We start from the raw sequence: 57,671 nt of genomic DNA on the forward strand, positions 1-57,671 counted from the left end.
TTTATTTGAACTTTATCCCCTTCCAAGCTTCTCCGTTTATACTTCCTCGCCGTTTGGGAGTGCAAAGGTAAGACACTATTTCCCCCTTTTCCAAATATTATTTTATTATTCTTTTTAACCATTTCTCCTAATTCACTGCTTTTCAAAGACTTTTGACTTCTACCTCATAGAAAGTTCTTGCTTTTGTTATATTTGTTTGGCGTTTCGTTATATGTGCTTTTTTTGCCGCAATCTCCCCTTTTCTGGATTGAATGTGTTTTCTTGGGCATTTTCTGCCGTTTTTCGTTTTGACTATTTTAGATCGGTTATTGAAATATTTATATGTTTAGCGTTTTGTTTTTTTTAAAATGGTTGTTCTGCTCACCTGCGGTGGGTGAATTGTCGTACTAACCACCCCGGCCTGCGGCCGACCCTCCTTAAAAAGGAGGGTAAAGTTAGGACTGGCTTTGCCTGCGGCTGGTCTGGTTTGTTTGACGGTTAGTGGTTCGACTATCGCTCACCAACCATGAGCTCTTTGTAACCTGGCCGCTAGGCTGGGCACAAAAACGGGAGCATAATCAAGAATGGTAATGCGAAGATTACGAGCGTAGATCTGCCCGACCCAGTGCCCACCCCTATCGCTTGTTCTTGCTCTATTGTTTTTGGGGCGGAGGGGTACTCCCTTAGAATATAAGACGAAATAAGCGGCATGACTCTACAAAACTTGCTTTAGTAGGTGTGGCCTTTCTTTTTCTATTTTGAGAATGAGTTCGCCGAAAAGGGTATTGGCCCAAGCGAACCACTTTCTGGTAAACTTTGAGGCATCGTCTTTATCGAAGGATTCATGCATGAAGCCTGTATTGGCATGGGTGTTTTTTAGAAACTTTAATTGCTGTAGTATTTCGGCGTCAGACTGTGAAGTCATGGCTCGCATGATAAGGCTCATTGGCCAAATCTGGTTGACGAGCGTGTGCGGGCTTCCGATACCTTCGGCTACTTTTCCTTTAAAATAGTATGGGTTTTTGGAAGATAATACAAATCTTCTTGTGTTGATATATAAAGGATCCGTAGCTTTGAGAACGCCTAGGTAAGGTAAACCGAGAAGATTGGGAACGTTGGCGTCGTCTTGAAATAAGGCATTGCCAAACCCGTCAACCTCCATGGCATAAATAGAACCAAACTCGGGATGCTTTACGATTGCAAATTGTTGGATGGCTTTTTGCACTTGTTTGGCAAGCGTAGTACATTTTTGGGAAAAGCTAATGTCTTTATATATTTCTATGGCTATTTCTGCCAATTGCTCTAAGCTTTTTACGGCAAAAAGATTGGATGGAACAAGAAATGGATACTGGGTGGCATCGTCAGAAGGTCTGAAAGTACTGTGAATCATGCCGTTTGGCTTGGTATGATTGCCGTAACCATTTCCTGGAACAGTGTCGGTTGACCATGAAGTAGTACGGCCGAAACGATATGGGCCTTTAGAGGTTAACCGTTGCTGTTCAATAAAAGTGTCCACAATTAACTTAGCAGACTTCAACCATTGATCATTGAATTGTTCTTTTCGACCAATTTTTTTCCAAAAATTATAGGATAATCTTACATGATAACACAACGAGTCTATTTCCCATTTACGTTCATGAAGTTCGGGCTTCATGTCGGTATGATCTGAGTACCATTCGCTTTTTTCCGGCTTTTCGTTAAAAGCGTTGGCATACGGATCAATGATGATGCAAGCTGCCTGACGATTTATAACACCAAGAATTAAGTCTTGTAGGGGTTTGGAATCTTTCGAAATTTCAAGATATGGCCAAACTTGTGCTGTACTGTCACGCAGCCACATGGCGTGTATATCACCTGTAATAACGAAAGTATCAAAAACTCCGTCTTTTTGAGAATGAAAAACAGTGGTATCTAAGGTATTTGGAAAACAGTTCTCAAAAAGCCAAGCAATTTCCTTGTCTGCACATTTTGCTTTGATTCTTTCTATCGTTTTTTCTACCAAACCATCGCTAAATTTTCTTTGAGCTTTATTAACTCTTACTGTAGGAAAATCTTGATTTTTAGAAAATGCCAAAGATGGAGATAAAAGAAAGGCCGATGAGGCTATGGTAAATTGACGACGAGAAATTTTAGAATCAGACATAATGAGAAAATCAATTTTATGAGATACCAGTAAAGAACAGACTTAAATTTATATTTCTCCATTCAGAAATAATGGTAAAAATACAGGTCTGGTTGAATTTCTCCTAAAGAAACGAACTCAGAGTTTGAGGAAAGATAGGGATTTCTGTAAATACGATGGGTTGGTGCTACTAGAAACTTCAAGACTGAGCGATTTTGGAAAATTGCTCTACTTTAGATACTCAGAATTTCACAGGCTCTACGTGATGCATCTTGTTCGGCTTTCTTTTTGTTCCAGCCGCTTCCCGAACTAATCACTTGAGAGTCTACCAAAACTTGAGCTATGAATTCTTTGCTGTGGTTTTTTCCTTTTTCCTCTACTATCAAAAACTCAACTTTGCGGCCGTCTGCCTGAGCCCAACTTAGTATTGTAGATTTATAGTTGGTATTGTTTGATATGACTTCGTCAAGGTCAAAATGATTTGAAAGAAGTTTGGAAATAATGAATTTTTTGGTGAAAGCAAAGCCTTTGTCTAAATAGATGGCTCCGATAAGTGCTTCCATGGCATCACCAAACATAGAAGTTCGATGAAAATTACGTTGCCCGTCGAATTCTATGAGTTTGTCTAAACCTATGCGTCTTGCCAAAACATTTAGAGATTCGCGGTTCACTATTCTAGAACGTATCTCGGTAAGGAAACCTTCGTCTTTGAATGGATACTTTTTAAATAAAAATTCGGCAACAACCATACCCAGAACAGAGTCCCCCAAAAACTCCAACCTTTCGTTAGATTCCTTAAAACTGTTAAATCCGTTGTGTTTCGAAGCCGAAGTATGTCTAAAAGCCAGTTGGTAAAGAAGCTTATTTTTGGGACTCGCACCAATAATTTGCTCAATTGATTTTATGAACTCCTTCTGCTTTGGGTCTTTGTTTAAAAAACCTAGGATTGATTTTCCGAATTCCATTAGAAATGTTTTGACATAGTGGCTGAGAATTGACTAAATTTTTCGGAAAATAAGTGTCGCGTTGTGTCCACCAAATCCGAAACAGTTACTCAAAACCACGTTAAGTTTTTTAGCTTTAGCAACATTTGGAGTTAGGTCTATTCTTGGGTCTATAACTTCGTCTATGTTGTCCAAATTGATGGTTGGAGGAACCATTTGGTGTTCTAGAGCCAAAATTCCTGCTACCGACTCAACTGCTCCCGCACCACCCAAAAGGTGACCTGTCATTGATTTGGTAGAGCTGATAGAAACTTTATAAGCGTGATCTCCGAACAATTGCTCTATGGCTTTGATCTCTTGCGGATCTCCTAGCGGTGTAGATGTACCGTGGGTATTTATATAGTCAACCTCCTCTGGGGCTATTTGTGCATCCTCAAGTGCATCTTTCATTGAGAGATACGCTCCATAACCTTCAGGATGAGGTGCCGTGATGTGATAAGCATCTGAAGAAAAACCTCCGCCAATAAGCTCACAATAGATTTTTGCTCCACGGGCTTTGGCATGTTCATATTCTTCTAAGACAATTGCTCCACCACCTTCGCCTAATACAAAACCGTCTCTGTCTCTGTCGTAAGGTCGAGAGGCCGTTTTAGGGTCGTCGTTTCTTTCGGAAAGAGCTTTCAAGGCATTGAATCCACCGACACCGGCCTGAGCAACAGTTGCCTCAGAACCACCTGAAATACAAGCTACTATACGACCCAATCTTATGTAATTAAAGGCATCAATGATGGCGTTATTAGCCGAAGAACAAGCCGAAACAGTTACGTAGTTTGGCCCTCTAAATCCATGCTTTATGGAAATTTGACCAGAAACGCTGTCAGCTATCATTTTTGGAATAAAGAAAGGGTTAAACCTCGGGGTGCCGTTTCCTTGAGCGAAACCAATCATTTCGTCTTCAAAGGTTTTGAGACCTCCTATACCCGAACCCCAAATTACACCTACTTTCTCCTTGTTGATGTTTTCGTCAGAAAGGCCAGAATCGGCAATGGCTTGATCGGCAATTACAACACCGAATTGTGTGAATAAGTCCATTTTGCGAGCGTCTTGTCTTGGAATAAAGTCTGTTACTTCGAAGTTTTTCACTTCGCAGGCAAACCTAGTTTTGAAATTTGTGGCATCGAAACGTGTTATAAAATCACAACCACTTACGCCGTTAGAAAGGCCATTCCAAAATTCTTCGACGGTGTTACCGATAGGAGTAAGTGCTCCGAGTCCAGTAACGACAACTCTTTTTAATGTCATATTATTTGAAAATTAAAAGTTCAATACCCTATTGACAATGCAAATTAACATTTATCAATTGAATATTGAACTTAATTGAATGAGAAAATAATTATTTAGAGTTTTCTTCTAAATAAGTTATTGCCTGACCTACAGTTTGAATATTTTCTGCTTGGTCATCAGGAATAGAAACATTAAATTCCTTCTCAAATTCCATTATTAACTCAACTGTGTCAAGCGAATCCGCTCCCAAGTCGTTTGTAAATGAGGCCTCAGCAGTAACTTCTGTCTCGTCAACGCCAAGCTTCTCAACAATAATTTTCTTTACTTTAGATGCTATATCAGACATTTTAAAAATGTATTTTGGTGAAAAACACTGCAAAGAAATAGATTTTATATGAAACCAACAAAACGAATCTATCTTTTTTTGAATGAAAGATAGTTCGGATATTTACATAAAATTTTAAAACAAAATCAATAATGACGCTCAAACTCAACAAAATAGCCAAATACGAAAGCAATAATTTCTTCCTGTTAGCGGGTCCGTGTGCAATTGAAGACCGTGATTTGGCCTTGAGAATAGCCGAGAAGATAACAAGCATTTGTAGCAAACTGGAGATACCCTATGTTTTCAAAGGAAGCTACAGAAAAGCCAACAGAACCAAAGCCGATAGTTTCACTGGAATTGGTGACGAAAAAGCCTTAAAAATATTAGAAGAGGTCAGCAAAACTTTTGGAATTCCAACCGTAACAGACATACACGAAACCAAAGAAGCAGAGCTTGCCGCGGCCTATGTGGATGTTCTACAAATACCCGCGTTTTTATGTCGTCAAACAGAGCTTTTGGAAGCCGCCGCAAAAACAGGTAAAGCTGTAAACATCAAAAAAGGGCAGTTTCTTTCAGGTGCTTCGATGGGATTTGCGATAGAAAAAATAAAATCTGTCAATCCAGAGGTGCAAGGCATGTTGACCGATAGGGGTAATAGTTTTGGTTATTCTGATTTGGTGGTAGATTACAGAAACTTGGTAGACATGAAAGAGTTTGGAGCCCCAATAGTAATGGATTGCACACATTCTCTTCAAAAGCCAAATCAGAGCTCAGGAGTGACGGGCGGAAACCCAAAAATGATCAGCACGATAGCCAAGGCGGCCATAGCGGTGGGTGCCGATGGGCTTTTTATAGAAACACATCCTGACCCAGCAAATGCGAAATCTGACGGAGCCAATATGTTGCATTTAGATAATTTAGAGCAGCTTTTGGTGGACTTGGTAAGGATAAGAGAGGCTATTAGCTAATGTGATAGTTTTCGAAAGTGAAAATTGGTATTTATTTGATTTTTCAATCTTATTTGTCGACCATTTGATTTGCTGATTTGTAAAAAATACCTAAATTACATCATGAAAGAAGAGCTTTATCTTGGAAAAAAAGTATTGGAATTGAACCTTCATGAGCAACGTTTTAGAAAAATGATGCAACTCATGCGGGTAAATAAAATGCTAGAAAAAGCAGAAAAAATACATAAACCAATGCCTGAGGAATCCTAAACTTGAAACTATTCAATACCTAATTTTAAACTTAAACTAAAAACTAAATAATGAAAAAAACTATACTCTTAGCAGTATTTGCCTCCGTTTCGGCTTTTGCCCAAAAAACCTACATCCAATGTGGAAACCTAATAGACACCAGAAACCAAAAAGTGTTGAAAGATATGACCATAGTGGTAGAAGGAAACAAAATCACTGAGGTGAAAAATGGTTTACACAAAGGTGAAAAGACTGATAATGTAATAGATCTGAGTAAGAAGTTTGTAATGCCTGGTCTAATAGATATGCATGTGCATATTGAAAGTCAAACAGCTAAAGATCAGTTTCAGAAAAGAATTCAGTACAGCGAGGCCGATATAGCTTTTGAATCACAAAAATATGCCAATGTAACTTTGATGGCTGGTTTCACTACTGTGAGAGATCTTGGCGGTAGTAATGTGAATATTTCACTCAGAAATGCCATAAATAGGGGTTCTGTAGTGGGTCCGAGGATTTTTACTTCGGGCAAAACAATAGCCACAACTGGCGGACACGGAGATCCAAGCAATGGAATTGGCACTAAACTCTCTTTACAAGAGGAGGCATCTAATGGTGTGGTTAACTCGGCCGAAGAAGCCCGTAAAGCGGTTCGTCAAAGATATCAAGATGGTGCCGATTGGATAAAAATAACTGCAACTGGAGGTGTTTTAAGTATTGCCAAAAACGGCAAAGGCCCACAGTTTCAGGATGATGAACTAAATGGATTAATAGCTACTGCAAAAGATTATGGATTCGGAGTTGCTGCTCACGCTCACGGAGCTGAGGGAATGAAGCGTGCATTGCGTGCAGGCGTGACCACCATAGAACACGGTTCTTTTCTTGACGATGAATGTATAGCACTTTTCAAAGAGAAAGGTGCGTATTTGGTACCTACCATCATTGCTGGTAAAACAGCCTCAGATTCTGCAAAGATACCGGGCTACTACCATCCATTTGTAGTAAAAAAAGCCTTGGAAACGGGTGTTTTGATTCAAGATGCTTTTGCTAGGGCCTACAAAGCCGGTGTAAAAATATGCTTCGGAACTGACGCTGGAGTATTTCCACACGGATACAACGCCAAGGAATTTATGTATATGACCGAGGCAGGTATGCCTATTATGGAAGCTTTGAAAGCTGCTACCATTACCAATGCTTTTGTGCTAGGAATGGAAAACGAGCTTGGAGCCATAGAAGCTGGAAAATTGGCAGACATCGTAGCCATAGATGATGACCCCACAAAAGACGTTAAAGCTCTGATGAAAATGAGCTTTGTTATGAAAGATGGGAAGGTTTATAAAAAATGAAACTAGTTTGCTGTGATTTCGGCCAAAAGGCTAGTCGATACTTAAAATTCATAAAAAGTAATCTTCGGATTACTTTTTATGAATGCACAAAATTGTCATTCATTTCAATCGATTTAAAATTAGATTTCTGTTCTTCGCACAAGCCACAACGATAATCGCTCGGAAGATTCTCAAATGTAATCCCGGCAGGCACTCCAGCCAATTCATCGCCATACCGAGAATCATAAATGGAGAGGCAACTATTGCACTGAAATATCTTTATTTTTTTGACTTTTTGAGGTTCTGAAACTTTCATTTGATCACCCAGCACCTTTATAGAATTTTCTGACAATTGCTTATTATAAAGCAAGACTGATCTCCGTAATTGTTCTGATAAATTCATCTTTTGAATTCCCTTGGCTAGATACACTTTCGTTCTGCCATTTGGGTCAAAATCTTCGGTGTAAGAAATGTCATAAACATTAAAGAACGGAATGACATTGAACAATTTGGTACGTCGCCTTTGAACCATAATGGAAGCGAAGACTTCTGTTTTTGGGACTGTTTTGATACCAAAACAAATCCCAAAAGTACGAATATCTTGCCTGTTGAATGATTCCACCAATTCGTTTTTTAGTTTCAGAGCTTCCTCAGAATCGTCCTCTACCTGCCAATTGAGTTCGTTGGCCGCGTGCCTTACATTGATATTGTGCTTGGCCAATATAGAACTCCAAAATTTCCTATCCGCCTCCTCTATGCCTTTAATAATGAGCGATTTCCATGGCGTAAAGCAAATTTCGCCGAGTTTGGTAAAAAGGCACAAATCGCACATTTCTAATAGAAAAGAAACCGAGAAAAGTTCGTTTCTGCGATAAATTCCGAGCCAAGTCTTTTTGCCATAGCGGTTGAAGCCTTCATAATAAGGTAAGGTGAATTTTGGGAGTTTTAATTCCTCCTCCTTTGCTATGGAAATGATTTTAGGGATGTTTTCAAAAACATCTTTCGCTTCGTTTTCTGGAAATTGCTCCAAGGCTTCTTCAATACTTTTTGAAACTTTAGCTATTTCGTTTGAAAAAATGAGTTTGTCATAAGCATTTACGTGGTTGGTTTTTGGTTTTCTTAAAAATAGGTACCAGAAATTGGGCGTACTAGACGAAACAAAATTGAGATGTCCCGAAAAAAATGGAGTGAAACTCTGGGCGTTGTCTGAAATATTAATTTTCAGTTTAGAATCATAATCGAAAGTATCAAATATGTCTTTATATATACCTTCAGTTATCCAGTTGCCTTTTTGAAAAACATCTTCGGCAACATAAGAACTCACCAAATTTGGCATTTCATTGGAATCAACCTGAAATTTAATATTCAAATCTGCCAAACTCTTTTCGAATTTTCGAGCAAAAGGATGAGCGATATGAAGGATAAGCTGTTGACGCAAACTTAGTCTAACTTCCTTTACATGAGCACCTTGTGCTGCCACAAGTATTTGCTTTAGTTCACCCGGTGATACTACACCACCTTTGAAGTTTATTCTAATTTTATAAAAATCATTCATTTTAAAAGCGTAAGTAATTTATCACAATAGTCAATACACCATTATAGCTTCTTTAGAAAAACTAAGAATCTATGGCACGAAAAGTTTCTAATACGCATTAACCCAAAGATATCGCCTCCTCAGCCAAACTTTTCTCAAGAATTCCTCTGACCTCTGGTCTACAAGAGCCACAGCCAGTGCCTGCTCCAGTTTCTTGGCAAAGGTTATCGAAAACCACACAACCGCCATTGATAGCTTTTTTGAGATTGCCCTCGCCAACATTGTTACACGAACAAACAAGCTTACCCAATACCGGCTCTGGTTTTTTACCTGACCGAAGTAATTGTAATCGTTTATCAGACAATTCGATGCCCTCAGCAATGAGATTTTTGAATTCCAAAAACTCTGATTTATCCCCTATCAAAATTGCCCCAACCAAGCGGTCGTTTTTGATCACGCATTTCTTGTAATAATGCTTGGCTTTATCAATGAAAACTACTTCTTCATAGCCTTCTCCTCCAATCGGAATTTCAATTTCTCCTAATGAACAAAGATCCAAGCCTGACATTTTAAGAAGATTCATAGATAAGCTTCCTTTATAATAACTAGCTAGGTCACCTGCTAAAAACTTTGCCACAATTTCTGCTTGTTGTTCTGCGGCAGCTGTAATTCCCCAGAGCTGATTGTTCCATTCTGCTATTTCGCCACAGGCAAAAATATTTTCGTCAGAAGTTTGAAGATATTCGTTCACTTTTACTCCCCTATTGCACTCTAAACCTGCTTCTTTGGCTAATTCTATCACTGGAGTGGTTCCGGCAGCTACTATCATGGCGTCACATGGTAATTTTCTTCCCGATTTCAGACGGATTCCCTCTATTTTCTCTGTTCCATAAAATTGCTCTACTTCGTCATTGAAGTAAACCTCTATGCCCCTTGCTACAATTTCTTCATGCAGAATGGCACTACCCAACAAGTCTAACTGTCTGTCCATCAGTCTACTTATACGTTGCACCACCGTTACGTTCACTCCGATTTCCCTTAAAGATGCGGCCATCTCTAATCCCAACAGACCACCTCCTACTACCACGGCATTACCACCTTTTTTGAGAAACGGAGCCAGATGATCAGCGTCTAAACGGCTACGCATATTGAAAATTCCCGGGATTTTAGGGAAATTTTTGGGCATAAATGCCTTGCTTCCCATACCTAAAAATAATTTGTCGTAGGAATGTTCTCTGCCTTTGGAGTCAGTAAGGATTTTATTTTTACGGTCGATGTGTTCTATGCCTATGCCCTTGTGAACCAAAATGTTATTTTCCTCGAACTGATCTTCACGGAGTTTTACGAGCTGGTCCCAAGCCTGGGTCCCGCTGATATAGTCTGGCAACATCACACGGTTATAAAATGGATAGATTTCTTTGCTAAATACCTCAATATCATCAGTTTGATTGTATTTTCGGTAAGCCGAAATAAAACCTAAACCGGCAGAACCCGCCCCAATAACTATTATTTTTTCCTTTGGCTTTTCATATTTTGAAATTTCTACCACAGCATATTTAAAGTCGGGCTCTTTTGAGCGAGGATCGACCAGAGAATTGGTGAGATTGTTTGCCCGTCCAAAGTTTTGGTTGAGTATTTTGCCCCAATGCATTGGCATAAAGCAGTTTCCCTTCTTTAGGTCGTTAGTTAAAATTACCTTTACTTTTGCTTCTCCTCTTGTGCCAGTAACCATCACAACCTGACCATCCGAAATACCTCTTTCTTTGGCATCAAGTGGATTCATTTCAACATACGGCTGGTTGATGTGCTGGTTGAGTTTGTTAACCTTTCCCGTTTTGGTCATGGTATGCCATTGGTCTCTAATTCTCCCAGTAATAAGAATTAATGGGAAGTCGCCCGAAATTTGCTCGGATTGGTTCTGAAACGGTACTGAATGAATGCGTGCTTTTTTAGAGGCCGTATAAAATGAATGGTCTGTAAACAACCTCTCCGTTCCGATGGAAGATTCGTCAGTACTCATTTTTTTTGTAAACGGCCATTGAACTGTTCCAAAATTTTGAAGTTTTTCGAAGTCTAATCCAGAAACATCGATGTTGGTGTTTTCTGTAGTTTTGATGTACTCCTTATAGATGTCTTCGGTTTTGTTGTAAGAAAATTTATCTCCCCAGCCCATTTTTTCAGTAAATCGACAGATAATTTCTGTATCGGGCAATGCATTTCCTGGGGCATCAACTACTTTATTTAGGTATGAAATGCGACGCTCTGCATTGGTCATTGTTCCGTCTTTTTCTGTCCAAGCAGCCGCAGGAAGCACAATATCGGCAAATTTTGTGGTGTCAGATTTACTGGAAACGTCTTGCACTACCACCAATTTTGCATTTTTCAATGCTCTTTCTATCATATTGGCATCTGGCATACTTACCAGTGGGTTGGTACAAACAATCCAAATCGCTTTCATTTTGCCATCTGCCAAAGCCTGAAACATTTCTGTAGCAGTGAGGCCGGGTTTTTCCGAAATGGCACCTCCACCCCAAAAAGCTTGCATTTCGTTGCGATGAACAGGATTGGCGTAGTCTCGGTGAGAAGCTAACATGTTGGCTAAACCACCTACTTCACGACCTCCCATGGCATTGGGCTGACCTGTTAATGAAAAAGGCCCATTGCCGGGCTTTCCAATTTTGCCTGTAATAAGCGAAAGGTTTATAAGCGAAAGATTTTTGTTTACGCCAATTACCGACTGATTTAGTCCCATTGTCCACATCGACAAAAAACCTTTAGATTGGCCAATCCACTTTGCTGCAGTTTTGATTTTTTGCAATTCTACACCGCAAATTTTGGCGTATTCTGAAACCGTCTTTTCAAAAACTTTTTCTTTGAAGGCCTCTATGCCTTCAGTGTGATTCTCAATAAACTCGGCATCAATTTTACCAGTTTCTATCAAAACTCGGGCAATGGCATAATTTAAAGCGACGTCTGTCCCTGGGTTTATGTCTAAATGTAAATCTCCCGAAGCTACTGTTTGAGTTTTTCGAGGATCCACGACGATGATCTTAACATGTGGATTGGCAACTTTATGTGCCTCCACTCTTCGCCAAATAATGGGGTGACACCAAGCTGGATTAGCCCCTTCTACCAAAATAACATCTGAAAGTTCAATATCATCATAACAAACAGGTACGGCGTCTTCTCCCAAGCTCAACTTATAACCAACAACCGCAGACGACATACACAAACGCGAGTTAGTATCAATATTATTTGCTCCGATGAATCCCTTCATCAACTTGTTCCAAAGATAGTACTCCTCCGTTAAACACTGTCCTGAAACATAAAAACCAACAGATTCAGGGCCGTATTTGGCTATAAAAGTTTTGAAAATCGCTGCTGTGCGATCCAAGGCGGCATCCCACGAAACTTGTTCAAGTGGCATGTTTCTGTTGAATCGCATCTGAGGGTATAACAACCTGTCTGATTTGTCCATGACGGTATAGTGCAAATTCATGCCCTTTGAACATAACATTCCACGATTCACGGGGTGGTCTTTATCACCTTCTACCAAAATCTGACCATTACTTTTCTCTTTTATTAGAATTCCGCAGCCAACTCCACAATAGCAACACGTTGATTTATAGCTCTTTTCATTCATAGCAAATACTAATTATACCGCCAATTCTCCCTCTACTTTTATTTTTTCTTGAGGAGCCCCATTGAATTGATTTTTTAGGTCAAATTTTGTAAAAGCAACTACAAGTCCAGCTACAATGGCTAGCAAACCAATGTACTGAAACGCCTCGCCATAAGTGATGTTTTCGGATTTAAATAAAAAACCCATGGCCATTCCACCGATGTTTCCACCAGCACCTACCACGCCAGCTACCAAGCCCACATTTTTAGAATTCAAAAATGGAGTGAGAGCATAGGTAGCTCCATTGGCCATTTTAAGAAATAAAGCAAAAAACAGCATGGAAATAATTGCAAAACCAATAGAACCTGAGTTAGCAAATAACACTAACCCAATGCCTTCAATTACTATAAATGCAGCTAGTAACCAACCTTTACCAGTTAGGCCCTTTTTTCGACCAACCTTATCGGCAAAAATGCCGCCCAATGCTCTTGCGAAAATGTTTAGAAAACCAAAAAGGCCTGCTATTAAACCTGCATTTTTTTGGTCTATCCCGAAGTTATCTACAAAATGAAGTGCCGCGACATTATCGAAGGTTATTTCCATACCGAAACAAATAGAGTAAGCAATAGTCAGGGCCCAAACCCTCCAATCGGTCAGGACTTCTTTGGTATTTGGTTTATCCTTTTTCTGTGCTACCCGCTTGATGTCCTCAAAATTGCCCTCAGGAGTATCCTTGGTGAATTTGTAATATAGAAATGCACTAATTAGTAATAAGGAACCAGGTAATATCATAGCTAATCTCCATGCTTGGCTATTTGTATAACCAGCAGCCACAATTGCTGCAAAAACCACTGGCATAAGCATATTGGTGATGCCACCTCCTAAGTTGCCCCATCCTCCAGCAACGGCATTCGCCGTGCCTTTAATATTGGGTGCAAACATTACAGAAGTATGATATTGGGTTACAACAAAAGAGGCACCTATAATACCTATGGCAAAACGAAAAAGTAAAAATGTTTGATAAGAATGAGACAGCCCTACAAGAAAAACTGGAACAGAACAAATCAGGAGCAATAATGTGTAGGTTTTGCGAGGACCCCAAGTATCACAAAGTCTACCGATGAGTAAACGGGCAATTATGGTTGCAGAAACCGCCGCTATCATGGTATTTCCGACCTGAGACTTAGAAAGACCTAGATCTTCACGGATAGTAGGCATCAATGGTGCCAGACCAAACCAGCCAAAAAAACACATAAAAAAAGTAAGCCAAGTGACATGGAATGTTCTCATTTGAACAGAAGAAAGATCAAATATCCTGATGTTATCTAAGGGTTTGGTACTGCTTTTCATACATTATATAATTTTGGAATATTGAATACTAAATAATTATAAAACTGAGACTTAAAGCCAAAATTCAATTGGACTACTCAAAATTAAAAATAAGTATTTATACTCAAAAATATATGAGTATTTATTTCGTGTTTTTATGTATTTTATTGTGTTAATATTAATACATCTCAGAATGGTTATATTTTTAGGATGGTTTAAAAACGAAAAAGCACTGAGCCCTGCGAAAAGACCCAATGCGATTTCAAAAAAATATAAACACCTATTCAAAAATTACATCTTCAATAGAGAGGTTTTTGACCAATAGACTTAAAAGTTTGTCATGTACTTCCATATATTCGGGTAGGTGAACAATATCTTTTTTGTTTCTTGGTCTTGGAATATTAATATCCACTATTTCACGAATGGTAGCCTCAGGGCCGTCGTTCATAACGACTACTCTGTCAGATAGAAATATGGCCTCTTCTATGTCGTGAGTTACCATTACGATAGTCTGCTGGCGTTTATTTAGATTCCAGATTTTGAGCAATTCCACATGCATTGACCCTTTAGTAAGTGCATCCAAAGCTCCAAAAGGCTCATCCAGCAAAAGTACCGACGGATTAATGGCGAATGCACGAGCAATGGCCGTACGCTGTTTCATTCCGCCTGATAATTGTCCGGGGAGTTTATCTTTGTGCTGCAAAAGATTTACCATCTTGAGGTTATACTCTACTATCTCTTTCTTTTCAAGAGCTGACTTGTTCTTCAAGACCGAATCCACTGCTTCGTAAACGTTTCTGTAAACCGTCATCCATGGTAAAAGCGAGTAGTTTTGGAATACGATTCCTCTATCGGGTCCTGGGCCGGTTACCCTGCTTCCGTTTACGGTTACCTCTCCGAAGGTAGGTCTTACCATACCGCTGATAGAGTTCATCAAAGTAGATTTGCCACAACCTGAGTGACCAATGATGCTCACTATTTCTCCCTTTTTAATGTCTAAGTCAATGTCTTTTACTGCTGTAAAAGTACCTTTTCCATTGGTTTTGAAAGATATAGTTACGTTTTTTACAGAAATGCAATTCGACGTTTCGGACCTTTTCTCTATTAATATTTCATTTTCTAATTCTGTTATCATGATGTTTTTTGTTTAGAAATCATTTTCATCTTTACAATTTGTTTCATTTCCTGTTTTCGTAGGCGAAATAATTCTGAAGTCCATTGAAAAACTTATCGAGCAACAGGCCTACAAAACCAATAATAAGTATGGCCGAAAGAATTTTTTCAAGACTTAGCCCGTTCCACGAATCCCATACAAAGAAGCCGATTCCTACGCCTCCTGAAAGCATTTCTCCGGCTACAATCACCATCCAAGCTACTCCAATGGCCAACCTTAAACCTGTGATGATATGAGGAAGAGCGAATGGAATGAGTATTTTGGTGATGTATTTCCAACGCGAAAACCCAAATGCTTTACCCACATTTTTGTGGTCGTCGGGTATACTCGAAACACCAAATGCAGTGTTAATTAAGGTTGGCCAAAGTGAGGTGATGGCTATGATAAATACCGTGGCTCCTTCCGAAGCTTTGAACGCCAAGAGTCCCAAAGGAAACCAAGCCAATGGGGAAACTGGACGCAAAACCTGAATTAGTGGATTTAGTAGATTCATGGTGAATTTTGAACCGCCCATGAGCATTCCTAGTGGAATAGCCAACAAGCTACCCATTCCGAAACCCATCATTACACGCTTAATAGAACTCCATAGCTGAATACCAATGCCTTTATCGTTGGGTCCGTAGTCATAAAAAGGGTCCTTGAGCATCTCGAAAAACACCGACCATGTTGCAATTGGCCCCGGAATTTCGCTTTTTGTAATGGCCGATACTAAGCTCCAAATCAAGAGTAAAATAACCATGCTACCTACAAAATAGGCTATCGAATACATATTTTTTAAAGAGAAAATGCTTTTCATGATTTTAATGCTTTTTGTGAATTCGGGAAGAGACGATTCCCCTCCCGAATAATTTGTTATTTGCGGGTACTACCAAGATATGCCGCTGGGTTGTTGGGATCAAAGGCTACGTCAAGATTGGTTTTGAAACCTTTCATGTCTGCCTGAACTGGTACTCCAGTTTCCTTCGCTACCTCTGCCCATAGATCGTCCAATATTAGTTTTTCGGCTATTCCTTTATAATCAGGAGCTGATTTGAGCATTCCAAAGCGAACATATTGAGTTAAAAACCAAATAGCGTGCGACTTAAGAGGTGTATTAACTACTCCATTATTATAAAAACGCATGTTGTTGTCGCCGTATTTTTGTGCCCCGAGCTCACACCCAAGGTCATATGAACCAAGAATTCTACTTTCTATTGCGGCCACAGGAGCATTTACATAATATGGTTTTGTAAGCCAGCTTACTGCTTTCTTACGGTTTGCGGCATTTGCGTCTAACCATTTGCAAGCCTCAACAATTGCTTTCATCACGTTTTTCAAATCTGCTCTGTTTTCTGATGCAAACTCTGAGTTAACTATAAGGGCTTTTTCAGGATGATTTTTCCAAATATCTTGTGAGGTAATCTCTGTAAAACCAACATTTTGGGCAGCTGCAACGCCATTCCATGGTTCCCCTACGCTAAAGCCCTCCATGTTATCCACCTTCATATTGGCTACCATTTGAGGTGGCGGAATGGTAATAATTCCCACAGATTTTTGATTTATACCAGCGGCTGCCATCCAGTTTCTCAACCAGATATCATGCGTGCCACCAGGAAATGTCATAGCAAAAGTCACTTCTTTTTTCTTCTTCAAAGCTGTTACAGCAGCCGCAACTTTGCTGGTTTCTTTGAACCCAACCACACCGCAGAAATCCTTTGAAAGCGTGATGGCTTGGCCATTGTTATTCAAAACCATGGCTATTTTCATTTGTGAGCCTGCTTTGCCACCAATGCCCGTATAAACCGAAAGCGGCATTGAAAACAAGCAGTGGGCTCCAGAAAGCTCTCCGTTCAGAACTTTATCGCGGATGTTTGCCCATGAAGCTTCTTTGCTAAGTTCTACATTTACACCATATTTTTTGAACAAACCTAGTTCTTTGGCCACCACCAATGGGGCACAATCAGTTAAAGGTATAAATCCCAGTTTAATTACGCTCACTGGAGCGGTTTTGAAAGATGTTGTAACCGAAACTATGGCCAAAAGCATAGCTACCGATAATATTTTTATGGTTCGTTTCATTTTTTTAATAAATTGAAAATGTGATGTTTAAAGATTTAACCTACAAGGTTTGTGCTTAATGTTTGTGGGGACACAAACATTGGCTGACTAAAACATTAGTCGACACAGACAATTGCCATTACTGCTTGATAGCTACTGGTTTAGTGTAAAAGAAATCTGGACGGATGTTGATCATTAAGTATGCCCAGTTACCCGTTTTCTTGGTTTTGTCTAAAGTATTTGATTTTACGTATTCCAAAGAATTGCTTCCTTTCATGATAGAATAACCTAACTCCAAAGTGGTGAATTTATTCATAGCCACTTGTCCAACGAAATCAATCTCGGTTCCAAGCTTTTTATCCAACAGTTTATTGCCATCTAACTTGTTAAGCGTAGCAGCTTCCAAACTGAAATAATGTGCGTCAGCCATAAAGGTGAAAACCTTGTTTACGTATTTCAGTTTGAGGTATGCATCTTGCAATCCACCAGCTGGAGAGCCAGTACCCACATAAAAGTAATCCATGTAACCCCAGTGTTTGTGTGGAGTGCCATAAAGTGGATCAAACTTAGAGGTTTGACCAGCGATCGGTTTTGTGGCATTATTACCCGTGAGTACCTCATAACCCGGTCCAAAAGACCACTTGCCTTTTTGCATCATCGCAAATGCACCATAATGATACGCATTTTTGATTGTCAGACCGTCGCGGTCCTTTCCAGATTGAGCATAAAACCAAGCCTGAGCAGAAATTTTCCCAAACATAGCAGAAGCATTTCCAAATTGGCTGTTGGCCATTAAGCCATACGTTAGTCTTGAATTTACCCCCGTTTGGTTGTACCTACGGCCATACACGTAGCCTTGTGTAGCGTTACCAATACTGTCAGAAATGTATTTTGAAAAATCATCTTTGAAAAACAAACCCGAAAGTTTGGTCTGCTTAAATTTCCTTGTCAAATAGGCCATTTGGAAAGACTTAAACTGTTGATTCTGACCATTGGTACTCAGTGGAGTAGCCAAAACTAATGCTCCGCCTTTGCCAGCAGTAGGAATAAATCCAAGTGGGATGGCCAAACTCACGTTTTTGCTAGAAAGGGCAGACGCAGGAGCATTGCCAGCGGTATAATTTGTCCCTGTTACTCCAAAACCATCGGTATTTTGGTTAAATCCTCCGCCAAAATCTAGCGACCAACCCTGGTGTTGGGCTTTGAAAATAGCTGCATCGAATCGACGTGCCTGTTGCAACCAGTCCAAATTGCCCAATAAACGTACATCGTCGTACAACAATTCTTGCCTGCCAATTTTAAGCGAAAGGTTCTGAATTGCTTTGAATTTTACAGTGGTATCTGCTGAATTTGCCAAAATAAGTTCTGCATTGGCTTCATGAACCATAAGTTTACTTCCGTCTGCGTTACTGATAGTTGAAGCATCTTGTCCCCAAACCCTCACATCTTGAATAGCAGTAGTAAAAACCACTCTATCCCATTTATATCCGAATGTTAATCTAGTTCGTTGTGATGTAAATGCCGCTGCTTTTGCGTCTAAAGGAGCTAGGTTTCCCAATCCGTCTCTTACTTCTGTTCGAGTACGCACCTGGCCTACCAAACTGAATTGACCATATGTAGAAACTTTCAAGAAATAAATAAGTATAAATAACCAAAGTTTTTTTGAAAATAGAAGTTTCTTTTCCATCTTTCTAATTTTTTTAGAGATAAAATCCTTAATAGCAATTTTAGGAGTACAAAACACTTGTTTTGTTTTGATTACAAAAAGAAGAAACACAGATAAAAAAACTCAATTTCTGAAGACAGTTTGTTATTCGAAAATTTATTGATTTTCTTTACATCCGTCTATGTGTTCCAACACCGTAGGCAATTCCTTTGGCCGTTGGCGGTACTCCAATACCCCTTCGGCCTTTTTTTACTCTTGTATGCATCCAAGAGTTTATAGGTGCTCCAACACCTTCTTTTGAAATCTTTTTCTAAATCGGAATAAGATTCCCTTCTGATTCTCAATTATTTAAAAAAGGATGACAGTTCGAAATTATAACTAAGTATAAATACTCAAATACATTTAAGTATTTATTTTAAGGAAATAGGAAAAGTTCTTTGCATGTTTTAATTTAACATTTGAAAATTTATATTTTGAAAATTGAAACACCAAAAAACACCGATTTTTTCACCTTGTATAAATTCACTTGTTTTTACATGTTTTTGATTTTTTTGCCCACTTTTTTGATTTTTTTAAACCACATTTTTACTATTCTGTAACTTTTGCTATCATTTATTAACTTTTTTAAACCTATTTTTGAAAGAAATACAATTTTGTGTTCTTAGCCCGAGTGGCCTAGTAGCGGAAAGTTTCGGTGGAAACAAAACTTTGATTGAAGAAAGACTTTAGTAAATTATAGTTTGATTGCTTTTCAAAAGAATGAATAATTGCATCCTATATCGTTTGGAGATTTATTAATATGCAGGAACATTATAACGAACTGGCGTTTTTTACCTTAAACCTCCATGATGATCGTTTTGTGCATCAATATGTGGTTGATGCCTTTACTTGTCAATATGCCGATGACAACACAAAACCCATAAGCCTAACTTTTGCTTTAGCTGGCTTATATTTGTTTATAGAGAAAGGATACTCGGGCAGGGAGGTACAGAAATTCCATACATTAATGAGCAAAAGAAAAATGGCTTGGCCAAATTTCATTGTGCCTTCTTATCAAGAGCTCCATGTGGATATTTCGTCGGTAATTGCCTGTAATGATCAAAATGAACGAATCGAATTAATCGAAAAATGGTGTGCTGGTGTTTGGGAAGTCAATAAGGAGAATCATGACAAGGTAGAGGATTTAGTTAGAAATTATTTGGGCTGCAAGAAATAATCAAATTGAAATTTGAGTTGTCGTTTATCCAATGAGCGAAAACACAATTTAGTTACAAAGTATCTCCGACCCATACTGTAGGATGTACTCTTTGTGTAGACTCACCACTTCCCCTATTATTATCACAGACGGCTGCTTGATGTTTTCTTCTCTTACTTTTGCGGCTATATCTTTAATTTTGCCAATCACAAACCGCTCATTGTGACAAGTTCCGTTTTGGATAATAGCCACTGGTGTTTCCACTTTGCCATAGCTTCTAAAAATTTTAGCTATTTCTTCAAGTTTGCTCAAGCCCATTAATATTACTATTGTCGCACTCGACTGAGCCGCCAAGTATATGTCTTTTGGCAATTGCTTTGCTTTTGTGTGGCCTGTCATTACCCAAAAACTCTCTGAAAGTCCGCGTTTAGTTACTGGAATCCCCTGTGCTGTAGGCACTGCAATACAACTAGATACTCCTGAAATTATTTCTGTTTCTATTCCAAACGACTCAGCATGCTCCAGTTCTTCGGTTGCTCTACCAAATACTATTGGGTCGCCTCCCTTCAGTCTGACGGCATGGCCATACTCAAATGCCGAAGCTATCAAAAGCTCGTTTATTTGGTCTTGAGTCAAGCTATGGCTTTCAAATCTTTTGCCCACAAATATATGCTTACAATCTTGCCGGGTATATTTTAAAAGTTCTTCATTAGCTAAAGCATCATATAAAACCACATCTGCATTTTCTAAAGCCCTTATTCCTTTAAGAGTAATCAATTCAACATCCCCTGGCCCAGCTCCTACAAGTGTTATTTTTGGTTTCATATTTTTAAGTATTAATACTTATAAGTTTTTAGAAGAAATCCAATTGTACTATTTTTAGTTAAAATTTAATATTTATTTCAAAAACAAGTCTATTTGAACATAAATAATAGATTTTCTTTAACAATCTTAGTGTTTTAATTTTCAATTATCTAATATTGTTTCATAATTAATTACTTATTAATACTCATTTTATAAATATTATTAGATAAGTACAATTGAGTATTTTTATCACGTATATAAGTTTGATATCATGAAAAAGAAAGTAGTTGTAGTTGGTAACGGTATGGTGGGTTACAAATTTTGTGAAAAATTAGTATCCAAAGGTGGAAATGAACAGTTTGATATTATTGTGTTTGGAGAAGAACCTCGCCCAGCTTACGACAGGGTTCACCTGAGTGCTTATTTTGGCGAGAAAACTATTGCAGAACTTACTATGGCACCTTTGGAATGGTATTCCGAAAACCAAATACAATTATATCTCAGTGACCCAGTGACCAATATTGATAGAAAAAAGAAAATCATCAATACCCACCAAGGCATTTCGCTCAACTACGACTATTTAATACTCGCCACGGGTTCTGCTCCATTTGTTCCACCGATTCCTGGGGTAGAAAAAGACGGGGTTTTTGTTTACAGAACGATTGAAGACTTAGACATGATGAAATCTCATGCGGCAAAATCTAAAATAGGGGCTGTAATAGGGGGAGGTCTTTTAGGCTTAGAGGCCGCTAAAGCTTTACTTGATTTGGGAATCACCGATGCCCACGTTATAGAATTTGCACCGAGACTTATGCCAAAACAAATAGATCAGGCAGGTTCTGATATTTTAAAAAGCAAATTGAATGCACTGGGCATAAAGATTCACTGCAATAAAAACACACAAGAAATATCTGGCGAAGATAGCATCGAAAAAATGGTGTTTGCTGATGGAGAGACATTGAAAGTTGATATGTTAGTCATTTCTGCTGGAATAAAACCCCGCGATGAACTGGCTAAAATAGCGGGCTTAGAAGTTGGCTCAAGAGGCGGTATATTGGTAAATAATAAACTCCAAACCTCTGACGAAAGTATTTTCGCAATTGGCGAATGTGCATTGCACGAGCACATGATTTACGGCTTGGTAGCTCCAGGTTATGAAATGGCCGACATCGTAGCGTCAGAACTTATGGGTAATGCAACCAAAGAATTTACCGGTTTTGATATGTCCACCAAACTAAAGCTCATTGGTGTAGATGTCGCTAGTTTCGGCAATGCATTTGCTGAAGAGCCAGATTGTCAGACCATTATATATGAAAACAAAACCAAGGGTGTTTACAAACGCATAAACATCAGCAACGATAACAAATACCTTTTGGGAGGTATATTAGTGGGTGATGCCGAGCAATACAATATGCTTTTGCAAACGGTGAACAATAAACTTCCTATCCCTGCAGACGCTGAGGATTTGATCTTGGGCTCGCGTGGTGGTGAGTCCGGGGGAGAATCCGGCGTGATGTCTTTACCAGATGAAGCTCTGATTTGTTCTTGCGAAGCGATTACGAAAGGGCAAATTTGCCATGAGGTGATTGAAAATGGGAATGACACAGTGGATGCTCTTAAAAAATCAACAAAAGCTTGTACGGGTTGTGGAGGATGCACACCCATGGTGAAGGATCTAATTCAAGGCATTCTTAAATCTCAAGGAAAAGTAGTTAGAAACGTTCTTTGTGAGCATTTTGACCATACCCGTCAGGAATTATTGAGTTTGGTAAAAATCAAAAACCTCAAAACTTACGACGACGTTTTGGAAGATTTGGGACATGGAGATGGTTGCGAAATTTGTAAGCCAGCGGTGGCTTCAATATTAGCAAGCCTTTGGAACGAAAACGTCCTCGAAAAAGGCCGTTTAACGGCACAGGATTCTAACGACAGATTTTTGGCCAACATCCAAAGAGGCGGAACTTATTCTGTAGTTCCTCGAATTCCGGGCGGAGAAATAACGCCTGAAAAACTCATAGCGATTGGTGAGGTAGCTCAAAAATATGGTCTTTATACCAAAATAACTGGTGGCCAACGGATTGACATGTTCGGTGCTCATGTAGGAGATTTACCTGCAATTTGGGAAGAATTAATCGCCGCGGGCTTCGAAAGTGGGCAGGCTTATGGAAAATCTCTGAGAACCGTAAAAAGCTGCGTAGGAACTACTTGGTGTAGGTTTGGCGTGCAAGATGCCGTAAGTTTTGCTATAGAGGTAGAGAATAGATACAAAGGACTCCGTTCACCACATAAACTCAAGTCGGCGGTATCGGGCTGTATTAGAGAATGTGCCGAAGCTCAAAGCAAAGATTTCGGAATTATAGCTACTGAAAAAGGTTGGAATCTTTATGTATGCGGCAACGGTGGATCCAAACCTCGCCATGCAGAACTCTTGGCCACTGATGTTAGTAGCGAAATGTGTCTTAAGCTAATCGATAGATTCTTGATGTTTTACATAAAAACAGCCGAGCCTCTTCAAAGAACGGCCCCATGGCTCGACAAAATGGAGGGTGGACTGGCCTACCTCAAATCTGTAGTTATAGACGATTCCCTAGGATTGAACGCCCAGTTTGAGGCCGACATGGACGCTCTGGTAGACTCCTACAAATGCGAGTGGAAAGAGGCCGTTGAAACCCCCGAAATCAGAAAAAGATTCGTGCACTTTGTAAATGCTCCTGAAGAAAAAGACCCAACGGTGAAGTTTGAGCCACTTCGAGAACAGATAAAGGCAGAAGACTGGAATGCTGTATTAAAGTAAGTATAATGAACCAATGATACATCTGTATGAATTATTTCATGCCATGATGAAACCAATGAAAAATATGAACAATACCGAAACAATTACAACGTGGATATTGGCATGTAAAGTTGAGGATATCCCAGAAAATGGAGGAGCCTGTGTTTTACTTGACGGAGAACAAATAGCCATATATAATTTTAAAAAACGTGGCGAATGGTATGCCACGCAAAATCTTTGCCCTCACAAACAACAGATGGCACTTTCTAGAGGAATGATAGGCTCTACTGGAGAAGAGCCCAAAGTGGCCTGTCCCTTTCACAAGAAAACATTCTCGTTAAAAACAGGAGCTTGCTTGAGTGGCGACGATTATGAAATTAAAACTTACGAAGTAAAAGTGGAAAACAACCAAGTGTTTGTTGCACTTTGATTTACAGAATTATGGCCATTCGGGTTTTCAGATAAATCTCAAAATCCGCAACCTTGTGTAAAAAACACTTATGAATCTACTTGGTGACTGTATATTAGGTTTTTTTAGCTCATTTATGTTATTTTTGATTTCAAAATAAACCCGAAATGGCCACCTTAGACAAAACCGTTGGGCAAAGATTAAAAGTCCAGTATATTTTTGCATTATTGGTAGTGGCCTCTTTAACCATTTTGGGGCAAATCATTATCCAATCTACTCTATCGAGTTCGCTTGATGACTCACATGTAATAAATATAGCGGGTCGCCAACGCATGCTCAGTCAGCGTCTCACCAAAATCTCACTTATTCTTAATGACCCCACGGTTTCGGCAGAACAAAAAAATATATATTTGAAAATATTTCCTTCTGCCTATAATCTTTGGAAAGAAAGTCATGAAGCTTTAAAAAACAATAAGCTGGAGAAACCCAGAAAGTATAATGTCACTAATAGTCGTGAAATAGCAAAACTGTACCAGAGCATAGAACCTGTTTTTACAAAGCTCTTGGCTTTATTTAAACAAGCTTCTATCAATAGCCTCAATGATAAAAGCAAAACCGAAATTCTCGAAAATGAACGTTTGTATTTGGAGCTCATGGAAAAAATCGTGTTCACCTACGATGCAGAGGCCACCAAACGTGTAGACTCTGTAAAATCTTTCGAACTCATTTTGTTGTTTCTTACCTTGGGTACCTTGTTGGTAGAGGCATTCATGATTTTTAGTCCGTTGGTCAACTACGTAAAAGAGGTAATCGCTCGCTTAACCAGTTCTGAAAGCCAATTGCAAGAAACAAACGACCAGCTGAGGTTTTCTAACAGAATGCTATTTCAAGCACAAGAAAAACTCGAAAAAGCCTCTAGAGAAAAATATGAAGCAAAGCTCGAAGAAGAAAAAACCAGGTCGGCCTCGCTATTAGAAGGTCAAGAAGAAGAACGCAAGAGAATGTCTAGAGAAATGCACGATGGGGTAGGTCAAATGCTAACCGGTATAAAACTGGCGGCTAGCAAACTTAAATCATTAGAAGCGAGCCATCCCAAGTTTGAGTCCACTTTAAGTAGCCTCCACGACCTCATAAATGAAACAATAGAGGCAACACGAATTGTATCATTTAATCTTATGCCACCAGTTTTGGCTGATTTTGGATTAGAACCAGTACTGACTATCTTGAAAAATTCTATAGAAAAATCTACCAAAATCAAGGTAAAATTAGAAATCAAACTAATTAACGAACGATTGTCCCAAAGCCTAGAAATAAACATTTATCGAATTATACAAGAAGCCACCAACAATACCTTAAAACACGCCAAAGCTAAAAATATCATCATAAGAATCTTAGAAAAAGACAGTATAGTTTTTGTGGAAATCAGCGATGACGGACTTGGTTTTGACCCTAACCATATTTTTTACAAAAAGCAATCGCTTATCCACAATGGTGTGACAAATATTAAAACTCGGTGCGAGCTTTTGCAAGGAAGTTTCAAACTAACCTCGGCTCCTAAAGAAGGTACAAATATTTTCATTAAATTGCCGATTGATAATTCAGACCAAAATGGGGAAAATAAGAATATTGTTAGTTGACGACCACGCCGTAGTTAGAAAAGGGCTAATTTCTTTGCTCGAAGACGAGGACCACTTAGAAGTAGTTGGAGATGTCGGCAGTGGCAAGGAAGCTTTGGAATTAGTACCAAAACTAAAGCCAGGAGTGATTTTGTTAGACCTGAATATGCCAGAAATGTCGGGCATGGAAACAGCCAAGCATCTTAAAAAACTAGCCCCCTCCATAAAAATATTGGTGTTTTCGATGCACAACGATGCTGATTATGTTCTTAAAAGTATTGAAAACGGCATCGATGGATATTTGCTAAAGGACAGTGAAAAAGACGAGATTTTACTTGGAATAAAAACCGTTTTTGAGGGGAATAAATACTTCCCACCTTCTATTTCGGCCACGTTGGTTGGAGCTATTCAAACCAAAGGAAAGTCCGTTTCAAGCCCAAAAAATAATTTGAAAACTGATGTTCTTTCGAAAAAAGAAAAGCAAATTTTGAAATTAATAAGCGAAGGTAAAAACAGTAAAGAAATAGCCGATTTGCTAGATTTAAGTATTCGTACTGTTTCTAACCATAGAGCAAATATGCTTAAGAAAACCAATCTCAATAACACTGCCGAGCTGGTTAGAATTGCCAGCAAAGAAGGAATTTAGTCAGACCCCCTACTAATCAAAGAAAAATCCATCAGTTATGAAGACTTTGCTAAAACCAGAGCTATTGTTTTTCGTGCCTTGGTATCTTTATTATGAGAGCTTAAAACTATTTTTCGAAATCAGTTTCTAACAATAATTTTTCGTTAAAAACCCCGCTGCCCTCCGGTTTTTTAGACCTCATCTTCTTTACGTCGGCCACAGTTATTCTCTTTGGCTCTTTGGCGTAAGCATTTTGTGTAAAACCTATGATATCTACAATGTCTTGGTCACTAATAGAACTGTTGTTGAGCAACGCGGGCATTTCGTTATTCAGCTCATAACGCTTCCCCCCTACACTCATTGGGCCTCCAATACCATGCAGAATAATGGCCGCCAAGCGTTTTGTAGAGCCGTCAATGTACTCTGATCCTTTCAAGGGAGGGGCTAAGTTTTCAATTCCTTTTCCATCGGCTCCATGACAAGTGGCACAAATGGACCTGAACAATTGTAAACCTTTCGTGCGGCCGTCCACCTCATTTTTTACTTTTACAAATATCGGATTGGGCTCTTTCTTTTGTTTGTTTGTTATGGCTAAGTTCAAATTGGTTTTCAACAACTCATTCGGAGTCATTTTATCCATAAAAACGGTCTCTTTACCCTCCAAGCTACTTGTTAAGGCGTCTTGAAATACTTTATCTGTTGAATATTTCTTTTCTATTTCTGAAAGAATTGGCAAGAAATTGTTTTCTGATATTTTGATCCAAGAACCCAAAGAGCTGGCCAAATAAAGGTCTATCGTTTCATTGTTTTGAGCTTGCAATAAAACTACCAATTGCTTGAATTTCGGAACATTGGCCGTAATAGCATACTTTTCGAGAAGACCCAGAGCATGGGCTACGGTTTCGGGTTGTTTAGACTTCTTGGCAGTTTCCTCCAGAAAACCAAATGTGAGAGCATTGAGTCCTTCAAGAACATACAACGCATGAATCTCGGTGGAATATTCGTTGCTAGCAAGCGTCAGAGTTTTTAAATCCTTCACAATGGTTAAATCTTTCCTCAGAATCAACAACTGCTGGGCACGGTCTCTAATCCACCCGTTGGGGTGACTTAAAAGATTTACCAAATCTTTACTTGTTGTTTTGGTAAAATCAGGAATCTCATAAGCTTTGGCATTCTTATGGGTTACTTTTAAAATTCTTCCGGCATTTTGAAGCGTATCCAACTGTTTTTTGGCCAACAGTTCAGTTAAATATTGCGAAATATATGCTTTGTGCTGAATAATCCCTCGGTGCATATCTACAATGTACATGGCTCCATCTGGTCCATTAAAGAGGTTTACTGGCCGAAAACCCTCATCTTTAGAAGAAATGAACTCTTTGCCTGGAATAGCTCTGGTACCTTTAATGCTGGTAGTTTTTACATCCAAAATACTACGGGTGATCAGGTTAGCTTCAGGAACACAAACAAAGGCGTTTTGATTATAAGAAGCTGGAAATGAAGACCCTCTATAAATCACTGGCCCACACGAAGCCGTAACTTCTTTGAGAAATCCGTTTTCGTCTAAGACATTTTTCACATAGCCTCTATTAACCGAAGTAGCGTGAATGGGAAAAACCTTATTGTCGGTCAACATCTGATTCTCGGCAGCCTTAGGTCTGAAATATTTGTTTTTAATTACCCTGTTGGGCAGCACGAAGTCGCCTTGGAGATGCGTGCTGTTGTTATTAAAATACAATCGGCCAAAATTGTCTTTGGTGATACCCCATTGACCTCTCATTGAAGTAGGTTCTTTCAACCATTTTCCATTTTGAAGACGATATCTGAAATTATAATCGGCATTGTAAATCCAGTTGTCGATGTTCATCATCAGACCATTTGATGCATGCTCCACGTTTCCACCTTCGGCGTAAATAGGGTCAACGAGGGTCTTTTTGCCCGGTTGGTCATTTTTTATTTCAACAAACCACAGCTTGGGGCCATCTACATACATTAAACCACCATAAATAAAGGCCAAAGCACGAGGAAGAACGAGTTTATCCAAAAACACTTTTGAACGGTCAATAACGCCATCTTTGTCGAGGTCTTCTAGTATTTTTATTTTACCTGTCGGTTCTTCCTCTCCTATTCCTTCTAGATTGGGCATATATCCCGTCATTTCTACTACCCACATGCGACCTTTATTATCAAAATCCATGGCCACAGGTGCTTTGATGTAGTTTTCAGAAGCGATTACTTTCAAATCAAAACCTTCCTCGATGGTATAGTCGTCCAATGAAATATTGGGCTCGAACATCTCGATTTTTTTAAAGCCCAAAAATGAGAAAACTATAAGAATAAGCGTGATTAACGAGTACGTTAACTGCTTTGAATTGAATTTATACATGCCTTAAAAACGTAAAATTGAGGTTGATGTTTACTCTGAAAAATCTAATATTAGTTCCAAATCTGCAATTAAAACGAGATTTTAGACAAAACTAACTTTCATGAAGCTCAAAGACTACCACAATAGGGACATATAGTGGTGAAATTTTGTCACTTTTCGTGCTTATTGTGGAATTAAACAATTGAAAACCAAATTAGGACTAACTCTTATACCTTTTGATACACTTTTCAAAACAAAAAACCCTTTAGAATCCCAAAAATCAATGGGTTTTCAGAAATCAAAAGGGTTGCCACTGGTAAATTGAAAAAGAATTTGGTCCCTAATTGAACAATTCAATTTGAACAATAAGAATCGACAGGCGGTTTGAACTTGGACATCATCAACATTCTAATAGAAAGAAACAAAATATGGATTTTTACGACTTAAAGACCAAAACACCTTCTGGTAAGATAATAAAAATGACGGAGTTTAAAGACAAAGCTGTTTTGATAGTAAATACCGCTACCAAATGTGGATTGGCACCTCAGTTTGATGGACTTGAAAAACTGCATGAAACCTATGGTAAAGATGGCCTTGTAGTACTGGGATTCCCTTGTAATCAATTCTTGAATCAAGAACCTGAATCGAATAAAACCGTAGAGGAAGCCTGTAGAATAAATCACGGAGTAACATTCCAGCTCACTGAAAAAGTGGATGTTAATGGCAAATCTACCGATCCGATATTCAAATTTTTAAAAGATAAATTGGGCGGCACTTTGGGTAGTGCCATCAAGTGGAATTTTACAAAGTTTTTGGTGAATCCACAGGGTAAGCCTTTCAAAAGATATGCACCAACCACCACTCCAGAGGAAATTGAAGGCGATATCAAAAAAATTTTGGGAATCTAAACCCAAATAACTCATTAGAAAATCGGCTACAATAAAATTTGGCTTCATACCTATTTCCGAGCCTCTGCAAACCTATCTCGATAGGTTTTTCGATACTCGTCGTAGCTATTTTGTCAAATTCTATTTCGCCACAATGTCTATTGAGTTTTTTGGGTTAAAATCTGTTTTTGCTAAATAAAAAAAACTCCCCAAATTCTAGAAAACTAGAAATCGGGGAGTTTCAAAGTTGATATACTTTCCGAACAATTTATTAGCAAACCATCAAAGGCTTTTTAAGTATTCTATGCTTTTAGGTACATTCTCGAGCTCTTTATTGCTTTCGTCTTCAATGAAATAGTGTTGTATACCCGCTTTTTTCGAAAGTTTGAAAATCTTCTTCCAATCTGCCTGACCGGTGCCTAAAACTACGTCGTTTTCTGCCGGTTCATGACCCGATTTATCACCTACTACACCTTTTCTGAGGTCTTTTACGTGCATCAGTTTCCAGCGGTTGCCGTATCTTTTCAGCAATTCTTGGGGCGAAGCAACTCCTCCTCCGTGAATGGTCCAAAGTACGTCCATCTCAAAAGAAACATATTTGGGGTCTGTGTTTTGGATGATGTAATCCATGTAAGTGCCTTTATCGTGCGGGCGAAACTCATACCCGTGGTCGTGATAACAGAATGTAATGCCGTTTTCGGCCAAAACTTTGCCTCCAGCATTGAACACCTCCACCGCTTTTTTGGTGTCTTCTAGCGTAAAATCATTGCCTTTGTGTGGTATCCAAGCACACATGACATATTTGGCACCCAAGGCTTTGGCTTTGTCGGCCACCGCTTGTGGGTCTTTTTGTAGCTCTTCAAAACTACAACCGGTAGAAGGAATACTAATGCCGCGGTCGTTGCACATTTTCTTGAATTCTGCTGCGGTTTGACCCTTTTGTGGGCCACCTTCTAGCTCTGTAAAACCCATTTTCTGGATAATATCCAAGGTTTGTTCTACACCTTTAGGGAAATGATTGCGGAACGTATAGGCCTGTACACCAAGTGGATAGGTATAAAGTTTTTTCTGCGAAAAGCCCGAAAGGCTTACAAGCGAGAGTAAAAGAACAAAGCTAATTTTTTTCATCTTGGTTAAATAGTTGAATTGAGTTTTCAATTTATGAACAAAAAATCAGATTTGATTTAAGTTCTTCCATTTTTTCAAAATCTCTCTTTTCAAGGGTCTCCATATTAACATTTCTTCGCAGACAGACAAATTCTCAATTGCACACCGCACAGTTTTCCAATATCTTTGTGGCTTAATCCGAAAAAATGAAGCCTTTAGCAGAAATCGTTCAAGAATTTTTTGAGACCGCAATCGCGGAACCCATCACCAATACCGAAATCATTCCGCTCAGTGGTGGAGATAGACGGTATTTTAGATTTTATACCGCAGCAAAATCGTACATCGGTTGTTACAACGAAAACATCAAAGAAAACGAAACTTTCTTCTACTATACCCATCATTTCAAGGCTATTGATGTTCCACTTCCTGAAATTTTGGCGATTGATACCGAACGAAAAATTTATATTCTGGAGGATTTAGGCAAGGAATCTTTGCTTAATAATCTCGAAGCAAAAGGTTTCACAACTGAGGTTTTTGACTTGTACAAAAAGAGTCTTCGAGAATTGGCCAGAATGCAGATTTTGGGAGCAAAAGATCTCAATTTTGATGTTGCCCTCACTGCAAAAGAATTTGGCAAACAGGCCATCATGAGCGATTTGCTTTACTTCAAATATTACTTTGTAGATACCTTAAAAATACCTTACGACAAACAACAGCTCTTGGAAGATTTCGATGCTTTGGCCACTTATCTAACCAAAACCGAGTACAAGATGTTTATGTTCAGAGACTTTCAGAGCCGAAACATCATCGTGAAGGATGGAAAAGTGGGCTTCATTGACTACCAAGGCGGTATGCGTGGAGCATTGCAATACGACGTGGCCTCACTTCTTTGGCAAGCCAAAGCAGACCTCAGTGAAGAATGGAAAAACGAGCTTTTGGAATATTACATTACGGTCATTAACGAACTTTTGCCCGCACCTGTGCAAAAAGAAGTTTTCGTAAGTCAGTACAATGGTTATGTAGTTATTCGGATGTTGCAAGTGCTGGGAGCTTATGGTTTTAGGGGACTTTTTGAACGAAAAGCTCATTTCCTTTCGAGCATTCCATTGGCTTTACGGAACCTCAAGTGGTTTTTGGCCAACCGAAAAGTAGGATTAATTGTGCCTACTTTAGACGATATTTTGGCACAAATTACCAATACGGAAATCATCAAGCGTTTTGAACCACAAAAAGCCGACGAAAACACGCCATTGGTAGTAAAAGTAAAAAGCTTTAGCTACAAAAAGAGCGGAATACCGAAAGACGAAAGCGGCAATGGAGGCGGTTTTGCATTTGATTGCAGAGGGATTTTGAACCCAGGCAGATTTGAACCTTATAAAAAAATCACTGGCCGTGAAAAAGAAGTGATTGATTTCTTGGAGCAACAAACCAAAATGCCTGATTTCATGAACAATGTTTATAATATCATTGACATTTCGGTAGAAGACTATATTGCTCGTGGTTTTGATAGCTTGGCCATAAATTTTGGCTGCACTGGCGGCCAACACCGCAGCGTGTTCGCAGCCGAGCAAACCGCCCGCCACCTCCGCAACAAATATAAAGTAAAAGTGGAGCTGGAGCATGTGGAGCAGGGTATTAGGGAGGTGAAGTATTAATTTTAGTTGGAAAGTTAGAAAGTTGGAAAGATTAGTTTACGTTTATTGAAATTTTAAACACACAGTTATCATAGGAAATGACACATAGGCACAGAGTATCAAAAATCAATATGTCTGTGTGAAAAATATTCTCGAAGGAAAGCTATGTGAACGATGTGGTTATAAAAAACAATTTATGTCAAAAAAAATCGCTGGATTTATATTAGCTGCAGGTCTCGGCACTCGCCTGAAACCTTGGACAGACCACCACCCAAAGGCATTGGCGGTGGTGAATGGTAAGTCTTTGCTCCAACGCAATGTGGAATACCTACAGAAATTTGGGATTACTGATATCGTGGTAAATGTGCATCATTTTGCTGACCAAATCATTGAAGCCATAGAAACCAACAAAGGTTGGGGTAGCAAAATCAGCATCAGTGACGAAACGGACATGGTTCTGGAAACCGGAGGCGGGCTATTGAAAGCCAAAAGTCTTTTGGAAGGTTGCGAGACATTCGTACTGATGAATTGCGATATTTTGACCGATTTGGATTTAAACAACTTACTAATTCAACACCAAGAAAACCAAGCACTTGCTACTTTGGCCGTGGCCAACCGTGAAACTAGCCGCTATTTGCTTTTCAACCAAAAACATGAAATGGTGGGTTGGAAAAACATAAAAACTGAAGAGATAAAATTACCTGCCCAACAAAAACAAGGCTCTACCGAACCCTCGCCAATGGCCTTCAGCGGCATACATGTGATATCCAATTCCATTTTTGACAAAATAAACCTCACAGGCAAGTTCGGCATGATAGACCTCTACCTCGACCTCTGTGCCGACAACAAAATAATAGGCTACGACCACAGCAACGACTTTGTATTGGATGTTGGGAAACCTGAGGCTGTTGTGCAGGCGGAAGGGCTATTTAAGTAACGTTTTATGTAATGCGATTTTTCAAATCGCAGAATGTCGGTATTAATTCTTACAGTACTTTTAATTTTTGTATGGTCGATTTGGAAAATCCCACTTCTCTATTTAAATTGGAATCATGCAGAACGCAATCTTTTCCCAAAAATAACTGTTCAAATAAAAAACGCTTAGAATTTTGCTCATAGACAACCACGGACGTCCGATAAACTATCTTCGATTGGCAGTGACCGACCGATGTAATCTCCGTTGTTTCTATTGTATGCCGCATGAGGGCATTGATTTTTTGCCAAAAACTCACCTTTTGAGTTTTGAGGAAATGTTGCGATTGATTGGCCTTTTGGCCGAAATGGGCATTTCTAAAGTCAGAATTACGGGTGGTGAGCCTTTTGTCCGTAAAGAACTGATGGCTTTTCTTTGGAAAATCTCCGAGATTGAGGGCATCCAAAAAATCAACCTGACCACCAACGGTGTTCTTACCGCTCCTTATGTGCCAGAACTCAAGCAATTGGGTATTTCTTCTATCAATCTCAGTTTGGATTCGCTAGACAGAAAGCGGTTTTTTGAAATGACCCGTCGTGACGAACTACCGAATGTTTTGAAGACTTTTGATGCTATTCTGGAAAACGATATTCCGCTGAAAATCAACTCGGTGATGATGGCGGGTAAGAATGAGGAGGATATTTTTGGTTTGGTAGATTTGGCCAAAAACCATCCAGTTGGTATAAGATTTATAGAAGAAATGCCATTTAATGGTGAAGGCGAAAAGCCTGAGTATTTTATGTCTTACAAAAAAATCATAGAAACCATAAAGGCCAAACATACAACACTTTATAAAATTTCTGACGAAGCCAATTCCACTTCTTACAATTATAAAATTGAAGGTTTTGAGGGAACAATTGGCGTAATTGCAGCTTTCAGTCGCACATTCTGTGGCACATGCAACCGCCTCCGCATCACACCCACGGGAGATTTTAAAACTTGTCTCTATGCCGACAGCGAAATGAACCTCCGAGACATGCTCAGGGCTGGACTTAGTAACCAAGAAATCAAAGAAAAACTTCAGGCGTCAATTTTACACAGAGCCAAAGACGGTTTCGAAGCCGAGGCTGGTCGAAAAGACGCTATTTCAGAAAGTATGACTACCATTGGAGGCTAGTTTTTTGTTTTTTTTACAGCCTTTAAAAAACCAAAGTTTCGAATGTCTTTTTCGCATCAAATAACTACTATTTTCGGGCGAAATTAGCATAATACTGTAGCTATGATTTTCGTATTTTTACGTTAAAATCATACTTATGCCGAATATTTTCAGTTCGTTTCTTCAACCAAAATTATCAACTCGATTTACCCTCGTATTTTCTTTGATTTTGGTACTTTTTCAGGGGTTTATTTTTGCACAAAATACGCCAAAACCAGACTCCGTCGTTCGGGTTTTTCCTGGAACTCTCAACTTTTTGGTTGTGGGCGATTGGGGACGGTTCGGGGAAGATCACCAAACTCCCGTAGCCAACCAAATGGCCAAAGTGGCAGATAAAATCAACCGAAATTTTATCATTTCTACTGGTGACAATTTTTATCCGCACGGAGTAGCCAGTGTTGAGGATCCGCAATGGAAAACCTCATATGAAGATGTTTATAAGCAATTTGCTTTACATTGGGAGTGGTATTCGGTTCTAGGCAACCATGACTATATTGGAAATCCAGACGCACAAGTGGCATATTCCAAAATTAGCAGAAGATGGCGGATGCCAGCGAGGTATTTCAGCGAGACTTTTGCTATAAACGGCGATACCACCAACCAAGTGCTCATCGCTTTTATAGACACCAACCCGCTCATTCCCGATTTTTATAAAAACAAAACTTATGGGCCAAATGTGGTCAGTCAAGACAGCACTGCTCAGAAAATTTGGCTCGAAAAAACCTTGGACAACAAATCTCCGAATATCAAATGGAAAATAGTGGTGGGCCATCATCCACTTTACACCGCCACCTTAAAGCGTAGAGAAAGCCATGACACCCGAGCGGTAAGACATTCACTGAAAGGAATTTTGGACAAATACCAAGTAGATGCCTATCTCTGCGGCCACGACCACGACTTGCAGCATCTGCTTCCGGAGGGAAAAACGCATTATTTTGTATCCGGCTCCGGCTCTGAAGTGACTGAAATAGGCACCTTACCGATATCAAAATTGGCATTGGCTGAATATGGCTTTATGACGTTTTCGATTGGTCCCAAATCCATGAATGTGCAAGCCATCAATCACCAAGGAAAAGTGGTTTACAGAACGGAAATCGTGAAATAAATCTCATTCTTAAGAAATTATAAAAAATACATATTTACCAAAAAATGAATCGTTCTCAATTTATAAAAAGTGTTTCGGCCGCTGCTTTGGCTTTAAAATTTAATAATTTATTTGCTCAAAACGAAGCCAATTATGACTGGCAAAAAATTGTTGAGGCCAACAATAAGGCGGTTTCGGAAATATTAAAGGCTACGCAAACGGGCTTAAAAACTCTTAAACGAAGTCTGGGTTTTGATTTGGCCAATCTTGCAGCTGGTTTTTCTGAAAAAACCTCAAATTACTATGAGAAAGAAGAACTCATAAGCAGCATGAAAGTCATTTCGGAATTTATAATATCCCAACAAAAGGCCGACGGAACGCTGGACTTCGGAAATTTGTCTTCTCCGCCAGATACTGCCTTTATAATTGAGCCTATTTGTGCTGCTGGAAATATCCTCAAAGGAAATACTAAATGCCAAGAGGTGAGTCTTTTGATTAAAAAAATAATAGAAAAAGCGGGTGCAGGATTGGCTGTTGGAGGTGTGCATACGCCCAATCACCGCTGGGTAGTTTGTGCCGCTTTGGCCAAAATAAATCACCTCTACCCCAACCCAAAATATACCAAACGCATAACTGAATGGCTCTCAGAAGGTGTTTTTTGTGACAAAGACGGAATTTATCTCGAAAGAAGCATGACTTACGCCGAGGTGATTGACCGTTCGATGATAACCGTGGCTACTTGCACCAACAGGCCCGAACTCCTAAAAATGGTAGAAAGAAATCTCCACTGGGTGTATGAATGTATGGAACCCAACGGCAATTTGGTCACTTTCCCGTCTCGCCGACAAGACGCTTATTTGAATTGGAATATTCTGCTATTTTATCCGCAATATAGGTTTATGGCCAATAAATTTAATGATGGATTTATGGGAAGTGTGGCAGCATTTATTGAAAATATGCCAGGTTTTGACCCAACTATCTCGAAAGATTTGCTTTATCTGTTTTTGGAAGACGATATTCTGGCTAAAAAATATCCTACAAAACCGCTTCCAACAGATTTTCAGAAGTTCTATGCGGGAATAAACATGTTGCGTGGCCGCAAAGGGGAGGAAACATTCACGCTATTTGGCGGAACCGACCAGCCGATAATTATTGGGTCAGGCAGATCTACAAACCCAAGTTTTTTTGGTATGCAAAAAGGAAAAGCCGTCTTGAAGCACATCAGAATGTCTTCGAGCTTTTTCAGTACCGGTTTTTTTAGGAGTGAAGGCATAAAAAAAGTAGGAAATCAGTATCATTTATACCAGAAAATAGAGGCTCCTTATTATCAACCTTTGCCCGATAAATACAAGAAAGCCAATGGCGATTACGAACTTAGCCAAAGTACAGACCGCCGGTTTTGGAACAAAATGGATTTTAAAAATCGCCCTAAAAGCAACATCAGTGTTCTAGAATACAAGGTGGTTTTTGAAGAAATAAATGGTGAAAAAGTACTGAATTTTGATGTAAGGGGAACCAATGGCGTACCGGTAGTGATAGAACTGACTTTTACAAAAGGAGGAAAACTAATGGGTTGTGAGTCGATAGCGGGCAGCGAAGAGAATTTTTCTATCAAGGATAAAGAAGCGTCTTACGAGTTTGAAGGGAACAAAATCATATTTGGGCCGGGAGAGTTTGCTCATCAGACCGTCAACAACATGGAAGGCGAAATGTACAGCACCCATTTTGGTTCATTGCGTTCAAACGGCATGCATGTTTACATTACAGGCCGAACGCCTTTTGTACATACTTTGAAAATTTCGTAAACCCAAAAAACTCATTAGAAAATCGGCTGCAATAAAAGTCGAAGGCGACCCCCGTTGCTTTATATCTATTTCCGACCCTCTGTAAACCTATCTCGATAGGTTTTTCGATGATCTTCATAGCTATTTTCAAACGGGGCCGACCTATCGGTATTATTTCGCCAGATTGTCTATTGAGCTTTTTGGGTTAAAAAAAGGCTGCACAAAATGCAGCCCTTTAATATTCAACCTATTATTAACCTAGAAGTTCAAGACATTTGGTAAGTATTTAGCCACAAGATCCTCGTAGTAAGGCCTCAAAGTCTTGGCATCTGGTGGCACTGGTACCTTAGAGTACAAATCGTAAGGGTTAAACTTATCCACCCATTTAAACATCTCGTGGTCATGCTTACTCATCAAATGATCATAGGCATTTTCACGATGTTGTGGATAAAACGAATGGTAACGCAACATATATAAACCCTCCTCAGGAATATAATTTTTCATGATTTGGTAAATGTACTCATCGTGTCCCCAGCTCATTTTTACCTTATCTAATCCGCAGTTTGGCTCATAAACGCCATATTTGGTGTTGTAACGAGGGTCTTTGCTGTCTGGGTTAGCTTCGAAATACTCCGAGTAAACGATTTTGTCTGAGTGTTTGCAGCCAACCGGGAAGGTGTCACCCACCACAGCCCACTGCGGTTCGCCGAAGAGACAAAGTACCTTGCCCAAGTCGTGCATGAAGCCCGTAAGCACAAACCAGTCAGGATGACCATCTTGGCGAATGGCTTCGGAAGTTTGCAAAAGATGCTGAAACTGATCCAAGTCTGTGTCGGGGTCGCTATCGTCCACCAAAGTATTTAGGAAATCAACAGCATCCCAAATACTCATTTGGCGTTTGTCAAATTTTAAGAATTCTCTTTCTTTTTCTACCACAAAATCATACGTTTGGTAGGTGTGATTAAGCTCATAAAATCTTTTAACAGTAGCTACTCTATCAGAATCTACGTAATTGCGGTAATCTTCTTTTTGTTTTGTCCCTGGCTCAGGGTATCTAGAAATTACATCGTCTTCCCATTCATCAAGATTTCCCAATGGATTTAGCTCTTTTTCTGAAAAGTTTGTATTCATTGTAATAAATTATAAATGTAAACCGAGTTTAACTTAAAACTCGGTTTATGAAACTATTAATATCCAGGGTTTTGTGTAAGTTTTGGATTGATATTCAAGATACTTCTTGGAATCGGGTACAATCTCTTATTAGGATCTGCATCCGTTTTTAATCCCCACTTGCCTTCAAACTTTCCGAAACGAATCAAGTCGTTTCGTCTCCAGTTTTCGTTGCAAAACTCACGGCCTCTTTCTGCTAGCATTATATCAAGATTCAGTTCTTTCAATTCACTAGCATTTCGTATTTTTCTTAGCGTATTTACCATAGCCAAAGGTGTATCTCCATTGGTAGCAGCAGCACCTCTCATAATAGCCTCGGCTTTCATCAACAAAACATCTGAGTATCTAAAGAAAGGAAAATCGTTACCTTGGTTACGAGTTGTGGAAGTTTTGTCAGGGAAAAACTTGGCGTATCTGTATCCTTGTGCCCATGCTTTCTCGTCATTTCCAAGATCAAAAGCAGCCAAATTTCTGTATTCGAGCTTCGGAACTAACTCCAAATGGTAGTCAATTGCAGCTGAAGCATCTGCTTCTTTATAATCTTGATCAAAGCCTCTTTTTGTTGTTTTTATAATTATTGGTGCTCCGTTGTTCAAATATTGCTTTCCTTTTAGCAACATTTTGGTTCTAACGTCGTCTTCTTCATTAAAATTAACCAAAAACTCTTCTTGAACATTAATGGCACCAGATGGCGTAAACGGTATTTCATACTTGGCTCGCATGGCTCTGTGCAGATAATAACGAGCTAAGAATTGACCACCAGCAATGTTATCAAAAGGAACAGCAAAAATGGTTTCTTTGATCTGAGGACCATTGTCTATGTCAAATACTTTCGCAAAGTTTGATTCCAAGGCGAATTTTTTAGATCCAATTATAATGTCACACATTTTCACCACATCATCATATCTTTTTTGCCCTATATATACTTCAGAATTAATGTAAAGTTTTGCCAGCAAAGCATATCCCACAAACTTGGTTGGTCTACCATAAGTAGCAGCGTTTACATCCCCACTAAGGTTCGGAATAGCTTCCAATACCTCTTTTTCAATAAATGCATAGATGTCTTTTCTGGGCGTTGTTGAAGGTTTTTCTGTGACTCCAAACTTTGTCAAGAGTGGCACATTGCCCCATAAATCAAGCATTATCCAATATGCAATAGCTCTCATAGCCTTTAACTCGGCCAGACCTTGTAACTTGGCAGGAGATTCAGGGGCTGTTTCTACTACCGCAATATTTTGATTTATTGTAGTAATAGTACCAGTTATCCAGTTCCATGTACCATCAATTTGGCCATTGTCAGGATTCCAATTGTGCTGATGTAGCTGAAAGTATCTTGCACCGTCGTACCAGTTACCTCCTCTTGCTGGCAATATTGACTCATCAGTACTTAGCGATTGCAGAAACCAATATGACAATGCTATAGACCCTCTGAAGTTGGTATAAGTTGGGCCTGAGGCCTGAATAAAGTGTTCTGTCCTTATTGGAAAATTTGAAGAGGTGAGAGCGTTCTCAACGGGCACCTCAAGGTCGTGACAAGACAGAAAAAATACTGCCACAAAGCTTGTTAATATAAATTTTATTTTTTTCATTTTTTAAAAACTTTAAACTTTAATAAATCAGAAATTAGCATTTAAACCAAACATAAATGTTCGAGTTTTTGGATAAAATCCATTACCAAATCTTGTCCAATCCACTCCAGGCGTTAGTCCGCCCATATTTACTTCTGGGTCAATTCCCGTATATTTTGTTAAAATGAAAATATTGTTTCCAGAAAGATATAATCTCAAGTTTTTGATATAATCTTTCTTGGTATTGATAGTATAACCAAAGGTGGCGTTGTCAAGTCTTAAGAAACTTCCACTCTCAATGTATCTATCAGAATATCTAAATGCATTAAAATCACCTATTGGTTCGTCAGCTGTTTCTACTAAAACGTTGTATGAACCAGCCTCTTGTGGTCTGTTAAAGTCCGCTCTAACGGTGTTCATGATTTTGTTGCCGAGTACCGATCTAAAGAAGAAATTCAAGTCAAATTGCTTATAGGTCAGATTATTATTCCATCCTAACAACAACTTTGGCTGGGCATTTCCGGCCAAGAAATAGTCGTTTTTGTTTAACGGTACCAGTGTTGTGCCACCTTTTGAGCTTGTAAATTGAGAAACCCCAGCTTCGTTTCTTCCGGCGTGCTGAAACGTGAAGAACTGACCAACAGGCTGGCCACTCAACAATATCTGCACAGTAGAACCCGTTTGGCCTCCACCGTTAGGGGCAGCCATGAGTAAACTATCTGCTTGTAAACCTTCTCCTTTGAGCGATACCAATAAGTTTCTGTTGTGAGCAAGGTTAACTGAGGTATTCCAAGTAAAGTTTTTGGCTTTTACAGGTGTATAATTCAAGGTTAACTCCACGCCTTTATTGCTCATTTCTCCAGCATTTGCCGTTAATTGACGGAACAAATACACAGATGGATCAACATCGTAGGTCCAAATTAGATCCGTTGTACGTTTATTGTAAAGATCCAAGGTACCAGTTACCTTACTTTTTAAAATTCCAAAATCAAGACCTATGTTCGACATGGCGGTCTTTTCCCATCTGAGGTCAGGGTTTGGATTTTGTACTACGCCAATAGCCGATAGTGTAACACCATTTACTAAAAATGTTCCAACGTTTCCATATCTTAGTAATGATACCAAAGGATTAAAACCAAGTGAATTACCCGTTTGTCCGTAGCTCACTCTTAGCTTTAACTCAGAGAAAACATTTTGATTTTTCATGAAATCTTCGCCATCGATACCCCAAGCAGCAGAAACTGAAGGGAAATAGCCCCAACGGTTATTTGCACCAAAAGCTGAAGATCCATCTCTACGCAATGAACTTTGAACGAAATATTTACCCTCGTAGCTATAGTTAAGTCTGGCATAATCTGAGATCAATCGAAGTTTCGAGTAATTATTACCGCCATAATCAACCACAAAACCACTAACCGCTTGTGAATTTCCTAAACCAAGAAAATTGGCCTGTGTATCATTGGTAGGAAAGTTTGTATTGTTTGCTTGAAAACCATCTCCGTTGAGTGTTTGTTGCCAAGAGTAACCCGCAATAGCATTAATATTATGCTTACCGAAGGTTTTGTTGTATGTCAAATAATTCTCAAATAAAGTGTTCTTGTTTTCATAAGTATTTCTTACGGCCAATCCATTTCTACCACCAATGACTGTGTAGTTTGTGGTAAACGCAATGTTGTTATAATTTCTAGTATAATAGTCATTATAAAATTCCGAGCCGTTAGTTTGATTGTTTTGGATAGTTGCCGAAACATCATAAGAAAAACCAGCAGGTAGTTTTAGCGTTGCCTTGAAGTTAGCCAATGAAGTTTTTGAATTTGACTTTACTTTGGCGTTGTCAATTATACCCAATGGATTGAAATAATTTGACCGAGCCAAGTTTTCGTAATACGTGCCGTCTTCATTAAACGGTGCCACTGTAGGTAAGTATCTAAGTCTGTTTATTAAAACCACGTCTTGGAATGGCACTAGGCTTGAATTCGACTGAGTAGATGCGAGGGTTAAGCCCATTCTCAGTTTATCCTTTAGAGCATATTGCTCTATTGATATTCTGCCAATTAGCCTGTCTAATCCGCTACCTTTTATAATTCCGTTTTGGTCAAAATAATTGATACTTGCATTGTAGTTTGTAGATTTTGTGCCGCCACCAAAAGAAACATTGTGGTTTTGAGAAAAGCCTGTCTGACTAACTACGTCTTGCCAGTTTGTGTTAACGCCCATGTCATCATCTGGCCCTAAAGATTTCCCGTTTTTGGTCAAATAGCTTCTCATTTGGTCTCCTGACATCATTTTAATAGTATTAGAAACTGATTCAGAAGCAACATAAGCCTTATAGCTTGCAAAACTTTGACCGTCTTTTGGTCTGTTGGTTGTGATAATAATTACACCGTTTGCGGCACGTGAACCATAAATTGAGGTTGCGGCAGCGTCTTTCAATACATCCATGGACATGATGTCATCAGGTGCAACAGTGGCCAAATCAGCTCCAACTACGCCATCGATAACAAAAAGTGGTTGAGATGCTTCGCCTTCACGAAGTGTGGATGCACCTCTCAAAACAATAGATGGACGTCCATTTGGATCTCCTGAACGAGTAATGTTTAGTCCGGCCACCTTACCTTGAAGCAACTGAGTAGGATCAGCAATAGCACCTCGGTTCAAATCCTTTGCCGCCACGGTAGAAATCGAACTGGTCAAAGATTTCCTAGTCTGCTGACCATATCCCACGACAACTATCTCTTCAAGGGATGTGTTTGATTCTTTCAAGGTTACAGATATTTGGGTGCGGCCATTGACCTCTACGGTTTGGGCTTCAAAGCCAATATAGCTAAAAACCAAAGACGCATTAGGACCTGCATCAATACTAAACTTCCCGTTTGGATCAGTCAAAGTTCCAGTTGATGAAGACTTTACTGTTACGGAAACACCAGGGAGCTTTTCCCCGCTTGTAGAGCTTACGATTCCCGCTACTTTTATTGTATTTTGGGCAAATACACCAAAAGATGTACACGCCAGAAACACCAAACAAAAGAGCAATTTCAATTTAAGGTAATTTTTTTGCATAAAAAACGATTTATTTGTTTCGATGCAATTATAGAATATAACTTTTTTACCCAAAAATTGTACAATACAAATTTTTAGTGCAAACGTTTGAATTCGTTTTCACAAATCGAAATTTCATGAAAACATCATTAAATCAATAGAAAAGAAGGTTTTTAAGAAATTTTAATAACTCTAAGGCAGGTCAAATAAGTATTTTTTCTTGTAGTAATAATATCATTATTCTAGGATAGTTGTGTAGAGTCTCGAATAATAAGATAGGGACTAAGGATGCTTTTTTCTGGTACAAAGTCGTCTTTCGATAGCATTTCTAATGATTGTTGAGCAGCCAACCTACCGATTTCAAAACTTTTGCGATCGATGGTGGTGAGTTTAGGGAAAAAATAGGGCGAGATGGGGCAATTGTCAAAACCTACAATAGACACCTCTTCCGGTATTCTTATGTTCATTTCCATAAGTACATTTACAGCACCATAACACACATAATCGTTAACACCAAAGATGGCATCTGGTCTTAGTTCGGACTCAAACCAGCTTTTTGTGGGCTCAATCGCACTCTCTATGTTAAACTCTACATGTTTTATCCAGTCAGTATTTGGCGAAATTTCGTGGTTTTTTAGGCAATCCAGATATCCTTCTAGGCGGAGCTTTGAGACCAAAAGCCCTTCTGGCCCAGCCAAATGTGCTATTCTCCGAGAGCCTTTTTCTATCAAATGTTTAGTGGCTAGATAGGCCCCTTTGTAGTCGTCAATAACCACACTACTGCCGTAATTTTCCACAATATCCCGATCGATAAAAACCAAAGGCGTTTTTCTTTTATTCACCATATCGAAATGCGAAAAATCCCTGAGGTTGGCTGTCTCTTGAGAAATTGATACCAATATAGCGTCTACTCTGTTGGACAGCAGTCTTTTAATGTGCTCTTGCTCAAGGCTGTGTAGTTCGTTGGTTACACAGAAAATAAGCATGTAGCCCAGACTATCAAAAACCGATTGGATTCCTTGAATCATCTGTGCCTCATGAGAGTGATTAATGGACGGAACCAACACACCTATGGTTTTTGTAGATTTATTGAGTAGGCTTAAGGAAATAGAATTCTTTTGATAGCCCATTTTTTGGGCATATTCTTGAATAGTTTCTCTGGTATCAACATTGATATTTGAGTGATCATTCAAGGCTCTAGAAACCGTTGAGGGCGAACACTTAAATTTTCTCGCAATATCTTTTATCGTAATATTATTCATTCCTAATTTTCTATGATTCCAATACTTTAATGCTCTAAAAAAAGGCTTAAAGGTAATTAAAACACTAATTTATAATAAATATGTCAATATTATTACCTTTTTTCGACAATTGAATGCAACTATTCGATGTATCTACCCATCTTTCAAAAAAGTTAAAAAAAGCTAAACCATCAACCGTTTAACCTTTTTTAAAAAATTGAAAAAGCCCAGCTTGCTACATTTGCGAGCTATTACTCTAAAAGTCATTACATTTTGAAAAAGCTATTTATCATTCTACTCTGTGTAGGCGGTTCTGTCTTTGCCCAAACCACTGTTAAAAACATTCCAGCCAAACGTACCACTCAAAGGGTTGTCATTGATGGTAAAATTGACGAGGCTGCCTGGAAGGACGCTGCAAAATTTGATGAATTGATAGAGTTTAGGCCAACTTTTGGCAGAAAAGAAGCCGAGGGAAATCAAACAGAAGCCTACCTGATGTATGACGACGAAGGCATATATTTTGGTGGAATTTGCCATGAAAACAACATCGATAGTGTTTCGAGGGAGCTTACAGGTCGTGATGGATTTGGTACAAATGACTACATAGGAATAATTTTCGACACTTATAACGACAAACTCAATGCCTTTGAGTATTTCCTAACTCCATTGGGTGAACAATGGGACTCCAAAATGTCATCAGTTCAAAATTCTAACAACGGCGGAGAAGACTTTGCATGGAATGCTGTATGGAAAAGTAAAGTGATTTTGGACAAATCTGGCTGGGCTTTCGAGATGTTTCTCCCCTACTCTGCCATCAGATTTAGCAAGGATAAAGTGCAAACTTGGGGTATAAATATTACCAGAAGACGGAGAAAAACAGAGCAACAGTACACCTGGAACCCTGTGGATATGAACGTCAATGGATTTTTGACCCAAGAAGGCCTTTGGACAGGAATTACGGACATTAAACCTCCACTTCGATTGCAGCTTTTCCCCTATTTCTCGGTTTATGAGAATCATTTCCCGAGTACAGACCCTAAGGTTAAAAGTTGGAGTAATCAATATTCTGGCGGTTTGGACCTCAAACTGGGTATCAGTCAAGCATTTACATTGGATGCCACCTTAATCCCAGATTTCGGCCAAGTACAAAGTGACAATAGGGTATTGAACCTAACTCCCTTCGAAGTAAAATTTAACGAATACCGAAATTTCTTTACCGAAGGCACAGAGCTTTTCAACAAAGGCGATTTCTTCTATTCGAGACGTATTGGTGGTTCGCCTATCAACCAAAACGAAGTATACAACAATCTGAAAGAAAACGAAGAAGTTATAAACAATCCGACCGAATCAAAACTCATAAATGCTTCCAAAATATCAGGAAGGACGAAGTCTGGCCTTGGAATTGGTATTCTGAACGCCATTACCAAAAGCCAACATGCACAAATAAGAAACAAGGAAACAGGCGAAATAAGAGAATACGAGACAGATCCAGCCACCAATTATAGCTTAGTGGTTCTAGACCAAACCTTGAAAAACAACTCTAGTGTGACATTTCTCAATGCCAACGTTACCCGAACAGGTCAAGCCTATGACGCCAATGTGAGCTCAGCCATGTTTAGCATTTTTGACAAGAAAAATACGTATTTTGTTTCAGGCAAAACAGCCCTCAGCCACCAACGGTTTGTGGATAAAAACAAACTCGGATATTCTCATGCCTTCGGACTGGGCAAATCCAGCGGGAGGTTCAATTGGCAATACAATCAGGAACTTACTGATACCAAATTTAATAACAACGACCTTGGGTATTTTACAAACAACAACTTCATAACCCACAGAGGATATGTAGGTTATAGATACACCACTCCGAAGAAATTCTACAATCGGCTACAATACAATCTTAATTTGACCTATAGTACGCTTTTCTCGCCAATCGGCCAGATAGCTACCAAATATCAAAACTCCAGAATACAGACAAGCATCGTTACCCAAACCAAAAAACTGGTTTGGATAGGTCTGATAAACGATTTTATGCCAAAACAAAATGATTTTTACGAGCCTAGGGTAGAGGGAAAGTATTTTGAAAGAGGAAATAGCGGCTTGGTAGGTATTTTTGTAGAAGGAAACTCTGCCAAGAAATATTATCTAAATGGAGAAATATTTATGAGGAAATACTTCAACTTCTACGACCTTTTTGCCTACGATGCATCTATAAACCAAACTTACCGATTCAACACCAAGTTTTCGGTAAACCACCAAATAGGAATTCTACCAAGAAAAAACGGTGTGGGTTTCTCTGGAAATGAAAACGGCAATGTCATTTTTGCCAAACGTGATGTTAAAACCTTCGAAAATATACTTTTCTTGAAATATAACTTTACAAACAAAATGGGTCTGACTTTCAGAACCCGCCATTACAATAGCCGTGTTACGAACAAGTCCTATTTTAATCTTGGGGATAATGGCTTGCTGAGTGAAAGATCATCTGTAACAGGAAATTATAACCGAAATGTCAACTATTTCAATATCGACATGGTTTATACTTGGCAGTTTGCTCCGGGTAGTTTCCTGAATGTTGTATGGAAAGATGCGGCATTTACAAATGACAATGCTTCGCTTATTTCCTATGGAGAAAACCTCAGAAACAGCATGAACTCTGACCAAAACAACAATATTTCTCTGAAAGTGATCTATTTTATTGATTATTTGACTATGAAAAGTTGGGTGAAACGTTCTTCGTAACAAGTTCAAACTTTTTCCTAAATTCTGTTTTTCATTTTTGTCTGATTATTTCCTCGAAATATCACTAATTTTGAAGAAATAATTTAGATAATTTATGTCCTCATTCACTCACCTAGACGTCCACGGAAATCCATCAATGGTAGATGTTGGTGAAAAAGCCGTTACCAAGCGAACCGCAACCGCAAGAAGTATTGTGGTGGTAGACGACGAAATCATGGCCAAATTTGTTGGAGAGGATATTCACACCAAAAAAGGACCGGTATTTCAGACCGCAATAATTGCTGGTGTGATGGCCGCCAAAAAAGCAGGCGATTTGATTCCCCTTTGCCACCCTCTCGGACTCGAAAATTGCCAAATTTCTATAAAAGTCATTGGGAAAAACGACATTGAGATTCTCTGCACCGCTTCGCTTTCGGGTAAAACAGGCATAGAAATGGAAGCTCTCACGGGTGCGAGTGTGGCCGCTCTTACCATATATGATATGTGCAAGGCCATGTCACACAATATCGTTATCAAAGAAACTCGTTTGATTGAAAAAACGGGTGGAAAGAAAAACTTTAAACTTTCTGAATGATAAGTATTTTAGTAAATTAAAGGTAAAAAAATCTTTACGGCCTAGTGCCTTAGCGGTAAAAAATGAAAAAGCACGAAAAACACGCCAAATTAATAAAGCCAGATATTGGCTTTTTTGGAAGAAACGAAATTGCATTTCTAGGGGCACCGTGTGGCCTGATTGAGAGTTTAGTCGATAAAATAATCGAAAACCTTCCGGCAGATTTAAATACAATCTATGTCGATGCTGACCATGGAAGCAACGAAAATGAAGTTTTTTCTAAAAATATTTTTCAAGACAAAATCAGTCATAAAAGCTTAGGGAAAAAGACGATATCTCAGTTTGAACAGAAATTTCTGCTCAATGACCAAGACCTTGTGTTGGTAAACGGCAATCATTTTGAGGCCAAAAGTCAAATCGTTATTATAAATTCTATAAAAGAAGCTTCGCTAAAAAAACGAATAGGTCAACTGACTGATATAAAAGCCGTAATACTCGATGAAGGCGAAACCGAAATATACGATTGGCTCGAAGTTTCTCCAGAAATTTCGGTTTTTAAAGTAGCTGAAATTTCGAAAATTTCGGATTTAATTCTGGAAAAGGTAAAACCTGCACTATTAAAAGTTCTTATACTCACTGGAGGAAAAAGTACTCGTATGGGCACTGATAAAGCCAACATTGAATATCACGGCAAGCCGCAATACCAATTTTTATATGAAACTGTGGAGAAAATGGGGCTCGAACCATTTATTTCGTGCCGCGATGACCAAAAAAATGAATTCGAAGGTAATACGATAACAGACAAGTTCATCGGACTTGGCCCCTATGGAGCCATACTTTCTGCTTTTCAGCACGACCCTAATTCTGCTTGGCTGGTTGTGGCTTGCGATATGCCATTGATTAAATCTGAGGATATTGCTAACTTGATATCTAGCCGAAACACTTTTAAATTTGCCACGGCTTGTTATAACCCTGAGACAGATTTTCCTGATCCACTATTCACCATTTGGGAACCCAAAGTGTACCAAACACTACTTAATTTCTTGACCATCGGATATTCTTGCCCACGAAAAGTCCTTATAAACTCGGAAATAGAATTGGTAAGACTATCGAATCCTGAAATACTGACCAATGCCAATACGCCAGAAGAAAGAGCGGCAGTTGAGAGCAAAATTACATCGGTGGTTTGACCAAACTCGTATCTGTAACCAATGTTGGAACGCTATAACCACCTGTATCCAGCTTGATTTTTGGAAAATCAGCCATCTTTAGTTTAGAAAAACGCACTTTTGATTGGTACAAATACACTTTCTGTAATTCACTCAAGCCTTTGATGTTTTCCAAGCCTTTTTCTGTAACGGCTGTACTTGCTAAATTTAGTATTTGGAGATGTTTTAGGTTTTTCAAAGCTGCCATTCCCTTATCTGAAAAATTGGTTTTGTTGAGGTGCAAAACGCGAATTTCGTCTAAATCACCAAGAGTTGCGGCCAAAAGATCCGCATTTTTAAGATTCGACGCATTAAACCAAACTATCTGTTTCTTTAACGATTTCAACGCCTCCAAGTCTTTATCGGAAGGGTCAATATTTCTCAAATTTATAAGTAAGTAATTAGAATTTGCAGCCACGGGTAAGGCCAAAATTCCCGATTTCTTCAAAGTAGCTATGCTCTGTTCAGAACCGGCTTCTACCTCTTTTTCCGGAATATTCGAAATTTTCGGACCTTTTTCATCATTTCCTGAGCTTTGGAATGAAATTAAAGCTGCCTTAATTTCAGGCGTTTGGTTAAAATCTTTTACCAATTTATCAAAAGAAGCTCCTTCTTTTATCCACCAATTTAACACCTTGGTTTCAGCCTCTGTGAGCTGTGGTTTACCTTTAGGCGGCATGTGTTCCTCTTCTCCTTCAGGCATAAAAATCCTTTTGCTAATCAAACTCTTCTCGGTTTGATGTGGCACCACACTTTTTCCTTCTTTACCCCCTTTCAGGATAAACTCGGGGCTATCCAATCGAAGGTTTCCTTTTTGCTTTTTCGATGAGTGACAACTGTAGCATTTTTCTTCCAAAATCGGCTGTACTAAGTCATTATAAACTTTGGCATTTTGAATGTCAGTTATCCGTGCCTTCTCAACTTCTCCCTGAATACTCAAAAAATCCTCTCCATGGGTTAAACTGCCACCCAAGTGACCGACGACCATCAGAAGAATGGTTGAACCTATCCAAGATACAATACCCATTTTGGCATTATTTCGAAAAAAATAAACTACTAATATCAATGCCGTAAATGCTATGCCACTCCACTGGTGTTTGTCCACCATTTCAACATCATACTCGCCACTTTGAGAAAGCAAAAAGCCTGTAATTGAAGAAAATACAGAGGCCAAGAAGCTCAAAATGAGCATGATGGGCAATATAGCATCAATGGATTCTTTGTTTTTCCAAAAAGAAATGACCTTCAAAAAAAAAGCCAAAAGGAAAAATCCGATAGGTAAATGAACCAAAAGAGGGTGAAACTTCCCGATGAACTCCGTAATCATTTGGTGTATCTATTTTTGATGAGATTCAACATGTGCACATTTATATCCCACTGATTTGCAACGGGTTGGTTGGTAAAAGGTAAAGTTTGCAGATAATTTGGCGGGCCAAATTCAGTCAGAAAAGTTATTCTTTTTGCTCCTTCGGCCTCACGAAAAGCGATGACTTTGTCCCACCATTCTAGGTGTTGATCGAGGGCATACCTCCACTCGGGTGCACGTGGGTCGTTTACTTGTGGGCCTTCTTCGTGGCCTATGCGTGCATGGATGTTATAAGCGTGTTTTAGTGCCAATTCTACATTCTCTTTTTGATCACCTAACATCGACTCGTGAACATTTGTCCAATGGCTGATGTCGAGTGTGAGTTTCATTTTGGTATACTTTTCCAGGAAACTACGTGTTATCGGTGCCGAATAACACATCCGACCTCGGTGGGTTTCGTGCAAAACTTTTATGCCCGTAGCTTCCATTCGGTCAATCGTAAACTCCACGATTTTGGCATTTTGCTCAAAACTGAAATAATCTTTGCCCGAATGGCTATTGATGTATAAAGGTTTTGTGGCCAAGGCCTCATTCACGGCTTTTTTGTATTGGGCAAAATGCTTTTCGAAATCGGAACCGCTACCTCCACATAGAAAAGCTATCTTGAGTTGGTACTTTTCCAAGGCCGCAAAAAGCTCTTTTTGATCAGCTTCTTTGGTTGGCCACCAAAGTTCGAGGCCGTCGTAGCCAGCCTTTTTAACCTTTGCACATAAAGCATCCACCGAGCCTTCGAAACCCCAATTTGTGGCTAAAACGATAACTTCCAGGATAGTTTTTGTGCTTTTTTGAGCCAAAACCTCTGCTGATGTTGCCATGGCAGCGGTGGTTGCTAGGGTATTTGTTATGAAATTTCTACGGTTCATTTGGTTTACTTTACTTGAAATTGAACACTGATGACATTCCGATAGCTATCGGAATAAGCACCACAGATAGACACGGATTATAAATTGAATTAAGAAAAATAATAACTGTTTGTAAATAAATTCTAAAAAAACAGTGAAAATCAGTGCTGCCTTTGCATCTGTTTCATCTGTGTTCCATAAAATCACCCCACCAACTCCCGCACCACTTTCCCTTCCAAATCTGTCAATCGGAAAGAACGTCCTTGAAAATCGAAGGTAAGTTTTTCATGGTCAAATCCCAGCTGATTCATGATGGTTGCCTGAATATCGTGAGGGTTTACTTTACCAGCAATTGCCGAGTAACCCAATTCGTCAGTTTCGCCATGACTTACTCCCGGTTTTATGCCTCCACCAGCCATAAACATTGTAAAAGCCTCAGCATGGTGGTCTCTACCCTTGAAGGCATTCGGTTTGCCGTCACGGTTTTCAGCCATGGGTGTACGCCCAAACTCTCCACCCCAAACGATGAGTGTTTCGTCTAAAAGTCCTCTTTGTTTGAGGTCTAAAATGAGTGCCGTTATGGCTTTATCCACACTCCGGCATTTATTCATGAGGCCTATGTCTAATGCTCCTCCGGCATCTGTACCGTGCGTATCCCATCCCCAGTCGTAGAGTTGTACGAATCTCACACCGTTTTCCACCAGTTTTCTTGCTAAAAGAACATTGTTAGCAAAACTCGTCTTGCCTGGTTTAGTGCCATACATCTCGTGGATGTACTGCGGCTCACTGTTGATATTCATAACTTCAGGAGCCGAAATCTGCATTTTGTAAGCCATTTCGTACTGACTTATACGACTCAAAATTTCAGGGTCACCGTATTCCTTAAATTCCGCTTGGTTTATCTCGTTTATCGCTTCAATGGAGGCCTTTCTGATATCTCGAGTTATGCCATTAGGGTCTTTGATGAACAAAACTGGGTCTCCTTCTGACCTACACTGCACACCCTGATAAACCGACGGTAGAAATCCGCTTCCCCAAATGCTTTTTCCAGCATCGGGATTGTTTCCGCCGGAGGTAAGCACTACAAAGGCAGGCAAATTATTGTTTTCAGAGCCCAAACCGTAGGTCACCCATGAGCCCATACTTGGTCGGCCCAATCTGGCACTGCCCGTTTGCATCAACAATTGGGCAGGAGCATGATTGAACTGGTCAGTAGTAACGGCTTTCAAAAAACTTATTTCGTCAGCCACGGTAGACAAGTGTGGGAGGTAATTGCTAATGAATGCTCCAGACTGTCCGTGCTGCTTAAAAACAGCTTGCGAGGCGAGCATTTTTGGTACACCACGAATAAACGCAAACTTTTTCCCTTCTAAAAACGACTGCGGACAATCCTGCCCATCGAGTTTGGCCAGCTCGGGTTTATAGTCGAAAAGCTCCAACTGTGAAGGTGCCCCCGCCATGTGTAAGTAAATGACCGATTTGGCCCTTGGTACAAAATGAGGTGGTCTGGGAGCCAGTGGATTCTGCGGGTCAAAAATATTTTGGGCGGTTTTTGAATCTTTACTACATCCTAAAATAGAACTCAAGGCCAATCCTCCTAAACCCATAAAACTACCCTTCAAGAAATTCCTACGGGTTTCTTTTTCCAATTGCCTAATCAATGCCTCTTGTAATATCTTATCCATCAGCTTTTAGTGATTACTTCATCGAGATTTAAAATAGAATTACAAACCAAAACCAAAGCGGCCAGCTCGGGATTTGGATTGCCCAAAAGCTCCTTACTTTTGCTTGGGTCTTTTTTATAGAGTGTAAGTGTGCTTTGATAAAGCCTTAAAAGAATATCAAATTTCTCTTTTTTCATTTCTTTTCCTATGGCAAAACCATAGGCTTTTTTAATACTTTCTTGAAAATTGTTCTTGGAAACTGAAAGCGATTTTTGAGCCAACTTCGCAGATAAATCCACATAAACAGAGTCATTTAAAGTCACCAAAGCTTGCAAAGGGGTGTTTGTACGGATACGGCGAGAAACACAAATCTCTCTACCCACGCCATCGAAAGAAATCATTGACGGATAAGGACTGGTGCGTTTCCAAAAAGTATAAACTGCTCTTCGATATTGGTTTTCGTTTTGAGCTTTTATCCATTTGTCACCACTGTAAGGCGAGCTCCAAATACCTTCTGGCTGGTATGGCATTACGGGTGGGCCGTACATTTTGGGATTTAATACACCGCTAATGGCCAGAGCTTGGTCACGTATCTGTTCAGCAGAAAGCCTTACCCTCGGACCACGAGCCAAATATCTGTTGGAAGGGTCTTTTTCAATGCCTTCGGGTGTTAGTTTGGAGTCTTGTTGGTAAGTAGCCGATAGCATGATTTCTTTGATAAGCTTTTTCACCGACCAGTTGTAATCATTCATAAATTTATAACTCAAGTAATCAAGCAAAGCCTGATTGGTGGGCACGGCACCTTGCGAACCTAAATCCTCTAAGGTTTCTACCAAACCAGTACCGAATATTTGCTCCCAAACTCTATTGACCATCGTTCTGGCAACTAATGGATTTTCTTTTGAAGTCATCCAAAGGGCCAAACCGAGCCGGTTTGTTGGGGCACCTTTGGGTAGTTTTCCTAATACCGCAGGCACTGCTGGCGACACCTCATTACCTTGTGATAACCAGCTTCCTCGCTCAAAAATTCGCGTTTTACGAGAAAAATCGGCTGGGTTTTCAAACATGATGGGAGTTTGTTCTACTGGAGCATTGAGGAGATTCCAAAAAACCGTTTTGTTTTCGGGAGAATTATCGGGAAGTCCTTTTGTAAAATAAAACCAATCAAACATGATTCCGTTGGCGTTTGGATCTTTCAGTTCTGGGCTTTTAAATGTAAAAAATAAATCATGAACGCGAGAAGTAGCATTTATCGGCAACTCTATTGTTCGCCAGCCTCCTTTTTCTTTTTCAGGGCTAAGTTTATACGAACCTAGCGTTTTTCCGTTTAAATTATCCGTTTTAATCTCAAAAACGCCTTTGACATAAACCTTAAAATTCATTATGAGTTTAGTTTTCCCTTCCAGATTAACTGATTTCAGTCGTGCCGAGGAGTTGTTTCTCATGGCTAGCCACTTGGTATCGGCCAAGGCAGCATTTAGCATCTCGTCGCATTTGAGAGAATTGTGCGAAGGTTGGAGCGTTTTCAGAAAAGTGATAAGTTCTTTCTTTTCATTGGCAGAAAAAGTTTTGGCGAGCCAATTGTCCACACGAGCCAAATCTGCTCTTTGTTTTTCATCAAAATGCCTTAAAACAGGGTATTCAGAGTAGGTGTCCTCGTCGCGACTGTTGTTGAAAAAGGCCAAGAATTTATAATATTCTTCAAATCTTATGGGGTCATAAGGGTGACTATGGCATTGCACACACGAAAACGAAGTGCCCATCAGAGTTTCCCAAGTAGTGTTTACTCTGTCCAATACCGCCGCAGTCCTAAACTCCTCGTTATCTGTTCCACCTTCGTCGTTGGTCATGGTGTTTCGGTGAAATGCCGTAGCTATAAGTTGGTTTTCGGATGGTTCTGGAAGGAGATCTCCTGCTATTTGTTCTTTCAAAAACTGGTCATAAGGCATGTCGGCATTGAAAGCTTTTATGAGCCAATCGCGGTATCTCCAAATATTTCGGCCACCATCACGCTCATAACCTTTTGTATCGGCATATCTGGCCATATCCAGCCACATAGAAGTCCATTTTTCACCGTAAGCAGGCGAAGCCAAAAGGCTATCGACATAGGTTTCGTACAGGTTATTTTTCAAAAAAATGGCTTTTGTTTTATCTGATGCTGGAAACCCTATAACATCTAAAGCTGCTCTTCTGGCCAAATCTTCTTTAGGAGCTAAACTCGACGTTTTAAGGCCTTGTCTTTCTGCATTTTCGTAGATAAATTTATCAATGTCGTTCTTTAACCAATCGTTGTTTATTTTTGGAACTTCTGGGTTCGAGACAGGCACAAATGCCCAATGTTGCTCCCACTCTGCACCTTGGTCAATCCACTTGGTGAGAATTTTAACTTCTTCATCAGAAAGTGGTTCTTTTTCATGAGGCATGCGTTCTTCGGGGTCTTTTAAGGTTAGCCTTCTGATAAATTCACTTGCCGATGCATCGCCAGGTACAATGCCAATTCTGCCAGATTTACCTTTTGAGAAAGCCTCTTCTTTAAACAACAGGCTGTATCCTCCTTGTTTTTTTACACCGCCATGGCAGCTGATACAGTTTTTATTGATGATGGGTTTTACCTGAGAGCTGTAATCGATTTTTTCTTCGAAAATACTGCAAGAGTATAAACCAAGTATTAGAAAGGCTCCGATAAAATAACGCAGAAAAGACATTTTTTACTAAGGTTGAATTTTGGAATTCAAATTAGTAAATTTTCTTATTAAATGTCTGTTCTAAAGGTTTTCTTTTGAGATTCGATACGCTCAAGGTGTGGCACTTACCCAAACTTCTCCGTTTTCGAGAATTTCCTTTTTCCAAATAGGCACGGTTTCCTTAAGGGTATCAATGGCATATTGACATGCCTCAAAAGCCGCTTTACGGTGGTGAGAAGACACCGAAATTATGACTGGAATTTCGCCAATTTGGAGTAACCCGACTCTGTGATGAATGGCAATTTTTTTTATGGAAAACAAGTCGATGGCTTGCTGAGCAATTTTTTTCATTTCTGAAATAGCCATGGGTTTATATGCCTCAAAATCAAGCCTTACCACCTCCATTCCTTTGGTGTGGTTTCGCACGGTACCTACAAAATGCACTATGCCGCCGCAGTCGGGACTTTCCACAAAAGCTTGACAAGCCGATAACTCTAAAGGCTCATCGCTCAATACAATTTGGATATTTTTTTCTGTTTCAGCCACCGCTCACTGGAGGTATAAGTACAACTTCGTCTCTATGATTCAAAACCAGCGAGTCTTCAGCATATTCTTCATTTACCGCAACCCTCAAAGAATTCAGTTTCACGAGCTCGGGATATTGTGTTTTTAAAGAAACCAACAAGTCTGCAACAGAACTTTTTTCAGGCAGGTCAATTGTTTTTTCAAAACCTCCCACCATCTCTTTGGTTATTCCAAAACAAAGTAATTTTAATGTTATCATGCTTACTTTTCGAGAAACCTGTTTCTTTGAACGTTTCTTTTTTTACCAATTTATCTATTCAAAAACTCATCTTTGATTAGACAAAAATGAACATTTTTTACTCCTCCTCAAAAAAAATGCAGAAATTGGTGCGTTATTTACCGAAATGAAAGAGATTACAAGGATAATTGCTTTTTATGAGACCCTAAAACGCAAGGCCGACGTGGCTTGTGCCTTGGCCATGGTGGTTTATGTAGAAGGTTCCTCCTACCGCAGAACTGGAGCCAGAATGTTGGTTTCTGAGGATGGATTTTGGGAAGGTGGAATAAGCGGTGGCTGTCTGGAAGGCGACGCCCTCAAAAAAGCAAGAATGGCAATTCTGAAGTCCAAACCAGAGTTGGTAAGATATGACACCACAAAAGGCGATGACAATCAAATAGGCGTAGGCCTTGGCTGTAACGGTGTGATAGATGTGTTGTTTATTCCGGTAGATTTTGAGAACGAAAACAATCCCATAGAAATTCTGAAGAAGAGTTTTGAAAATAACAATAAACCGCTTGTTGTCATCACGAATTCTTTAAAAGAACCAGAATTACTAGGAAAACTTTTCTATTTCGAATCAAAACAAAGCATTGATTTTCTGAAAAATCATTTGGATGTCGGGCTTTTTTCTGAAGAAATTTTAGCTCTCGAAAAATCAAAAAATTATAATATCGATAATGAGCTTCGGCTTTTTGTGGAAATTCTTCCAAAACCTATAACAGTCTATCTATTTGGAAATCAATACGATATTTATCCACTTATTGAGCTTCTGAAAATGTTGTATTGGGAAGTAAGAATTGTGTCTGAACCAAACAAAATTCAAAATCGTGAAAACCTCACGATTATTGCTCCGAGTGATTTTTCTGAGAACTTATTAAACAAAAACTCAGCCGCCCTGCTGATGTCGCACTCGCTGGAAATAGACAAAAAGAATCTCAGAAAATTGACAACTTCCACCGTAAAATACATCGGTATGCTTGGCCCAAAAACCCGTTCTGAAAGAATTTTGAATGAACTAGCCGCTGAAGGCACCAAAATTGATTCAAACAAAATTTTTGCTCCGACCGGACTTGACTTGGGAGCCTCTACACCTGAGGAAATAGCACTTTCTATCGTTGCTGAACTGAAGGCTGTTTTTAGTGGAAGAAATGGTGGATTTTTGAGAGAAAGAGAATTGCCCATCAATGAACGTAACCAAGAAATTTTTAAATTTAATTGAATGATTTCGGTAGAAAAAGCACTTGCCCTTATTCTTGAAAACTCAATTTCTTTAAGAAAAATAAGCGTTCCGTTTGAAGATGCCCTTGGTAGAATTTTGGCCGAAGACCTATTTGCAGATAGGGATTTTCCGCCTTATGATAGAGTAACAATGGACGGAATTGCCATTGATTTTCAAGTATTTGAAAATGGGCAACGGACGTTCAAAATCCAAGAAATGCAGGGTGCTGGTGATTTGCAAAGCACATTACACACCTCTCAAAACTGCATTGAAATCATGACTGGAGGGGTTTTGCCAAAGAATACTTCTGCGGTGGTTAGATATGAAGATCTAAAAATTGTTGACGGCTTCGCTACGATAAATTCTGAAATTCAAAAAGGACAGAATGTGCATCATCAAGGTCAAGACAAAAAAGCTGGGGAGTTGGTACTTCAACGAGGCACCAAACTTGATGCCTCGCATTTGGCTTTAGCAGCTACTATTGGCAAACAAACACTTGATGTTTTTGAACTTCCAAATGTGGCCATAGTTTCGTCTGGAGATGAGTTGGTGGAGATTACAGAAATTCCGCTTCCACACCAGATCAGAAAGTCAAATGTGTATGCTGTTGGTGCTTTGTTGAAAAAGTTA

At 39.3% G+C, this 57,671-nt stretch carries 43 protein-coding genes (1 of these 43 running past the window's edge); 19 read left to right on the forward strand and 24 right to left on the reverse strand.

Annotation, left to right across the window (positions count from 1 at the left end):
- Positions 1–694: 694 nt before the first annotated feature.
- The 4 genes from EGI31_RS02060 to EGI31_RS02075 all read right to left on the reverse strand — a co-directional run bounded on the left by EGI31_RS02060 (position 695) and on the right by EGI31_RS02075 (position 4,675).
- Positions 695–2,122, reverse strand: a complete 1,428-nt coding sequence (locus EGI31_RS02060; RefSeq protein ID WP_255035470.1) for a glycoside hydrolase family 125 protein — start codon at positions 2,120–2,122, stop codon at positions 695–697.
- Positions 2,123–2,334: 212 nt separating this feature from the next.
- Positions 2,335–3,066 carry a ribonuclease III gene (rnc, locus tag EGI31_RS02065; protein ID WP_255035471.1) on the reverse strand — a complete coding sequence of 244 codons (732 nt, stop codon included), beginning with the start codon at positions 3,064–3,066 and terminating at the stop codon, positions 2,335–2,337.
- A gap of 33 nt (positions 3,067–3,099) precedes the next feature.
- The gene (gene fabF, locus EGI31_RS02070) at positions 3,100–4,347 is read right to left on the reverse strand and encodes a beta-ketoacyl-ACP synthase II (protein WP_255035472.1); all 1,248 of its coding nucleotides are present in this window, start codon (positions 4,345–4,347) and stop codon (positions 3,100–3,102) included.
- A 91-nt stretch (positions 4,348–4,438) separates the two neighbouring features.
- On the reverse strand, positions 4,439–4,675 hold the full coding sequence (locus EGI31_RS02075) for an acyl carrier protein (protein ID WP_255035473.1): 237 nt from the start codon (positions 4,673–4,675) through the stop codon (positions 4,439–4,441).
- Between the two features lie 131 nt (positions 4,676–4,806).
- Between EGI31_RS02075 and kdsA the strand changes: the two genes are divergently transcribed.
- The 3 genes from kdsA to EGI31_RS02090 all read left to right on the forward strand — a co-directional run bounded on the left by kdsA (position 4,807) and on the right by EGI31_RS02090 (position 7,193).
- Positions 4,807–5,622: a 3-deoxy-8-phosphooctulonate synthase gene (kdsA, locus tag EGI31_RS02080; RefSeq protein ID WP_255035474.1), complete on the forward strand. Its 816-nt coding sequence runs from the start codon at positions 4,807–4,809 to the stop codon at positions 5,620–5,622.
- A 102-nt stretch (positions 5,623–5,724) separates the two neighbouring features.
- On the forward strand, positions 5,725–5,871 hold the full coding sequence (locus tag EGI31_RS02085; RefSeq protein ID WP_255035475.1) for a hypothetical protein: 147 nt from the start codon (positions 5,725–5,727) through the stop codon (positions 5,869–5,871).
- A gap of 50 nt (positions 5,872–5,921) precedes the next feature.
- A complete protein-coding gene (locus tag EGI31_RS02090) occupies positions 5,922–7,193 on the forward strand; it encodes a metal-dependent hydrolase family protein (protein WP_255035476.1) in 1,272 nt (423 codons plus the stop codon).
- 76 nt (positions 7,194–7,269) lie between these two features.
- On the opposite strand, the gene EGI31_RS02095 is transcribed toward EGI31_RS02090, so the two are convergent.
- From EGI31_RS02095 to EGI31_RS02125, 7 genes are all read right to left on the reverse strand, one after another.
- The gene (locus EGI31_RS02095) at positions 7,270–8,727 is read right to left on the reverse strand and encodes a rubredoxin (RefSeq protein ID WP_255035477.1); all 1,458 of its coding nucleotides are present in this window, start codon (positions 8,725–8,727) and stop codon (positions 7,270–7,272) included.
- A 97-nt stretch (positions 8,728–8,824) separates the two neighbouring features.
- Positions 8,825–12,349, reverse strand: coding sequence for a nitrate reductase (locus EGI31_RS02100; protein ID WP_255035478.1), 3,525 nt, complete (start codon positions 12,347–12,349; stop codon positions 8,825–8,827).
- Positions 12,350–12,361: 12 nt separating this feature from the next.
- Positions 12,362–13,678: a NarK family nitrate/nitrite MFS transporter gene (locus EGI31_RS02105; protein ID WP_255035479.1), complete on the reverse strand. Its 1,317-nt coding sequence runs from the start codon at positions 13,676–13,678 to the stop codon at positions 12,362–12,364.
- A gap of 259 nt (positions 13,679–13,937) precedes the next feature.
- Entirely contained in the window at positions 13,938–14,792 is an 855-nt protein-coding gene (locus EGI31_RS02110) for an ABC transporter ATP-binding protein (RefSeq protein WP_255035480.1), read from the reverse strand.
- Positions 14,793–14,835: 43 nt separating this feature from the next.
- Complete coding sequence (ntrB, locus tag EGI31_RS02115) at positions 14,836–15,627, reverse strand: nitrate ABC transporter permease (RefSeq protein ID WP_255035481.1); 792 nt, start codon at positions 15,625–15,627, stop codon at positions 14,836–14,838.
- 56 nt (positions 15,628–15,683) lie between these two features.
- The gene (locus EGI31_RS02120) at positions 15,684–16,889 is read right to left on the reverse strand and encodes a CmpA/NrtA family ABC transporter substrate-binding protein (protein ID WP_255035482.1); all 1,206 of its coding nucleotides are present in this window, start codon (positions 16,887–16,889) and stop codon (positions 15,684–15,686) included.
- Positions 16,890–17,007: 118 nt separating this feature from the next.
- Positions 17,008–18,555, reverse strand: a complete 1,548-nt coding sequence (locus tag EGI31_RS02125) for an alginate export family protein (protein ID WP_255035483.1) — start codon at positions 18,553–18,555, stop codon at positions 17,008–17,010.
- A 778-nt stretch (positions 18,556–19,333) separates the two neighbouring features.
- On the opposite strand from EGI31_RS02125, the gene EGI31_RS02130 reads away from it, so the two are divergent.
- Positions 19,334–19,750: a DUF5946 family protein gene (locus tag EGI31_RS02130; protein ID WP_255035484.1), complete on the forward strand. Its 417-nt coding sequence runs from the start codon at positions 19,334–19,336 to the stop codon at positions 19,748–19,750.
- Between the two features lie 48 nt (positions 19,751–19,798).
- On the opposite strand, the gene cobA is transcribed toward EGI31_RS02130, so the two are convergent.
- Entirely contained in the window at positions 19,799–20,554 is a 756-nt protein-coding gene (cobA, locus tag EGI31_RS02135) for a uroporphyrinogen-III C-methyltransferase (RefSeq protein WP_255035485.1), read from the reverse strand.
- A 250-nt stretch (positions 20,555–20,804) separates the two neighbouring features.
- Here cobA and nirB point away from each other — a divergent pair, with 250 nt between their 5' ends.
- The 4 genes from nirB (at position 20,805) to EGI31_RS02155 (ending at position 25,977) form a co-directional block, all read left to right on the forward strand.
- Positions 20,805–23,327 carry a nitrite reductase large subunit NirB gene (gene nirB / locus EGI31_RS02140; RefSeq protein ID WP_262925352.1) on the forward strand — a complete coding sequence of 841 codons (2,523 nt, stop codon included), beginning with the start codon at positions 20,805–20,807 and terminating at the stop codon, positions 23,325–23,327.
- A gap of 55 nt (positions 23,328–23,382) precedes the next feature.
- Positions 23,383–23,736: a nitrite reductase small subunit NirD gene (nirD, locus tag EGI31_RS02145; protein ID WP_255035629.1), complete on the forward strand. Its 354-nt coding sequence runs from the start codon at positions 23,383–23,385 to the stop codon at positions 23,734–23,736.
- Positions 23,737–23,882: 146 nt separating this feature from the next.
- Entirely contained in the window at positions 23,883–25,352 is a 1,470-nt protein-coding gene (locus EGI31_RS02150; protein WP_255035486.1) for an ATP-binding protein, read from the forward strand.
- Positions 25,324–25,977, forward strand: coding sequence for a response regulator transcription factor (locus EGI31_RS02155; protein WP_255035487.1), 654 nt, complete (start codon positions 25,324–25,326; stop codon positions 25,975–25,977). The genes EGI31_RS02150 and EGI31_RS02155 overlap by 29 nt, the downstream gene beginning before the upstream one ends.
- A 106-nt stretch (positions 25,978–26,083) precedes the next feature.
- On the opposite strand, the gene EGI31_RS02160 is transcribed toward EGI31_RS02155, so the two are convergent.
- Complete coding sequence (locus EGI31_RS02160; RefSeq protein ID WP_255035488.1) at positions 26,084–28,249, reverse strand: DUF7133 domain-containing protein; 2,166 nt, start codon at positions 28,247–28,249, stop codon at positions 26,084–26,086.
- Between the two features lie 497 nt (positions 28,250–28,746).
- Between EGI31_RS02160 and EGI31_RS02165 the strand changes: the two genes are divergently transcribed.
- Positions 28,747–29,226, forward strand: coding sequence for a glutathione peroxidase (locus tag EGI31_RS02165; protein ID WP_255035489.1), 480 nt, complete (start codon positions 28,747–28,749; stop codon positions 29,224–29,226).
- Between the two features lie 261 nt (positions 29,227–29,487).
- Here EGI31_RS02165 and EGI31_RS02170 read toward each other — a convergent pair whose 3' ends face one another.
- Complete coding sequence (locus EGI31_RS02170) at positions 29,488–30,333, reverse strand: sugar phosphate isomerase/epimerase family protein (protein ID WP_255035490.1); 846 nt, start codon at positions 30,331–30,333, stop codon at positions 29,488–29,490.
- A 185-nt stretch (positions 30,334–30,518) separates the two neighbouring features.
- Between EGI31_RS02170 and EGI31_RS02175 the strand changes: the two genes are divergently transcribed.
- The 5 genes from EGI31_RS02175 to EGI31_RS02195 all read left to right on the forward strand — a co-directional run bounded on the left by EGI31_RS02175 (position 30,519) and on the right by EGI31_RS02195 (position 36,964).
- On the forward strand, positions 30,519–31,967 hold the full coding sequence (locus EGI31_RS02175; RefSeq protein ID WP_255035491.1) for a RapZ C-terminal domain-containing protein: 1,449 nt from the start codon (positions 30,519–30,521) through the stop codon (positions 31,965–31,967).
- A 175-nt stretch (positions 31,968–32,142) separates the two neighbouring features.
- The gene (locus tag EGI31_RS02180) at positions 32,143–32,883 is read left to right on the forward strand and encodes a nucleotidyltransferase family protein (protein WP_255035492.1); all 741 of its coding nucleotides are present in this window, start codon (positions 32,143–32,145) and stop codon (positions 32,881–32,883) included.
- 172 nt (positions 32,884–33,055) lie between these two features.
- Entirely contained in the window at positions 33,056–34,036 is a 981-nt protein-coding gene (gene moaA, locus EGI31_RS02185) for a GTP 3',8-cyclase MoaA (RefSeq protein ID WP_255035493.1), read from the forward strand.
- 136 nt (positions 34,037–34,172) lie between these two features.
- Positions 34,173–35,180 carry a purple acid phosphatase family protein gene (locus tag EGI31_RS02190; protein ID WP_255035494.1) on the forward strand — a complete coding sequence of 336 codons (1,008 nt, stop codon included), beginning with the start codon at positions 34,173–34,175 and terminating at the stop codon, positions 35,178–35,180.
- Positions 35,181–35,224: 44 nt separating this feature from the next.
- A complete protein-coding gene (locus tag EGI31_RS02195) occupies positions 35,225–36,964 on the forward strand; it encodes a hypothetical protein (RefSeq protein ID WP_255035495.1) in 1,740 nt (579 codons plus the stop codon).
- A 237-nt stretch (positions 36,965–37,201) separates the two neighbouring features.
- Here the strand turns inward: EGI31_RS02195 and EGI31_RS02200 are convergent, their stop codons facing one another.
- The 4 genes from EGI31_RS02200 to EGI31_RS02215 form a co-directional block, all read right to left on the reverse strand.
- Positions 37,202–38,074, reverse strand: a complete 873-nt coding sequence (locus tag EGI31_RS02200) for an inositol oxygenase family protein (protein ID WP_255035496.1) — start codon at positions 38,072–38,074, stop codon at positions 37,202–37,204.
- Positions 38,075–38,130: 56 nt separating this feature from the next.
- The gene (locus EGI31_RS02205; RefSeq protein WP_255035497.1) at positions 38,131–39,702 is read right to left on the reverse strand and encodes a RagB/SusD family nutrient uptake outer membrane protein; all 1,572 of its coding nucleotides are present in this window, start codon (positions 39,700–39,702) and stop codon (positions 38,131–38,133) included.
- A gap of 27 nt (positions 39,703–39,729) precedes the next feature.
- Positions 39,730–42,720 (reverse strand): SusC/RagA family TonB-linked outer membrane protein, encoded by a 2,991-nt coding sequence (locus EGI31_RS02210; RefSeq protein ID WP_255035498.1) that lies wholly within the window; start codon positions 42,718–42,720, stop codon positions 39,730–39,732.
- Between the two features lie 242 nt (positions 42,721–42,962).
- Positions 42,963–43,982, reverse strand: coding sequence for a LacI family DNA-binding transcriptional regulator (locus EGI31_RS02215; RefSeq protein ID WP_255035499.1), 1,020 nt, complete (start codon positions 43,980–43,982; stop codon positions 42,963–42,965).
- Between the two features lie 252 nt (positions 43,983–44,234).
- On the opposite strand from EGI31_RS02215, the gene EGI31_RS02220 reads away from it, so the two are divergent.
- The 3 genes from EGI31_RS02220 to EGI31_RS02230 all read left to right on the forward strand — a co-directional run bounded on the left by EGI31_RS02220 (position 44,235) and on the right by EGI31_RS02230 (position 48,443).
- Positions 44,235–46,700: a DUF5916 domain-containing protein gene (locus EGI31_RS02220; RefSeq protein WP_255035500.1), complete on the forward strand. Its 2,466-nt coding sequence runs from the start codon at positions 44,235–44,237 to the stop codon at positions 46,698–46,700.
- 94 nt (positions 46,701–46,794) lie between these two features.
- Entirely contained in the window at positions 46,795–47,274 is a 480-nt protein-coding gene (gene moaC / locus EGI31_RS02225) for a cyclic pyranopterin monophosphate synthase MoaC (RefSeq protein ID WP_255035501.1), read from the forward strand.
- 62 nt (positions 47,275–47,336) lie between these two features.
- Positions 47,337–48,443, forward strand: a complete 1,107-nt coding sequence (locus EGI31_RS02230; RefSeq protein ID WP_255035502.1) for an NTP transferase domain-containing protein — start codon at positions 47,337–47,339, stop codon at positions 48,441–48,443.
- Here the strand turns inward: EGI31_RS02230 and EGI31_RS02235 are convergent.
- From EGI31_RS02235 to EGI31_RS02260, 6 genes are all read right to left on the reverse strand, one after another.
- Positions 48,427–49,788, reverse strand: a complete 1,362-nt coding sequence (locus EGI31_RS02235; protein ID WP_255035503.1) for a c-type cytochrome domain-containing protein — start codon at positions 49,786–49,788, stop codon at positions 48,427–48,429. The two genes, EGI31_RS02230 and EGI31_RS02235, sit on opposite strands and share 17 nt — an antisense overlap.
- The gene (locus EGI31_RS02240) at positions 49,785–50,690 is read right to left on the reverse strand and encodes a sugar phosphate isomerase/epimerase family protein (protein ID WP_255035504.1); all 906 of its coding nucleotides are present in this window, start codon (positions 50,688–50,690) and stop codon (positions 49,785–49,787) included. The genes EGI31_RS02235 and EGI31_RS02240 overlap by 4 nt, the downstream gene beginning before the upstream one ends.
- Positions 50,691–50,872: 182 nt before the next feature.
- Entirely contained in the window at positions 50,873–52,354 is a 1,482-nt protein-coding gene (locus EGI31_RS02245; protein WP_255035505.1) for a DUF1501 domain-containing protein, read from the reverse strand.
- Positions 52,354–55,038, reverse strand: coding sequence for a DUF1553 domain-containing protein (locus EGI31_RS02250; RefSeq protein WP_255035506.1), 2,685 nt, complete (start codon positions 55,036–55,038; stop codon positions 52,354–52,356). The genes EGI31_RS02245 and EGI31_RS02250 overlap by 1 nt, the downstream gene beginning before the upstream one ends.
- Positions 55,039–55,128: 90 nt before the next feature.
- On the reverse strand, positions 55,129–55,563 hold the full coding sequence (locus tag EGI31_RS02255) for a molybdenum cofactor biosynthesis protein MoaE (RefSeq protein ID WP_255035507.1): 435 nt from the start codon (positions 55,561–55,563) through the stop codon (positions 55,129–55,131).
- Positions 55,556–55,801, reverse strand: coding sequence for a MoaD/ThiS family protein (locus EGI31_RS02260; RefSeq protein WP_255035508.1), 246 nt, complete (start codon positions 55,799–55,801; stop codon positions 55,556–55,558). The genes EGI31_RS02255 and EGI31_RS02260 overlap by 8 nt, the downstream gene beginning before the upstream one ends.
- 145 nt (positions 55,802–55,946) lie before the next feature.
- Here EGI31_RS02260 and EGI31_RS02265 point away from each other — a divergent pair, with 145 nt between their 5' ends.
- Together EGI31_RS02265 and EGI31_RS02270 are read left to right on the forward strand one after the other, a co-directional pair.
- The gene (locus EGI31_RS02265) at positions 55,947–57,041 is read left to right on the forward strand and encodes an XdhC family protein (RefSeq protein ID WP_255035509.1); all 1,095 of its coding nucleotides are present in this window, start codon (positions 55,947–55,949) and stop codon (positions 57,039–57,041) included.
- A protein-coding gene (locus EGI31_RS02270) for a molybdopterin molybdotransferase MoeA (protein WP_255035510.1) crosses the window boundary here: on the forward strand, positions 57,042–57,671 show its 5' portion. The gene runs 558 nt beyond the window's last position; only the first 630 of its 1,188 coding nucleotides appear in the window; its start codon is at positions 57,042–57,044; its stop codon lies beyond the right edge, outside the window.

It is taken from the genome of Lacihabitans soyangensis (assembly GCF_024343775.1).
In the GTDB taxonomy this organism is placed as follows: Bacteria; Bacteroidota; Bacteroidia; order Cytophagales; family Spirosomataceae; genus Leadbetterella; species Leadbetterella soyangensis.

Coding starts and splice junctions, on each gene's coding strand:
- EGI31_RS02110 (WP_255035480.1), bottom strand. CDS start 14,792: ATGATAACAGAATTAGAAAATGAAATATTAATAGAGAAAAGGTCCGAA.
- EGI31_RS02120 (WP_255035482.1), bottom strand. CDS start 16,889: ATGAAACGAACCATAAAAATATTATCGGTAGCTATGCTTTTGGCCATA.
- EGI31_RS02195 (WP_255035495.1), top strand. CDS start 35,225: ATGAATCGTTCTCAATTTATAAAAAGTGTTTCGGCCGCTGCTTTGGCT.
- EGI31_RS02235 (WP_255035503.1), bottom strand. CDS start 49,788: ATGATTACGGAGTTCATCGGGAAGTTTCACCCTCTTTTGGTTCATTTA.
- EGI31_RS02100 (WP_255035478.1), bottom strand. CDS start 12,349: ATGAATGAAAAGAGCTATAAATCAACGTGTTGCTATTGTGGAGTTGGC.
- moaC (WP_255035501.1), top strand. CDS start 46,795: ATGTCCTCATTCACTCACCTAGACGTCCACGGAAATCCATCAATGGTA.
- EGI31_RS02075 (WP_255035473.1), bottom strand. CDS start 4,675: ATGTCTGATATAGCATCTAAAGTAAAGAAAATTATTGTTGAGAAGCTT.
- EGI31_RS02190 (WP_255035494.1), top strand. CDS start 34,173: ATGCCGAATATTTTCAGTTCGTTTCTTCAACCAAAATTATCAACTCGA.
- EGI31_RS02085 (WP_255035475.1), top strand. CDS start 5,725: ATGAAAGAAGAGCTTTATCTTGGAAAAAAAGTATTGGAATTGAACCTT.
- rnc (WP_255035471.1), bottom strand. CDS start 3,066: ATGGAATTCGGAAAATCAATCCTAGGTTTTTTAAACAAAGACCCAAAG.
- EGI31_RS02250 (WP_255035506.1), bottom strand. CDS start 55,038: ATGTCTTTTCTGCGTTATTTTATCGGAGCCTTTCTAATACTTGGTTTA.
- EGI31_RS02180 (WP_255035492.1), top strand. CDS start 32,143: ATGTCAAAAAAAATCGCTGGATTTATATTAGCTGCAGGTCTCGGCACT.
- EGI31_RS02175 (WP_255035491.1), top strand. CDS start 30,519: ATGAAGCCTTTAGCAGAAATCGTTCAAGAATTTTTTGAGACCGCAATC.
- ntrB (WP_255035481.1), bottom strand. CDS start 15,627: ATGAAAAGCATTTTCTCTTTAAAAAATATGTATTCGATAGCCTATTTT.
- EGI31_RS02170 (WP_255035490.1), bottom strand. CDS start 30,333: ATGAAAAAAATTAGCTTTGTTCTTTTACTCTCGCTTGTAAGCCTTTCG.
- nirB (WP_262925352.1), top strand. CDS start 20,805: ATGAAAAAGAAAGTAGTTGTAGTTGGTAACGGTATGGTGGGTTACAAA.
- EGI31_RS02105 (WP_255035479.1), bottom strand. CDS start 13,678: ATGAAAAGCAGTACCAAACCCTTAGATAACATCAGGATATTTGATCTT.
- EGI31_RS02125 (WP_255035483.1), bottom strand. CDS start 18,555: ATGGAAAAGAAACTTCTATTTTCAAAAAAACTTTGGTTATTTATACTT.
- EGI31_RS02160 (WP_255035488.1), bottom strand. CDS start 28,249: ATGTTCGAGCCCAATATTTCATTGGACGACTATACCATCGAGGAAGGT.
- EGI31_RS02215 (WP_255035499.1), bottom strand. CDS start 43,982: ATGAATAATATTACGATAAAAGATATTGCGAGAAAATTTAAGTGTTCG.
- EGI31_RS02090 (WP_255035476.1), top strand. CDS start 5,922: ATGAAAAAAACTATACTCTTAGCAGTATTTGCCTCCGTTTCGGCTTTT.
- EGI31_RS02060 (WP_255035470.1), bottom strand. CDS start 2,122: ATGTCTGATTCTAAAATTTCTCGTCGTCAATTTACCATAGCCTCATCG.
- EGI31_RS02230 (WP_255035502.1), top strand. CDS start 47,337: ATGAAAAAGCACGAAAAACACGCCAAATTAATAAAGCCAGATATTGGC.
- EGI31_RS02200 (WP_255035496.1), bottom strand. CDS start 38,074: ATGAATACAAACTTTTCAGAAAAAGAGCTAAATCCATTGGGAAATCTT.
- kdsA (WP_255035474.1), top strand. CDS start 4,807: ATGACGCTCAAACTCAACAAAATAGCCAAATACGAAAGCAATAATTTC.
- EGI31_RS02165 (WP_255035489.1), top strand. CDS start 28,747: ATGGATTTTTACGACTTAAAGACCAAAACACCTTCTGGTAAGATAATA.
- EGI31_RS02240 (WP_255035504.1), bottom strand. CDS start 50,690: ATGAACCGTAGAAATTTCATAACAAATACCCTAGCAACCACCGCTGCC.
- EGI31_RS02095 (WP_255035477.1), bottom strand. CDS start 8,727: ATGAATGATTTTTATAAAATTAGAATAAACTTCAAAGGTGGTGTAGTA.
- nirD (WP_255035629.1), top strand. CDS start 23,383: ATGAAAAATATGAACAATACCGAAACAATTACAACGTGGATATTGGCA.
- EGI31_RS02260 (WP_255035508.1), bottom strand. CDS start 55,801: ATGATAACATTAAAATTACTTTGTTTTGGAATAACCAAAGAGATGGTG.
- cobA (WP_255035485.1), bottom strand. CDS start 20,554: ATGAAACCAAAAATAACACTTGTAGGAGCTGGGCCAGGGGATGTTGAA.
- EGI31_RS02265 (WP_255035509.1), top strand. CDS start 55,947: ATGAAAGAGATTACAAGGATAATTGCTTTTTATGAGACCCTAAAACGC.
- EGI31_RS02205 (WP_255035497.1), bottom strand. CDS start 39,702: ATGAAAAAAATAAAATTTATATTAACAAGCTTTGTGGCAGTATTTTTT.
- fabF (WP_255035472.1), bottom strand. CDS start 4,347: ATGACATTAAAAAGAGTTGTCGTTACTGGACTCGGAGCACTTACTCCT.
- EGI31_RS02150 (WP_255035486.1), top strand. CDS start 23,883: ATGGCCACCTTAGACAAAACCGTTGGGCAAAGATTAAAAGTCCAGTAT.
- EGI31_RS02130 (WP_255035484.1), top strand. CDS start 19,334: ATGCAGGAACATTATAACGAACTGGCGTTTTTTACCTTAAACCTCCAT.
- EGI31_RS02245 (WP_255035505.1), bottom strand. CDS start 52,354: ATGGATAAGATATTACAAGAGGCATTGATTAGGCAATTGGAAAAAGAA.
- EGI31_RS02155 (WP_255035487.1), top strand. CDS start 25,324: ATGGGGAAAATAAGAATATTGTTAGTTGACGACCACGCCGTAGTTAGA.